The sequence below is a fragment of the Anoxybacillus tepidamans PS2 genome, from assembly GCF_000620165.1.
Classification (GTDB): domain Bacteria; phylum Bacillota; class Bacilli; order Bacillales; family Anoxybacillaceae; genus Anoxybacteroides; species Anoxybacteroides tepidamans_A.
This window is the reverse complement of sequence record NZ_JHVN01000022.1, coordinates 1-45,862: the sequence shown is the minus strand read 5'-3', so window position 1 is coordinate 45,862 and position 45,862 is coordinate 1. Positions and strand designations below refer to the sequence as shown.

The following is a 45,862-nucleotide window of genomic DNA, read 5'->3' as shown; positions in this document are numbered from 1 at the left end:
ATGCGGCGGCCGTGTTGAAGGAAGTATTCTTTCGATAGCCGAAGACACTCATTCCAAACGCGGGCTGACTCTCGGTTGCAGGCCCATAGCCGTTCGAGATCCCTCTTGGAGGCACGAAAGGCGACTTTTTGACCGCGGAGCATTGTCATTCCTCCCTTTCTCTGCATTTTGGCTAAGACCATTATAGCACATACGTTCTGTTTAGAAAAGCCAAAACGCCCGATTCATCTCCCACCTACATTCCATTTAGAGGTGGGAGACTTCTCGGTGAATGTGTTAAAGACAAAGTCTGTTATAATAATGCTTGGTTTTTAGCCTTAGCCGGCAACTCCGGCTAAGGCTTTTAATTATAAAAGGCTCCCTTGGCTTGGAAAGCGCTGGCGGGAGCCTCAGTAACATATTTATTATGAAGACAATCTATACACCTGTCCGCTATTATTTCTTCAATAGCAAATAGATGAAATAAGGCGCACCAATCAAGGAAACCATGATTCCGGCTGGGATGCCGTCAGGATCAGCGAGATTGCGGCCGATGGTGTCGGCGAATAATAAAAGCCAGCCGCCTAGAAGAAGCGCGATTGGAAGAAATAGTTGATGTCTAGGCCCTACTAGCGTTTTTGCTATGTGTGGAGCCATCAGTCCAATGAACGCGATTGCTCCGGTGACAGAAACGGCAGAAGCAGCCAGGGCGACAGCGGCAAAAAGTAAAGCAAGACGCTCTTTTTCCACCGATATCCCAACGCCGATGGCGACCGGCTCGTTCAGTGATAGGAGATTTAATTGATTTGCTTTATATAAAGTGAATGGGATCAACAGAGCCAGCCAAGGAATAAGAGCCCAAATAAACGGCCAGTCGGTCCCCCAAATGTTCCCCGCTAACCATTTCGCGATAAAGTCGACCTTTGTCCGCTCAGCAGAGGAAACGAGTACAATCATCGTTCCAGAAAGAGCCATCGAGCAACCGACTCCAATTAGCACAAGTTTGACTGGCTGAATCCCGCTATGCTTGTTATATGATAACCAGTAAATAAGAAACGCTGTTAGTAAAGCACCGATTAAAGCAATAAGGGGAATTGCATAAATGAATGCCCCGGCTTCGATCGGGAAAAACAAAAAGAAAATCGCAACCGCTATACCGGCTCCGGAATTAATACCTAAAACTCCCGGATCGGCTAAGTCATTTCGCGTAATCCCTTGCAAAATGACGCCCGACAGTGCCAATGCCATCCCTGCCAGCAGTGTAATGATGATGCGAGGCAGGCGAATCGAAAATAAAATAAATTCCTCTTTAAATGTACCATGGCCTAACAGAGTAGGAATGAGCCTGTCATAAGAGAGGGAAGCATAGCCCATTCCCATGGCAAGCACGATAGTGGCTATCAACAGTATGAGCAGCAGACATACAATGACTCGCTGCTTTTTTATAAGCGCAGATTGAATCATGAGAATGCTTTCCCTCCTTTATTCACGATGAACAGGAAGAAAGGCAGCCCGATCATCGCCACAATGGCTGTCAATGGTGTCTCGTAGGGAGCATTAATCGTGCGGGCTAGCGTGTCAGCAAAAAGCATAAAAATTCCTCCTATCACCGCTGACATTGGTATGACGAAGCGATAATCGGTTCCTACCATGGTTCGAACAATATGCGGAGCTATCAAGCCGACGAACGTGATATTTCCGACGAGTGCGACAGAAGCACCAGCGAGCAAAATGACGACAATAAACAAAATCATTTTTATTTGTGTTGTTTTTTGCCCTAATCCAACCGCTACTTCTTCACTTAAACTAAGAATGGTCAATTGTCTTGAGAGCAAAAGAGAAATGAAAATGCCGATTAATATGAACGGAATGATTGTTTGCAGTTGGCTCCATGAAGTTCCAATCACGCCTCCAGCTGTCCACATAGATACATCTTTTGAGATTTTAAAATAAATGCCGACCCCTTCTGCCAATGCGTATAGAAAAGTAGAAACGGCAGCGCCAGCTAGTACAATTCGCAGGGGAGAGAAGCCCCCTTTTTTAAATGCTCCAATCGTAAGCACCATCATGGCTCCGAGGGCGGCCCCGATAAAACATGCAACGGTAATAGCAAAATAATTGGCGGAAGGAATCAGCGCCATTGTAATGGCCAATGATGCGTTGGCGCCAGCAGTCAATCCAAGCAAGCCTGGATCAGCCAGAGGGTTTCTCGTCATCCCTTGCATAATCGCGCCGGAAACAGCAAGAGCCGCTCCGACAAACAGTGCTGCTATTTCACGCGGCAGGCGAAGTTCGCGAATGATAGAAAGTTTCTCGCCTTTAGCGTGAGAAGAAAGAGCGTGCCATACATCTTTAAGCGTTGTATCTGCTACTCCGAGTACCAGTGCCACCAAAAACATCGCCATCAATGCACCTATAGCGACGATGAGCTTATATATAAATGCAAGACGTTCTTCCTTTCTTAGTCGCATATTTCTTCCCTCTTTCTTTTACATGTACAGAAAGAGCGAGGAATTCTTCGATAGGAATTCCTCGCTTTTTAATAGACTGAAAATTACTTGCCTAAAAAGTGTTTCACAAAGAAATCGAGTTGGTAATCTAATGTAATCGGATCATTAAAATAGAACTCTTTTGCATTCGCTTCAAATACGCGACCATTTTTTACAGCTGGAATATTTTTGTACGTTTCGGTTTCTTGAAAGGAATTGTCGGTATCTGCGTTTTTGCTGATGATCAAGTAGTCCCCAGCAAACTCAGGAAGCGCTTCTGGTGATAGTGCATAATACCCTGGTTTGAGCGCTGTTTCTTCCACTTTTTTAGGCATTTTCAATTTCATTTCTTGATACAGTATTTCTGTGCCACGACCCCAATTATTCCCAAATACATAAAGCTGCTTATTGAAGTTCTCAATCACTGAAACCGTTGCATTTTCTCCAATTTTTGCACGAATTTCTTCTCCGGCTTTTTGCGCTCGCTTTTTAAAGTCTTCGATCCAAGCTTTTGCTTCTTTCTCTTTGTTTAAAAGCTTACCAATCTCTAAAAATTGAGTTAAATAATCTACTTTTCCATACGTGTATGTGACAGTAGGGGCAATTTTGCTTAATTTATCAATATTTTTCGTCGTTGATAAACCAATAATTAAGTCAGGGTTCAATTCCATAATTTTTTCGATATTCTCGTCTGACACTTCGGCGACATCTTTTAGCTGTTTTTGAAAGCGAGGGTTCATTTTAGACCAAGAATCCACGCCTACTAGTTTCACGTTTAAAGCCATCACGTCCCCAGCAAAAGAAGATAGTACAACGACACGTTTTGGATGGGCAGGCACTTTGATCGGCCCATTTTCAGATTGATATGTAATCATTTCTGAGCTCTTTTCTTTAGTAGATGAACCTTCCTTGTTTTCCGCTGAATGGTTGCCGCAAGCGCTGATGATAAGCACCAATAATAACATAAGAGGGAACCATATTTTTTTCATTTTTGTTTATTCTCCTTTCAGTAAGTGATATGTGAGACATATAGGTTTATTCGTGCGCGGGTCTCTCCCGATTTCCGCATCGATATGAAATACTTGTTTTAATACATCTCGGGTGATGACATCCTCTCCGCTTCCCGCTTTTACGATCTCCCCATCTTTGAGGGCAATGATATAGTCAGCAAAACGGGCGGCGTGGTTAAGGTCGTGAAGAACCATTACGATCGTTCGTCCTTGCTCTTCATTTAATTGTTGCAAAAGCTCTAAAACTTCTAGCTGGTGCGCCATATCTAAATAAGTCGTCGGTTCATCGAGAAAAATGATGTCCGTTTCTTGTGCCAGAGCCATCGCAATCCAAACGCGTTGGCGTTGGCCTCCTGAGAGAGCATCTACTGAACGAAATTTAAAATCTTTCGTGCCCGTTACCTCAAGCGCCCAGTCGATCACCTCATAATCTCTTTTCGTTAGACGCCCAAACCCTTTCTGATAGGGAAAGCGCCCGTACGAAACTAATTCTCCGACCGTTAACCCGCCTGCACTTTCCGGGGTTTGGGGAAGAATCGCTATTTTTCTAGCGAGCGTTTTCGTGTTTTCGGTGGAGATTTGTTTGCCGTCTAACACAATCGTTCCAGATTGCGGAGCGATAATTCGAGTCAGCGTCTTTAATAATGTTGATTTTCCGCAACCGTTCGGTCCAATAATGGTCGTGATTTTTTTATCAGGAATTTGTATATTGAGATTTTTTACAATTAGACGTTCATTGTAACCGACGCTTAAATCGCTTGCGTATAGGCGAACCATTCTTTCACCTCCTATTGTTCTATGTTTTTATGAAAATGAGAATCATAATCAAATAAACACATACTTACTATAATATCCTTTATTCTTATTGTCAATTATTAAATTGGTTGTAATGGAGAAAGGAAAAGTGTATATTTATTGATAATGATAATCAATAGAATTGTGAGCGAAAGGTGATATTGATGGATAAGGAAGAATTATATGACGTTACGATTGTTGGCGGAGGTCCAGCTGGATTATATGCTGCTTTTTACAGCGGGCTTCGCGGGATGAAAACAAAGTTGATTGAATTTCAGCCACAACTAGGTGGAAAACTTCATGCCTATCCTGAAAAAATGATTTGGGATGTAGGAGGGCATGCGCCAATTACTGGAGAGCAGTTAATTGAACAGCTTGTCAAGCAAGGTTTAACATTTAATCCTACCGTTGTTTTGAATGAGAAAGTTGAATTAATAAGACGGGATGAGGATGGCATTTTTGTCTTGCAAACAGCTTCCGGAACACTGCATTTTTCGAAAGCGGTGATTGTAGCGGTAGGAAGCGGCATCTTAAAGCCGCAAAAATTGGAGATTGAAGGGGCAGAGAAGTTTGAAGTAACGAACTTGCATTATACAATCAAATCGTTAAAGCGTTTTAAAGATAAGACGGTTATCATTTCGGGCGGAGGCAATGCTGCTATTGATTGGGCTAATGAGTTAGTGCCGATTGCGAAAAAGGTCTACTTAACGTATCGAAGGGGCGCTTTAAAAGGGCACGAATCGCAAGTAATGCAACTATTAAGCAGTTCAGCGACGTGTTATTTTAATACATCAATTACGAAATTAATTGCCAGTGCGAACCACGAGACGATTGAGCGTGTCGAATTAACGAACCATGAAACAGGAGAGACAAGCTATTTGTCGGTGGATGAAGTGATTGTGAATCATGGCTATGAACGAGATACGTCATTGCTTGCAAATAGTGAATTGGATATTCAAATGATTGACGGTGATTACATCGCAGGCAATGCGAATAGCGAATCTTCTGTACCGGGATTGTATGCGGCGGGGGACATTCTAAAGTATGATGGGAAATTAAATTTAATCGCTGGAGCTTTTCATGATGCGGCTAATGCCGTCAACAGCGCCAAACAATTCATCGAGCCTACCGCTGATAAGTTTGCCATGGTTTCTTCTCATAATGAGGCTTTTAAAGAACGGAATCGGCAGTTAATAAAACAAATGGTGAGATAAACTATTATTTTTTGTTTATATCGCAAATTCGCGTTAGCCTTTTTAGGAAAGAATGTGATACCCCCCTAGAAAAAGGGCTTGTTTTATTGGACATGTGCTCAAACACCCATCCTCCTTATTCATAAAATATGGTTACGTATAATGAAATTTTAACTTAGGAGGATGTTAGGCATGGCGATTGTAGACCGCTATACGTTAACACAAAGTACTTCAGCAACGATCACGGGCCGCGAAGAGGTGACGGCAGATTTAAAATTGCAAGCAGCGCCTCCGTCGGATACGGGCAATATTTCAGGAACTGTGCGCCGCTCGGACGGGACAGTGATTCCTTTAGCGACGGTGAAGCTTTTTGATGCGAATGGGGTGCCATTTGAACATATCAATACGAATGCTGCTGGCCGCTTTCTTTTCAACCGGGTTCCTGTCGGTTCTTACTTTATTACTGCCTCTGAACCAGGCTATTTAACCCCCGTCCGCATTCCAGTGACGGTAGTGCGAAACCGAACAACCGATGTAACAATTACGATGGCGACGGATCCTGATGCGAACAAAAACGCCGTTTTTGGGGTGGTGACAAGCAGCACCGGGCAACCCGTTGATGACGCGACGGTGGAATTGTATCAAGTTGTGAACTCAACAAACCAACTAGTAGGAATTGTAAGCACTAATCCTCAAGGTCAGTATTTATTTGCCAATTTGGATGATGGCACATATTTTATAAGAGCAACGAAGGCGGGGTATTTATCTTCGGAAAGTACGCCTGTTGCTCTTTCCGGAAGAACGTTCGCTCCGGCTAATACGGTCCTCGCAGTGGATCCGGATGCGAATACAGGAACGGTCAGCGGATTTGTGACTGACAGAACGACCGGCCAGCCGATCGCGAATGCCACTGTCGCGCTTTATTCCATTTCGAACGGAGTAGAGACGGTGATTGATATTACCAAGACGAACGCGGGAGGCTTATATTTATTCGGAGATATTCCTCCTGGGACTTACCGTGTCAAGGCGACGGTTCAGGCTCAGGGGTAAGAGGTCATGTTCCAAGAATGCTATTTGTTGCAAAGCAGTCCTATTTTTCAGCTGGCCCCGAGAGAGGAAGAGCATATCGACTTAGCTCTAGAAAGTTGCTGCCCGTCAGATCATATTCTAGAAGCATGTATAAAAATAAAAATGAAAATTCAATGTGGAAAAGTTAAAAAACGTTTTAAATTCAAATATTGCATTAAAAATGAAAGCTCCTTAAGAAATTTTTCACCTTTCCCATCCTTTTCTCGTTTTTTGTTAAAAAAACTGAGGAAGTTAAAAAGAGGCTGTTCTACAGCGGAGGTTACTTTAAAAGGCCGCATCAAAATTAAGACAGACTCTGGGAAGGTGAAGCACTATTTTAAATTCAAATTACCGATCGAAGATGTTTGTTTGGAAGCTATGTGAGTTAAGAAAAAGTTTAAAAAAGCTTCATAGCAAGGTTGTCGGCAGCTGAAAAACCCGGTTCCTTTATATTGAGGGACCGGGTTTCGTATTTTATAGATCGATGGGCTATAATTTTTTACAAATAACCTATTTACATTTACGTTGCGTAAAGGTTTATAGTAAAGATGTCAGGAGGTGATCGCATGGAATACACAGTGCAGCAGTTAGCGAAATTGGCTGGAGTGACGGGGAGAACATTGCGATATTACGATGAAATTGGGATTCTAAAGCCGGCAAGAATCAATTCATCCGGGTATCGCATTTATGGGTCGAAAGAGGTCGATAAACTGCAGCAAATCTTATTTTATAGAGAGCTTGAAGTGGATTTAGAAACGATCAAAAAAATTGTTAATTCCCCATCATTCGACGATATTCAGGCGCTGAAAGAACATCGCGAAAAACTTCTGGCAAAACGAATGCAGTTAGATTTATTGATCGCTAATGTTGAGAAAACATTGGCGGCTAAGAAAGGGAGAATTATTATGAGCGATAAAGAGAAGTTTGAAGCGTTTAAACAACAATTAATTGACGAAAACGAGCGGAAATACGGCAAAGAAATTAGAGAAAAATACGGAGACGAACAAGTAGATCGATCAAATCAAAAAGTGAAAAATATGACGCCAGAACAGTATGCTGAAGTGGAAAGACTAGGGCAAGAGATTCTTGATTTGCTTGATGCGGCGTTTCTCACGGGAGACCCGGCGGGCGAATTGGCACAAAAAGCAGCAGATTTGCACCGCCAATGGTTAAGCTATTTCTGGGATCGCTATACGAAGGAAGCGCATGCGGGAGTGGCGCAGATGTACGTCGATGATGAACGGTTTGCTGCTTATTATGAGCGCAAGCATCCTGGAGCAGCGAAGTTTTTCCGAGACGCGATTTTGATTTATACAGGATTGAAAAATAACTAAGAAAAAAAGGTTGGCTCAATACCGCGTTTGCGGCGGGCCAGCCCTTTTTCTGTTTTTAGAACTAAAGCTTTAGACACGAAGCCCACGGTTCGTTACAATGGAATGGAACATCAATCTTTGAATGGGGTGCGTTATGATTAAAATTGAGATATGGTCTGACTTTGTATGTCCGTTTTGTTATATTGGAAAGCGACGATTAGAACAAGCGCTAGAACAGTTTTCACATAAGGATCAAGTCGAGGTCGTGTTCCGCAGTTTTGAACTTGATCCGAATGCCGAGAAGCAAGGCAATGTAGCGATTCATGAGCATCTTGCTGATAAATACGGCATTTCTGTAGATGAGGCGAAGCAAATGACTGCGAATGTGGCGAAACAGGCGGAAGTGGTTGGATTGTCTTTTCGTTTTGAGACAATGAAATGGCTTAATACGTTTGATGCCCATCGTCTTGCCCAATATGCAAGGCAGCAAGGAAAGCTCAATGAAATGGCTGAACAGTTATTTTATGCTTATTTTACTGCCTCCGAATCCATTGGCGACCATAACGTTTTAGTTCGGCTAGCTGAGAAAGTGGGACTCGATGGCGAAGAAGTGAAGCGCGTGCTTACAGGCGATCATTATGCAGAAGAAGTGCGAAGCGATGAGATAGAGGCAAGCCGTCTCGGCGTGCGCGGTGTACCGTTCTTTGTATTAAACCGAAAATACGCAATTTCTGGTGCACAGCCGACGGAAGTATTTTTGCAAGCATTGAACAAAGTATGGCAAGAGGAGCAAACGCCCTCCCCATTGCGCACGATGGCCACGAACGACAATGGACAATGCGCAGACGGCAGCTGCAGTGTAGAGTGATCGACAAGGAAACAACTGGAGGAAGGCTGCCTCTCTAGTTGTTTTTTGTCTATATCTTAGGAGGCGGTGTTAGATTTTTCTTTTAGAAAAACAAATTGAGGAAAAATACAAGCAAACATATGGCAACGAGCCAACTAACGATAAAAAAGCCTACGTACTTTATCCATTTCGGAAAAGCGTGAAAATCAAAGCTGTTTCTTTTCCATATCCCGCCTCTTACGATGTTTTCCAAATCTTCAGTAGCGGAAAAAATGCGATCATCGTCTGTTTGGAGAAACTTTCGTGTTGCTTCGGTTTCATGGACATCTTTCATCAAACGTCCCTCCTTTTTGTTATAATATGTGTTCTATTGCATTTTGAGGAATCCCTCCTTTTTATGCATCTTTATTGGACAGAGACAAAATGGAGTCCATGTTTTTGACGAAAGGAATAAGGGAAAAAAGAAAAGGGAAAGCTATTGAAATAGCTTTCCCTTTTTCCGATTTTATTTTTCTTCTGTTTTATCTTCGTGATGGTTATAGTCGTATTTTGTTCGATCGACTGGTTTAAAGCCTTTTGGCGTATAGAAGCGCAATAAGTCTTCGTATACGACTTTGTCAGAAAGGCTTAATTTCGTTCTTACAATTTGTTCGTCACGTTTAATTTCTTCATTTTTCTCAATTGGTTCGCCTGTTTGCGAATTATAGTATTTTCCGTTAATCGCCGTAACGGTCGGTGTAATGAAATCACCGTTGCGGAATGGAACGATTTGCTGATGCTCTTTTGACAATAGGTCTGTACCGAACTGGATGTAGTTTTTCGTATCGATCCCTAACAGATGAAGAACTGTCGGCAATACGTCAATATCTCCGCCGTATTGATGCATCACGCCACCTTTTAAGCCTGGAACGCGAATAAACAATGGCACACGTTGCAATTGAACATGCTCAAATGGCGTAATTTCTTTTCCAATAATTTGTGACATCGCTTCGTTATGGTTGTCTGAAATGCCATAATGGTCACCATATAAAATGATGATAGAGCGATTATATAAACCTGATTTTTTTAAGTAATCGAAGAACTCTTTGACCGCTTCATCTAAGTAACGAGCAGTTTGGAAGTAGCGGTCTACTGATGCATCACCTGTTGTTGCAGGCGGAATCGTCGCCTCATCTTCATTAATTAAATAAGGAAAATGGTTTGACAATGTAATAAATTTAACATAAAACGGTTCTTTTAGTGTTTGCAACAACGGTATCGATTCTCTAAAGAATGGTTTGTCTTTCAGTCCGTAGTTTAGTACATCTTGATCGTTCATATCATAGTAGCTAGCGTCAAAGAAATGGTCAAAACCAAACGATTTGTAAATTTCATTCCGATTCCAGAAAGTTTTATAGTTGCCATGGAACACTGCCGATGTATAACCGAGCTGTCCTAAAATAGCCGGAGCTGCTTGATATGTGTTTTGACCTTTTGTTGTAAATACCGATCCTTGCGGCAAACCGAATAAGGAGTTCTCTAACATAAATTCGGCATCCGACGTTTTCCCTTGACCTGTTTGATGGAAAAAGTTATCAAAATACATTGTATTTTGTTCACGTGTTAATGAATTTAAAAATGGCGTAACCTCTTGACCGTTTAACTTGTAGTTGATCAAAAAGTTTTGGAACGACTCTAAATGGATATAGATGACGTTCATTCCTTTTCCTTTGCCAAAGTAAGCTGGGTTCGGTTTTGCATACGTTGCTTGTACATGGTTTAAAACTGTCGTTACATCGCTCTTATTCGCAAAGGCACGTTGCGTGGACGATTTCATGCTTTGGATCGCATCATAGATCACGTAGTTGTACATGCCTAAATACTTTACAATATAGTTACGGTCAAACGTTCTTGTTAATAGCTGCGGTCGATCAATTTCTGCTAATGCTAGGTTTGTTACAAACATAAAAACAGCCGTGGCAAACAATAAATTCTTTTTATAACGCTCTAAGAAAATAGGTTGCAACTTAGCGCGCTGCTTAATGATGACAGCCGCTAGGATAATCATATCCAAGAAATAAATAAAGTCGTACCATTTTAGCAACTCTAAAACGCTTCCGCCTAAGCTGCTGAAGTTGTTTGTTTGCGTCAATGTTGGAAACGTAATGAAATCGCTAAAGAATCGGTAGTATACAATATTGGCGTATAAAACAAAAGATAAAACAAAATCAACAACAATCAACCAGATATATGACCGTTTCCCTTTGGCTAATAAAGCTAAGCCGAAAAAGAAAATCGCTGAGCTAATAGGATTGATCAGCAATAGCCACTTCTGCATTGAGTTGCTGATGCCTAAATTAAACTCGATTCGATAGGCTGCGTATGTTTTCAACCAAAATAAAAATACCGCTAATACAAAAAAGCGGAGATGCGAGTTCGTGAGACGCTGAAACCACTGTATTGTTTTACTGAGCCCCTTCATTTTTCCAACTCACCTCTATCTTCTCTCATTCTAGATTTTTATATATGGAATACCCGGTGCATTTATGACTAAATGTCTAACCTCTATATTATACAGTAAATTTTTCGTATCAACTAGCCTCAGTTGATGAACATTTTATGTAAAATAATTCCTCTTCTCCTCATTCACTGCCCATTAGTGTAACACTTTGATTGTAATATTTTATAATGAAACATACAAATATTTTACCTTATGCAATTTTTCAACAATAGACGAACAGAAATGAACGACAGGTTTGGCCTGATGAGTAGAAATTATTGTGAAATGTTTTGTTCTACTTGTTTCTCTAATAATAGCTCGTCACGAATCGGAATGCCGTCGAAGCCGGTAAGAGGAATGCTTGGCTTTAGGCGTCTGGCTTTTTCAACGGCATTAGGGAATACCCTCATTAATTGGTATCCTCTTTTTTGATAAAAACGCAAAGCATTCAAATTATCGTTCGTAGTAATGAGCTGAATGCGATTGTATCCATGCTCTTGAACAAGCGTTTCCAGTCTTTTTAGCAGCGCTGTGCCGATTCCTTTTCCCTCCTCAACGCTGTCTAACGAAACAATTTCGCACACATCCGCTTTGATGATATATGTAATAAGCCCAACGATATCTTGCTGTTCATTGAGAGCGGCAAAGCCGTCCAATGTTTTGCAATCATACACTCCTGTGGAAACTACCATTTCTGAGCTTCCCCAGTGATCAATAAAAAAATGCTGCACCGTTTGAGGATTTAAGTGGCGAGTAGAAACGATGTTCATCTCTCTCCCTCCCTTATCCTTTACTAAAACCATTGTACAAGATGAATGTATTTTTTGGTATATTTTTGACACGTATCTTGAAGCGACATCGGCATTTAGGACGGTCGGGTTGTCAATGGGATTAGCCCCGCAATTGTCTCTGTTTGGGAAAATGCTAATTATTTTGACTATGTTTGCAGGACGGGTGGGGGCCGTTCACGATAGCCTATATGTTAACACTGCATCGCAAGTCGGGTTCATTCCGTTATCCGAAAAGCAAAATCATAATTGAGTAAGAATGGTTCCAAAAATAAAAGCAAGGGTGAGAAAAGAGAGAAAACACAAATAAAAAAAGGTAAAATCCGTTCTTTTCTGCTTAATCGCTGTTTTTCGCTCCTTTACAACCCATATCGAAGAGAGTAACATATCAGCTATGATAAAAAATAAATCGGAATCGCTGAATCCGTGATGGAGCGGGGGAACCACTATTGTAACGTGTGTTACTTGGGGTGAATCCTTAAAGAAGGAAAGGCTACTCTCATGGTCTTAACCCGACAGCTAACCTCGTAAGCGTTTTGGGAGGGATGTGAAGAACTATGAAACCGTTAGGGGCATCCTTAGCGGTTTTTTGCGTTTTTTTCGATGATTATTTGTTTATGCATCACAACAAATCTTTGATGTGAAATAAAAAGGAGTATGAACAATGGCTTCGTTAAAAAGATTGTTAATTGGATCGCCAATGGAAACAAAACGGCTGAAGCATGAAAAGTTGCCTAAATGGAAGGCGTTGGCCGTGTTCTCATCGGATGCATTATCATCTGTGGCGTATGCGACGGAAGAAATTTTGTTAGTGCTTATGTTACTAGGAACGAGTGTGTTCTTTTATTCATTGCCAATTGCGTTAGCGATTTTGGGATTATTATTGATTGTCACGTTGTCTTATCGACAAATTATTTACGCCTTTCCTTCAGGGGGTGGCGCGTATGTGGTGGCAAGGGATCATTTGAGCACGACGACAAGCTTGGTCGCGGGTGCAGCGTTGATGATCGATTATGTGCTTACAGTGGCTGTGAGTATTAGTTCGGGAGTTGCTGCGCTGACATCCGCTTTTCCGAGTTTGCTTTCGTGGAAAGTTGAAATCGCGGTTGCGCTCGTATTGTTGTTAATGATTTTAAATTTACGAGGGATTACTGAGTCAGCCACTGTGTTTGCGTATCCGACGTATTTGTTTGTTATTTCTGTGTTAGTGTTAATTGTTGTTGGCGGATGGCAATTGTGGCATGAAGGTTGGCATGGGTTTAATTATCAAGAGCATGCCTCTTCGGAACATTTCTTTGCATCAGGGTATGGAACGTTTATTTTACTAAGAGCTTTTGCTTCCGGATGTTCAGCGATGACTGGGGTAGAGGCGATTAGTAACGGGGTTCCTTCGTTTAGGCCGGACAGTTCGAAAAACGCGGCAATCACGATGGGCTGGATGTCGGTTTTATTGGGAACGATGTTTTTAGGCATTACGATTTTAGCAGCCGGATTTGGCGTGACACCAACGGATCATAAAACGGTGATTTCTCAAATCGGTCATCACGTATTTGGAAACAGCGTGTTCTTTTATTTGTTCCAAATGATTACGATGCTCATTTTAGTGCTGGCTGCTAATACAAGTTTCGCCGGGTTTCCGCAGTTGACATCGATTGTTGCAAATGATCGATTTTTACCAAGAAGCTTGGCCGCTCGCGGAGATCGCCTCGTATTTTCGAATGGGATTATTCTTTTAAGTGTATTGGCGATTATTTTAATCATTGTGTTCCGCGGGGAAACTCATTCCCTCATTCCGTTATATGCTGTTGGCGTGTTTCTTTCTTTTACTATCGGCCAGTGGGGAATGGTGAGAAAGATATGGGGAGATCAAGAGCAACGAAGTGCTGCTACATTAGCAACGATTACGATCGGAATGATTGTGACAGGATTGGTCACGATGATTACTGTAATCGCAAAATTTACGCAAGGAGCATGGCTTGTAATTATCTCGATTCCTCTTCTGGTAATAATGTTTTATAAAATTCGTGCTCATTACGATAAGTTAGGTGAGCAATTAAAGCTTGATGAACAAGAATGGGAGCACCGAGAAAAAATCGTGAAGCCAAAGGTTATTATTCCGATTTCAGGAGTCAGTAAACTAGTAGCTCAATCGGTTCAATATGCAAGAAGTATTTCCGATGATATTACTGCCATCTCTATCGTGTTTCATGAAGAGGAAGAGCAAAAGCTGCGGGCGAAATGGGAAAAGTTTTATCCGGATGTTGAACTGAAAGTAATTTATTCGCCATACCGAACCATTTTGTCGCCAATGCTAGATTATATTAATCAAATAGAGAGGGAAACAGAGGGGGCGCCCATTACCATTTTGATGCCGCAGTTTATTGTAAAAAAATGGTGGCACACATTGCTGCATAATCAGACGGCAATTTTTCTTCGTTTCTTTTTAATACTGAAAAAAGATATTGTGATCGCTACAATGCCATATCATCTTAAAGAATAGGCGAAGAAAGTGTCGAAATAACAAAAAATATTTCCCTGGAAATCGAACGTTGTCGAAGAAAGGTCAGGGACGTAAACGAGTTTCCCCTGCGAAAGATGATGCATATAGTAACGCAGGGGGAACGAAACTATGCTAAAATATTTGTCCATGGTAATGTTAGCATTGGCGGTAAGCTTAGATAGCTTGAGCGTAGGTGTGACATATGGATTGCGGAAAATGAAATTTCCGCTTTCATCGATAATAGTTATCGCTTTGTTTTCTGGCGGGATGTTATTGACATCAATGTATGTAGGCACATTTTTAATATTGTGGTTACCTGTAAGTGTAGAGCGGGCTCTAGCTGCAGGGATTTTAATTGCGCTAGGTGTATGGGCCATTTACAATGTCTTAAAGAAGCGGGAAGATGAACTTGAAGATGTAACTCCAGAAATCGCGGCTGCTACAAAGACTGTGCGAATATGGCGCGTGCATTTAAAACGGTTTGGAATCGTCATTCAAATATTAAAACGGCCATCGTTGGCCGACCTTGATGGATCTGGCAGCATTAGCATGAAAGAAGCGATGTTGATAGGATTTGCATTATCAATGGATGCATTCGGTGCCGGTCTGAGCGCTTCGCTTCTTGGCTATTCGCCGTTTGTTCTAGCTTTGTTGGTCTCGATCATGAACGTTGTCTTTATCCGCTTCGGATTAAAAGCAGGGTATAAATTTTCACAGTTTAAAATAATGAAAAAAGCGACGATGATTCCAGGAGTCATTTTGATTTGCCTCGGGCTTTTGAAAATGTTCTTTTAACACATCCACCGAGAAGTCTCCCACCTCTAAACGGAGTGTAGGCGGGGGCATAGTATGAAGTCTAAGTAAGAAACAGAATGGGAAAAATTCATATTTACCAAAATCCTAAAGGCGGTGAGAGCTTTTAGGATTTTTTGAATCCTTTTGGCAAATGAAGTCGTACAAATAAGTAGCAAAAAATGAGGAGGAATAAAGATGTTTAAAAAGTTGTTATCGAAGCTAGGTGTCGGTGCGGCAAAGGTCAATCTTATGTTACATCAGCCTCATGCTCGTCTCGGTGAAAAAATCGAAGGAGAATTTTTGATTGAAGGGGGGACGATCGAACAGTATGTTCGTAAATTAGAGGTGGAGCTTCATCTTATCGTACATGCGGATGGGCATGAACACCATCGAACGGTGGCATTAATTCCGGTCGCTTCATCATTTTCGATCCAACCTGGGGAAAGAAAGGTATGTCCATTTTCTTATACTCTGCCGATCCATTTGCCAATTACCCGCTACGGTGTTGACTACGTGTTTGTTACACGCCTTGATATTGCTGATGGGGTTGATGCGTTAGATAAAGATGCGTTTCGCATACTGCCTCCTGTCCCATTGGAAAAAGTGTTTTATGCATTAGAGAAGCTGGGGTTTCGGGAAAAGCCAACATCGGGAAAAATCAAGGCGTATGGACAGGAGTTTGAATTTTTTCCGACAGCGGCGTTTCGCGGCGTTATTGAAGAGGTCGAATGTTTGGCTTTCTTTGAGGAACAAGGTGTTCGTTTACAACTGAAAGTAGATGTATTGGGCGGCTTGTTTGGTCTCGGCGAAACGGAATTACGACGCGATGTGTTTTTAGGATACGATGAAATCGATGATGTAGAGGGACTAGCACAAAAACTACATATGCTATTGCAGGAGATGGTGCAGCAGCCTCGTTTACACACAAGCGGGCATGAAGTCTGGCACTCTCCATATACAGCGCATCATACGGAATATCATGTTAGTCCGTCGCATCATTACCATCCGCATCGACACAGCATGATGGGGACAATCGGCGGATTCGCGGCGGGAATGCTCGCGGGGATGGTAGCGGAAGAATTGATTGAAGATGTAGTAGAAGATGCGTTTGATATAGACGATCGTGCGGAGGATATGATAGATGACTGGTTTGACGGCGATGATGATATTGACATTCTGTAATCCAACAAGACCTTTTCCTACAATGGGAGAAGGTCTTTTTAGTGACATTTTCTCCGCTCATGCATATAAAGTAATTGGTGTTTTAACCATTGTATGAGGAGGAGACAGATATGGATAGAGATGTTCGCCATCTAGCATGGCACGAAACATTGGAACTTCATGAATTAATCGCCTTTCAATCAAACGGATTAATGAAAATGAAACAGTCGGTCGGCAAAGTAGGGTGCCCTGTATTAAAATCGATCTATATTCATACGATTGAAGGATTAGAAATGAATTTAAGAGAGTTGTTGCCGTTTATTCCTGCGGCGCCGATGTACGGGGAAGCACGAGAATACGGGGAAGTGCAAGAATCGCGAGACGACAACGCATTTTATGCTGGTGACTTGCTCGGATTCGCTAAAACAGCAGTGCGGAACTATGCGGCCGCTATTACAGAAACGGCTACGCCGATATTGCGAAAAACATTCGTCAACCACTTGTTGAAAGCTATTGAGACGCATAAAAAAGTCTTTCAATATATGAACGAACGTGGCTACTACCCAGCGTACGATTTGAACCAACTGTTACACAATGACGTGCGCAACGCCAATAAGGCGATTTCGATGACGTACCCGCGGGAGGAAGAGTCTGAATTTACGGAATGATTGAAAATCTCGCCAATTCGTTGTCCAGGCCGGAATGGATTTCTCAATGAGAATATTTTATATTAAAACAACCAGATGGTGCTTTCGTGTTGATAACCATCTGGTTTGTCTTTTAGAGTTCAATTAGCCTCTTTTGATAAAGAAAGGAAGTGTTTCATGCCCCATTTCGCGTACATATACGAAAAGTTGGCCTTTATGATGAATTTCATGATCCATAGCCAATTGCAGAAACTGCGCAACAGAGAATGGTGCGCCAAAGATTTTCGTGAGATCGAGCACACGGTCGAAATCTTCGTCCGCTAACGATTCTAGCAATTGTTTTGTCTTTTCCGTATAAGTTTCCGCCAATTTGTAAAGATCCGTTTCCGATTCTTCGGTTTTCTCTGTAAATATTGCTGGATTGCCTTCTTTGGCGACTTTTGCAAACTTATAGAAGCTTTGCAACATATGTAACGCCAAATCTTTTGCTGACATCGATGTCGGAGTTGGCTGATAATCGTAATGTTCTGTTCCGATTTTATTAATTAGTTCGATTGTTACGTTGCGGTGAGCTAGAAAGTATTGAATAAATTGGTTAGTGCGGTTCATGGACAACGCCTCCATTTGAAAATTTAGACTCCAACTGTTATCTTAAGATGAAAAAAAGTTTTTGGCAAAATATTGGCTTAAGCCTTTTTTTAGTTTTAAGGAGAAGTGGCTGCTATAAAAGATTCGTCTTTTGTCATTTGGCCCCTCACAGAATTTTTCTACTCACGAAAGTATAAATAGAGAGCTTTTGTTTTTGCTGTCCGATGCAAGCTGATGTTCATAAATGGAAAAAAGAGGTCATATAATATGTTTTACCATTATCTTCTATTCTGTGTGATTTATGTAATCTTTGTATTTGCTCCCTTTCATTTTTTCATGAATTTGATGATTCGATCGGTTATTGAGGCCAATGTGTTTCCGAATGCGACGTTTATTGTTTTGTTATTTAGTATGATTTTGTATTTCTGGGGTTTAGGTTGGGCCGTTCGAAAATATATCGATCGTTTGCCTAGGCAAGAGAGGACAAAAATGAAAACGCTATTTATTATTGCCATCTTTATGGCATGGATCGTTGATTCGCTCGCATGGACAATATAAATTTGGGTGATTAAACATGAGAACGCACATTGTGTTTGGCGACTCAGTAGCGGCAGGGCTGAAGATGGCGCTTCGAGATATGAATTTGGAGAGAAAAGAGCCTGTCATTCATTTTTCGGACATGTTTGCCATCGGTCCGTTGTGGCAATTGCACACAAAAGAAGGCAGAAAGCAAAGAACTGCTTGGATGAAACAGCATTTGTCGCTAGAATATGATTTGTTTTTTGAAGAGGAATACGAACGATGGTTTCAACATACGTTGATGCGTATTGAATCGATCAGTGGGAAGGAAATCGTTGTTATTTGGTGCGGCGAGAACGCGCATGAACAAAGCGGACTGAGATATGTCCTTTATTTGCTGCGTGACAAAGCGAACCCGATTGTGGCTGTTAATAGTACAAAAGCGCATCGCGAGCTGTTTGGCAAAAAGAATATCCGCTATTTCGTCCTGCATACGGGGGAAATCGGACCGGAAAAACTGCGAATGATGATGGAGAAAAAAGCTTGCCATCGCGCTTTAAACCAAAAAGAGAAAAAATGTCTTATTCAAGAATGGGAGAGCTTGGCGAATGACGATGCTGTGCTGCGCATATGGGAAAAGGAGAAAGTTCGAAACGTTCAAGAAGACTATTTTGATGCAAATATTATGGCTGCGGCAACAAGATGGCATCGTCAACATGGCAAGGACAACTGGAGCAAAGCTGCCAGATTGATCGGCGAAGTATACACGCACCTCGAGCAATATGTAGGAGACTATTATTTAGAATACCGTTTGCGCGCATTGATTCAACAAGGGGTGTTCGAGGCGGAAGGGGCTCTGTCGTCGGTGAGGAATTATAGTGTGAGGTTGAATGTATGAATTTCTCCTACCTACACTTTGCTTAGAGATGGGAGACTTCTTAGTGGGTATGCTTAATCTTTGAACCGTGGATTGTCTACAAATGATCATGCATCCCTTTTCTTCATCAGCCCAATCCCCATCAAAGAGAAGGTACATATATAAAAGGAAGTGGGTTCTTGGCTAAGAGGGAGGCCATATATATAAAATTTTTAATCAATAAGGGTCATCACTACAATGTGCACTTGACAAACGATTGGTGTTATGAAACATGTATAATCCTTTGTTTCCAGTTTTACTTTTATATACAACAAGCGGGATAAAAAACCTCTACATACTTAATATCAAAAAATCAAGTATATCTTTTGGTGGGGAACCTTAAAAAGAATAACATTAACATAAAGAAATCTTAATAATGCAAGGAGAAGTTCTAAATGAATAAATATAAGCAATCAGTAATTTGGCTAGGAATCGCTATTATATTGTTAGCTGTTTGGTTTGTTACGAGATAGTTTTTTATTTGGTGTGATCCCAACAATAGTCGTTCTTTATTGATTGACATAGCAGTTTTAGAAAGAAAAGCCTAGGATAGTTCCTTAGGCTTTTTACTCAATCAACCCTAGTTTTATTGCCTTCACAACCGCTCCGACCCGCGAATCGACATCAAGCTTTCGCAAAATGGAAGATACGTGATGCTCAACCGTTCTACGGCTGATATGTAATAGGTCGCTAATTTCCGTATTTGTCTTGTCTTCAGAGATAAATTGAAGAATTCTCAATTCAGTTGTTGTGAGAGGGGAGTTGCAATTGCATAATGAGTCAATTGGGAACGATTTAATCCCTAAATAAGTTTGCCGAATAGCATTGGCTAATTCAAAGGCCGAATTTTCCTTAGTGACGAAGGCATAAGCACCAGCTTCATAGGCAGCCCGAATGTATTCGTCATAATCATATCCTGATAAAATCACGACTTTGCAGGTAGGATATGTTTTGGCAATTTTTCTCGTCCATTCAATCCCATTATCATTTTTCATCCTTATGTCCATCACAATCACGTCGGGGTTATGTTTTTTGATTTCTGTCTTTAAAAGTGCGGGATCACAAACGGTATTGACAACCTCCAAATCGACTTCATTTTCTAACAATTGTTGAATTCCATGCATGACCAATAAATGGTCATCTACTAACAATATTTTGATTTTCATTGACCCCACCTTCTTCAACTGTAATTGGCAGAGAAACGGAAATGCAAGTTCCAGCCCCCAGCTCTGACTGTATTGTCAGTGTGCCTTTTAACTGGTGAACCCGTTTTTGAATTGTAACTAAACCTAGGTGATTTGTCTGTGATAATTCTAATAAATGATCCGGCACCTTAAATCCGACGCCGTAATCTTTTACTTGTATACTTAGAAACTGTTGTGTTTCTTCAACAGTTACAACAATCTTTCTTGACGAAGAATGTTTGATTGCATTATAAACTAATTCTTTAATGATTCGAAATGCTTGGATAGAGAGAAACGGCGAAATGATTTTTAGGTTCGTAATATAATTGACTTCAACAATCACGTTATAGTTCGTTTCGCATTTTCTCTTTAATGAAGAGAGACCTTGTTTGAGTCCTAAATCTTCCACCATAATAGGATACAGCTCATGGCACACCTCTCTGATTTCAAAAATATCGCGTTGAAGCAACCCTTTAATGTCCTCGAATAGTTTTTTATCTATATTTTTCTTTTGAATAAGCCACTCAAGCTTATTCAAAAGAAGAATTAAATGTTGTAATACCTCATCATGGAGGAAAGTTGATAGTTTCCTTTTTTCTTCTTCATGTTCATGAAGAAGGAGCCAGTGGGATTGCTCGGACATCCATGATTCTTCTGCTGTTTTCTTTAGTTGGTTCTCAATCTGTTGTAGCGTTTTTGAGCTGGCCAATAATTCTATGGCGTCAATTTGGATTTTTTTAATTAGTTTTTGTTCTTCTTTGTCAAAAACCGTCGCGTTTGTTTTTCCCCCAATCATCATCCAGCCGATTATTGTATCGTCTATATTCATAGGATAGAAAAAGACGCTCTTTTCATTAATAGTAATTTTGTAGAAATGGTGTCTTTGGCAATTATAAGATAATAATTCACTATCGTGAAGATGAAGGAAGATTCCTGTTTTATGCAATACGGTAGGGATCCGATCATTTTTCCATACGATGCATACTCCGCTTACATCCATTGTTTTATGTATTAAATCAGCAATGAGTTTGGCGCAATGTTCTAAATGTTTTCCGTTTAATAAGTGCTGAATAATCGTTAGTTTTTCTTTTTGAATTTCTTCGTGTTTTACATGCCATTTCCTCATTTGTAACGGTTCGAGCCCTTTGTTGATTAAATCATAGACAATGAAAAGACAAATGAGCAATGTGTTAACTAAGATACAGAATTTAAAGTGTATATCGTAAAATAGCGACAATAATATATTAAATATCGCTAAACAAGAGCCAATTATGAATAGACGGATCATCATTTTCTCTAATATTTCGCGAAAATCGACAATTTCTTGCCGGGTTAACAAATATGACAGCGTCAGCGGAAACATGACTATACTTCCAAGACTATAATAAAAAGGAGCGATGGACAGGGAAAAAAAAGCATTTGGAATCAAATTAAGAATAACCACAGGCGCAAACGATATAATGATGCTGCTAATTAAAAGATATATTTGATTTTTTATCTTATCCGAATTGGAACGAAGGTGTAAATAAAATAGGACTACGCAACCTAGCAGTGCTAGAATAATATTGACCACAATACCTGGACGAACGATTGTGCTAATGATTAGACGATGATGAATACCGATGAGTAGATAACTGATCGTTATAAAGACGGCAATAAATAATGTGAGAATGCACGCTCGGCGAAAAAAATTTGGTTTTGCAGATGAAGGAAAATGATCGAAAAATTTCAAAAGGATGTAAGGAGCAAATGAAATAGAAATGACCTCCAATTCCCTTGCTGGTTTTATATTTTCGCTGGAAGGGCCTGACAGAGCGATGGCCATTCCGCTAATAAACATAAGAGCCAAAAAATACTGAACGACAATCGAATTAGGTTTTTGCACATAACTATAAATACCAGTCAATAAAAATATCATTCCTATAAATATTGGAAAATAACGCTGTGGTGAAACATGTTCATTGTACATTTTTAGTAGAATATAACAAATAACGAAAATGGAAATAAGGATTATGCTAAAAGAAAGAACTTTTTTATTCATTCTATCCCTAACTTTCTAAATATCTTTTTAAGCGAGCTATTTGAACCTGTTTTTCGGGAAAATGAGCAGCTATTTGATTCAACGCCTTATCCATATAAATTTTTGAGAGAATAAAGCAGTAGTCGGTCGCCCCCGTTTTTTGAATGTAGTTTCTAATCTCCTTAATTAATGGAGAATTATTGTCAGCTTCTTTTAGCTGACGAAGCTTCCTTATCAACCATCCGTTATCCTTTTTAGAGCTATATTCGATGGCTTTAATGAACGGGAGTGTCGCTTTTCTATTAATGAGGTCGCTTTTGTCGTCTGACATAATATCCCGAGCATCATTTTTCAATTGACCAGCAATACCGATATCAGCTGCGATGGTTTCCCATATATGTCTATTGGGCATATCACCTAGTTCACAAACTAGTTTTACCAGTGCTGATGATTTTTGCTTAACAACCGTAAAATATTCTTCTTCTGTTGGAATACATTCAGAAATAATAAAATGTAAGTCTTTCCATTGCCCATTACAAGTATTTTGTAATTCAGAAATAATAATAGAAAGTTTTTCTTGTATATCTTCTTTAGAGTTATGAAGAATAAGCCGAAATGCTTCCATCATAAGTGCATTCGCGATCAAGATGGCTTCTCCAATCGATAGTTGACTTACAATTGGATCACTTTGATCACAATCGGAAATCTCATCAAAAATGTCAGTTGCTAGAATGAGAAGTTCAATAGCAGCAGCATGACTAATAATAGATTGTATGCAAGTGTCATCTTTCAAATGGAAGGAGGATACTTGCGCATAAAATCCCCCCCAGGAAAAATGTGTTTCATCAGTGCTAAATATTTTTCCCTTGCCGTGTAGCAGATGAAAAATATATTGAATGATTTCTTTTTCTAACATACAGTTAGTCAACAAGTGATTTTGCAAAAAAGTTCTGATGGCGCTTTTTTCAATACTGTTCATCTAATCTTACACCCAAAGATTTCCTTCTTTTTTTGAACTGTCCTGAAGATATGCTGCTAGTGCTGAAAATTCTTGTGGACTTAAGCGTTCCTTTGCGAGTGCAAGTTCCGCTGTTCCAATGACATCTTTCTCAAGAAGTTCTTGAAGGACATCCCATAAATTTTGATTCATAAACAAAGCCTCCCTCGATAATAATTCATCAAAATTTTACACTATATTACAAATTATGTCATGATTTTCTGGAAAAATAGGTATTTTCCACAATCAAAATTGTGGAAAATACGGATGTTTGTTATTTTAAGTTGTCTTAAAATGTAGAACGTAGGCTAGAACGCATCCTTGATAGGAGGATGAAAATATGGCAACTCTAATTAGAAAAATTGCGGAATATTTAATTCGAAATTGGCCTAAGCTAAGCGATTGGGTCAAAAAAGCGATTATTACTATTGCGGGTAGTGCGCTCGTAGATGCGATTGCACGAGGTCTTAGCGCACTTATTGATTACCTTTCAGGATTATCGTCTACCGTTATTGAGGCCATCGCAAAATTATTAGGCCTCTAATTAGAGGGCAACTTGCGGCTATAAAAAATAAAAATGGCTACAAAGGAAGTCCCTATAAGTCCCTTTTGCAGCCATTCGAACTAGTTTGTCTAGAACACATTGTTAAAAATAAAAAACGATGCGTTCTAGCCTATTTTTGTTAAATAAATTATAATGGAGTTTCGATTATATGTCAATGAGTTCCAATGCATTATATGTTAGGGATTTTACAAAGACGATAAATCGTAAAGTTATTTTAAAGGATTGTAATATGACGATCACAAAGGGGGAAATATGCAGCCTGTTCGGAAAAAACGGAACAGGAAAAAGTTTATTTTTACATTGCATATTAGGGTTCACAAGTTTTGATTCGGGATTAGTTAAGATTAACGGATACGATATAACGAAAAGAATCCAAATCAGAAGGTACAGCGGATTTGTACCAACAGATGACTATTCTTTTTGTGAGCTTTTAACCCCTAATGAATACTTTTCATTTATAAAAGGTGTTTTTTCTTTATCTGAAAAAGAGACGAGCAGAAAAATTGAACATCTATCAGAGAAATTATCTGTAAAGCTTTACTTAGATGAACTAATCGAAAATTTATCTTTTGGGACAAGAAAAAAAATTGTACTCATGGGTATTTTATTATATGATCCAGTTTTGTTAGTTTGTGACGAGATTTTTGAGGGGTTGGATGCACCGTCAGTCCAAGCGGTTAGGGAGATATTTTTAGAGAAGAAAAAGAGGGGTCACTCTATTTTGTTTACAAGTCATTTATACCAAGAGGCTATTGCGGTATCGGATAGATGTTACCAGATCATTAACAAAACAATTAAAGAGGACAATTATTTATAAAAGGGAGTCTCGAATAACATGCTCATTAAACAATATTTTATGATTTATACAAAGCTAGTAGAAGGGCATGTTAACAAATTGCTATCTTGGGGAACTGCTGTTCTTTTTGGAGGAATATTTGCTGTTTTATTTTATATGTTTCAAGTTGATATTGTACTGAAGGCAGTCCCATTAGCCATTTTCCTTCTACACATAATTTCCATATTTATGAACGGGAACCAAAGAGAAAGTATTGAAGCATTATTTGTTTTTTTACAAAAAACACCTATACACCCATTTAAAATAGTTATCTTAAATGGATTATGCAAACTATTCAACCAAGATAAAATGCGATTTTATTTTTTTAATTTTATTGTCTTAGTTATATTTAAAGTTCCAGCGCTACTTATAGCTCTTTATTTTTTTCGAATTCTTTCTCTAATATTCATATCTCAGATGGTAGAGTATATAGTCTATATAGCTAAAAGAAGGTACTTTTGGCATTTTTTAATACCAATAATTTTTCTATTTTTTTTGCTTTTCCTAGAAAATGAGAAGCCATATTTTTTGAACTTTCATTATTATGCAGCGCACTTTTCTCAAACAAGACTATATGATTCTATAATCTTATTAAGTGTTGCTATATCGTTGGTGGCAGCACCTGTCTTTGTTAATAAATTATTAATCGTCAAGAAGCCAGATCTTCCCATAGGCATCAGGAGGTTGAGCAATGTTATCTCGCGACTGAGTTATATAGCAGTATTCAATCCGCAGTTACAAAATATCATAAAAACGAGCATAAAGATATATATAAGGGATCAATCTGTATTATTAAAATATTGGACTATTACGGTTTTATCAATCGTATATTCTTGGGGGAGCTATGCTGTACAAGGAGCCAATGACGAAATTTCCAGCTTTTACTTAGTATTTATGATGAGTTGTTATTTTTTTTATGAAGTTAGAATGTTAAGACTGTTCCGTTCCAACAGCATTGCTGATCGTTTCCCTGTACCAAATCGGCAGAAGACAATGTCCGATGATTTTGTGGCAGGATGTTTAAATATTTTGTTTAGCTGGTTTGCATTAGTTGTTTACTGTATTTTTTTTAAAATCCATCTTTCGGTTATGTTGGCTAATATGATAATATCTATTTTTTTGTATAATATCAGCCTTTATTTTAAAGCACAAAAATCTCCGGCGAAGAAATATGTAATATTTTCCTATGTAAAGTATATAATTTTAAGCCTATTTCTAGGGCTTATATTGTTGCACGCAGGAATATTGCTGAGCATTTTAGCGTTGGTAGTCTTCGGTATTTTTACGTATTACAAAATATACAGGGAAGGAATTGAGTAGCATGAGATATCTTCTATTGGCTGCCGCCGTTGTTGCCTATTTTATTTATCGCAACCAATCGCCTTACAACTTTATATTGATCGCTGTTGTTGCAGTACTTTTAGTTTCCGTGCTTAGTTCGAAAAAGAGAACAAAGTAGGTGATGATTCATGCGAGCCATTATTGAAAAAGAATTTAAAAGCTTATTTAAAAGTTTTAAGTCAATTGCCGTGATTTTGTTTTTTCTGATTGTGAGTTTTGCAGCGTCTAAATTTTTCAGCAATAACTTAGAATTATTGCAACAAAATCAAGGTGAATCCGTGTATGCCTCCAGCATTCGTGCACTTGTGATGTTTTTTGGGTTTCTCTTTGTCTTATCGCTATCTCATGATGTGATGAATCGGGAAGTAGAAAATCAGACAATCCGTTTTTTAGTTACAAAGTCTTCAAGAAATGCCATTGTAATTGGAAAGTTTCTTGGGATTTTTTTGTTTTGGTTCGTCTGTGTTCTAAGTTCATTTACTGTCATTGCTTTGTTTGCGGGACAACTATTTGTTTTTGATTTTCTGAAAATGATCTGTTTTCTTGCCTACGCTATCGGTGTGACGATGTTGCTTTCATTAGTGGTAAAAAAACCGTCCCATACTACATTCATTGGTATTTTATTAGGGATTGCTATACCGGTGTTAGGGATATGGTCTATCGCATCTAAGCAATTTGTTTTAAAAATTGTTAAATATGTGTTGCCTTATTACTACATTATGAAAGGAAGTTATTATACTTTTATCCCTGCTTGTTTCGCGGCGCTTATGCTGCTAATCGCCTTGGCGGTATTTAAAAGGAGAGATTTGTAATGAAAATGATACAAGTTCATAACCTAAAAAAGAAATTTAAAGATCATTATGTCGTTAAAGGGGTTACTTTTGATGTAGAAAAGGGCGAAATTTTCGGCTTTTTAGGCAAAAACGGCGCAGGAAAAACAACGACCATTAATATGCTCACTGGAATTACGCTCCCTAGCGGAGGGAGTTTTGTGATTGGCGGGAAAACGAACAAAGAAATGAACGAGATTAAGAAGATGATCGGTGTTATGCCTGATGCGGCAAACTATTATTATGATTTAACAGCTTTAGAACATCTAACATTTTTTGCAAAATTGAAAAACGTGAAACTAAAAAAGATTGATGCGTTGACTATATTAGATAGTGTAGGATTGAAAGGGCATGAGAAGAAAAAGGTCGGCAGTTACTCATTTGGTATGAAAAAGAAGCTTGGGATTGCGCAGGCGATCATAGGAACACCGTCAGTTGTATTTCTGGATGAACCGACTTCCGGTCTGGACCCGGAATCGGCTGCCGAAATTCAGCAACTTATTCAACAGCTTGCTTCTAATGATATGACGATTTTTCTAACATCACATAATCTTTCTGAAGTAGAAAAAATATGCGATACGATTGCGATTATGGAAGATGGTGTCATTTCGAAAATCGGGACGATGGAACAATTAAGAGGGATGTATAAACGTGCGATTCAGTTGTTGATAAAAATAAAAAAAGAACATAATTCTATTGCGCATTCGTTAAAATGTGATGTCGGCGATTTTATTTCCAATGTACAAACATCGGGCGAATATTTATGTTGTGATCTTTTGCGGGAGTCAGACATTCCAAAGCTGATTCATTATTTGTCGGGTCGAAATATTGATATATATGAAGTAAGAGTAGAAAAAGCGACATTAGAGGATATTTTCTTTGATCGTGCTGCGGATCGCCATCCGTCGTTAATAAGCTAATGTTACCGTCTACGAAAAGGAAAATAGGCCGTTTTGGATTTGTCTTGAAGTTGTTTATAGAGTTTTTGTTTATAAAATATGCAAAAGGCTGAAGTAGCAGATAATAAAGGATTAAAACGGTTTATTGTACATAATTGATCGAGGCGAATGAAAAATTACATGGCACCCATATGCTTACAGGCGCCATGTTTTTTTATCGTTTACTTTTCCCCGCTTCTTCAATAAGCGAAAGCAACTTATGCAACGCGTCGGTTGCTTCAGAATTGTTCATCTTTCCAATATAACTCTCTTTGTTGCGGTATAGTCGGTAAATTGCTTCGCGCAGCGATTCGTTCGTTAAGTCTTCTTCCATCAACACGTCGGCATATCCGGATTTTTCGAACGAGCGCGCGTTTAAAATTTGGTCGCCGCGGCTGGCTCCTTTTGAAAGCGGGATGAGGAGCATCGGTTTTTTCAATGTTAAAAATTCGAAAATGGAGTTGGAGCCGGCTCTTGATAACACGATGTCCGCCATCGCCATGATGTGCGGCAGCTCGTCATGAACGTACTCAAACTGTTTATAGCCTTTTTCATGGGCGAATGCAGCATCGACGTTTCCCTTTCCGCAAATATGAACAATTTGAAAATCGGCAAGAAGCGTCCGCAAATTCGCGCGCAACGCGTCGTTAATGCGTTTCGATCCTAAGCTTCCGCCCATGACAAGCAGAACGGGCTTACCTTTTTCAAATTGGCAATGTTCCCGCCCTTTGTCGGCGCTTCCTTGTTTCAACTCTTCTCGGACAACCGCTCCGACATAAATGCCTTTTTGTTCGTTGACGTGCGGCAATGTTTCGGGAAAGGTTACGCAAATTTTTGTCGCAAACGGCATGGCGATTTTATTAGCAAGTCCCGGAGTAATATCCGATTCATGGATAATCGTCGGCACACCGTTTAGCCAAGCGCCAATAATGACAGGGACGGAAACGAATCCCCCTTTGGAAAAGACAACGCTCGGCTTTTCCTTTTTAATGAGTCGATAAGCCTCGAATGTCCCTTTAAGCACTTTGAACGGATCTTTAAAGTTGTTCCAGTCAAAGTAACGCCGCAATTTTCCTGTTGAAATCGGAAAATATGGAACATCTTGTACCTGGGCAATCAGTTCTCGTTCAATACCGTTGTGTGAACCGATATAACGAACGTCCCATCCGCGTTCTTTCAACTTTGGAATTAGTGCGATGTTGACGGTTACGTGTCCCGCCGAACCGCCACCAGTAAGCATAATTTTTTTATTCAATCTCATCACCTGTCTTTTGTCGTTCATCATTGAACAATATACGCTAGATTCTTTGAATCTTTTCTTTCACCATTCCGTATTGTATTATAGCAGAGAACGATATATAAATGTTTGAAAACAAAACAGAATTGCATTTTTGGAGCGATGATGCTGCAACATGCTTGATTGCGTCCTTTATATCAAGAGGTGTTTATATGACCGCAGCTTTTATATTGTTATGCTTGATCATAATATATGGGGTTATTCCCACGATTCTCATTCGCCAAATGGGGTTAGGAATTTACAAAAAAGGATTGAAAGAAGGCGCTATCGCCTTAACGTTTGATGACGGGCCTGACCCGTATTATACGCCGCAACTGTTGGATTTGCTGAAAAAACATGGTGTAAAAGCCACTTTTTTTGTTGTTGGGAAGAAAGCAAAACAGCACCCTGAAATTATTAGAAGAATGCATGAAGAAGGCCATGAAATTGGCTTGCATAACTATCGCCATGTGAGCAATTGGTTCGTGCTTCCCCTATTTCTGCAGCAAGGACTACACAAATCGGCTCGCATCATCGAAGAAATTACTGGGCAGCGTCCAATTTATTACCGTCCGCCTTGGGGACATTTCAATATATTTACATGGCTCGTGCAAGCGAAGTATAAAACAATTATGTGGACGCACATACTTGGTGATTGGAAGGAACGCGTCGGAGTTCATGGGCTGTTTCAGCGTTTAAAAAATAGCTTAACCGATCGAGCGATCATTGTATTACATGACAGCGGCGAGACTTTCGGCGCGGACGAAAAAGCGCCAGGAAACATGATTAGCGCTTTAGAGCTCTTGTTAGAAGAGGAAAAAGCCCAAAAGATGGAGTGGGTTACGATTAGCGATATGATGAATGTACAAACTAACAAACAGATATCGTCTATGTAGAGAGGGTTATATGGATACAAACATCATTTTTTCATATATACAATCATATGGTTATTTTATTATTTTCCTCTTCCTCTTTTTTGGAATTGTCGGCATTCCCGCTCCGGAGGAAAGTTTGCTGTTTTTTCTTGGCGTGCTAATTTCCCAACAACAATTGGAATGGGCATATTGTTTTCTTGTTAGCTGGTTCGGTGCTACAATGGGAATGATAGCTGCTTACGGAATCGGCTATTATTTTGGTCATCCGTTTATAAAAAGATATGGAAAGTATATAGGAATGAAAGAGGAAAGATGGGAGCGAACGAATCATTTATTTAAGAAGTATGGAAAATGGCTCGTTTTATTTGGCTTTTATCTTCCGGGAGTGAGACAAATTTCCCCGTATATGGCGGGAGTCATTCGCTTTCCGTTTTCTTTGTTTTTGTTTCTCTCTTTTGTGGGAGCATTATTATGGGTCGCTCCTGTTATGTCGGTCGGTTTGTTTTTAGGTCAGCATATGCGCATTCCGCTCGCTTCCATTCCTTTAATCGGGTTGGCTCTTTTTCTGCTCTTCCTAGCAGTTGTATGGATTAAACAACTACTAGGCAAAAAACAATTTGAAAATTAAAGGGAGCTATCGTGACCATGAGAGTTCTTGTCTTGCCGTTGTTTCAAATGAGTTCGGGACATCATAAAGTGGCTGATGTACTCATCGACTCTTTACAACGACAATTTTCATTTGTCAACTGTAGAAAAGTCGATTTTTTGAGCTATTGTAATGAATACATTGAAAAGTTGGTTTCAGAGGTATATCTTCGTTGGATACGATCGCATCCTTCTTCATACCATCATATCTATAAAATGTTAATGTACCGGGATGTTCAAAGAAGCGAATGGATTCACCTTGAGCCTTGGCTACCTTATTTTGAGCATAAAATGAAGCGGATGCTCGAAAAAGAGGAACCGCACCTTATCGTTTGTACACATTCGTTTCCTTCACGCATTTTGCAGCGTCTAAAAAGGAGACGTTTAGTAGATGTTCCTGTTATTAATGTTTATACGGATTTTTTTATGAACGGTGTTTGGGGAAAAAAAGGAATCGATTATCACTTTGTTCCGCATCAGGAGGCGAAGCAAGAGTTAATTTTAAAATATGGAATTGCGAAGGATCGCGTGATCGTCACAGGCATTCCTGTCCATGAGACGTTCATGGCTCGCAAATACGGGCAACGAGGCACGTCTTATCGCCCGCATTTATTGGTCGCTGGAGGCAATCAAGGGTTGGGAAACATTCTTGATTTTTTTAGAAAAATGAAGGGTTCGCACCGATTTCGTTATTCCGTTTTATGCGGAAATAACAAGGCGCTTTACGAAGAAATTTTGCGTTGGAAACAACCGCATATTCGTCCTCTCCCTTATATTTCGAGCATTGAGGATATGAATCGCTTATACGAAGAGGCCGATGCGGTAATTACAAAGCCGGGCGGGGTAACGGTCAGCGAAGTGTTACACAAGCGCATTCCGTTATTTACAATTGGATATTTGCCTGGACAAGAGCAAATTAATTTGCGTTATCTTGAAGCAAAAGGGCTCATCTATAATTTAAGCAGGATGGATCATTACGAACAAAAAATTTGGCATGTGCTAAATGATGAAATGGAACAAAGCCGTTTCTACAAACGAATTGCTGAATATTTCTCCCAAATTGAACAAACGGCTCAGGATTCGTTAAAGAAACTCGTTCTCATGCAAGAAAAGAACGAAAAAGCTCTTTCTAAATAGAACAAACACCGTCTAATAGCAAAGTCCGCATTAGACGGTGTTTTTCCTATTTGGCGGGAGTGGCGAAACAACCTATTGATCTCATATAAAAGTATCATACGAAGACGATGGAAACATGGTACAATAAAAATTGTGGAAACAAGAAGAGGGGGATCTCGAATGAAAACAAGACTTGGAGTGTTATATGGCGGAAAATCGCCTGAACATAAAGTATCGTTACAAACCGCAATGGCGGTGATGAATGCGATTGATCAAGCAAAATTTGATGTGATTCCAATTTATATTACAACAGAAGGGCAGTGGGTCAAAGGAGAAAAATTGACGGGCCCGATTCAAGATGTCAAGCAGCTTGAAATGAAGCCAGAAGCAAAGACGATTTTGCCAGTTGCCTTAAATCAAAAGCCAGTTGCGGCCGAAATGCATATGCATGAACAAAAGGAAGAAACGATCGATGTTATTTTTCCTCTCTTGCATGGTCCAAATGGAGAAGACGGAACAGTCCAAGGATTGCTAGAGTTATTGAACCTTCCTTATGTTGGAAACGGCGTGCTGGCTTCAGCGGTAGGAATGGATAAAGTAATGATGAAAAATTTGTTTGCGCAAGCAGGGCTTCGTCAAGCGAAATATGTATCGTTTTTGAAAAAGGAATGGAAGCAAGATGAGAATGCTGCTTATGAAAAAGTGGAAATCGAACTTGGTTATCCTTGTTTCGTAAAGCCGGCAAACGCTGGATCAAGCGTCGGCATTTCGAAATGCAAAAAGCGGGAAGATCTTCAAGAAGCGTTTGCTGTAGCATTTCAATATGACCGAAAAATTATTGTAGAAGAAGCGATTGTTGGTCGTGAAGTGGAAATCGGTGTCATCGGAAATGAGGACCCGATTTGTTCTGTTGTCGGTGAGATTGTACCAAAGAAAGAGTTTTATGATTATCAAGCGAAATATGAGGACGGGAACACAGAATTAATCATTCCAGCAGATATTACTGATGAGCAATATGAGACGATCCAACAGATGGCAATTACAGCGTTTAAGGCGCTCGACCTTTCTGGGCTCGTGCGCGCGGACTTTTTCCTAACAAGCGACGGCGCTGTATATATTAACGAAGTCAATACGATGCCTGGCTTTACTCCTTTTAGTATGTTCCCGCTTCTTTGGAAGCATACTGGTGTTCCTTATTCTGAGCTGATTGAAAAGCTAGTTCAGCTCGCGATTGAACGACATGAAGAGAAGCAGACCATCACATATACGTTTTAAAATCATACAATGAAGGGGATCTACAATGATTGTTCGCACATTACGCGCTATTGAGGAAATGACAGATGGGCGCGGCCTTGCCGAGTCCTTTTATGATGTGTTGATCAAAGGTGTGTCTACCGATACAAGAACGATTCAGCCTGGGAATTTATATATTCCGCTGAAGGGCGCGAATTTTAACGGCCATGCCTTTGTGGCGGATGCGTTTGCGAAAGGCGCAAGCGCGGCGCTGTGGGCGGAAAATGAAGCGAATCCGCCAGAAAACGTTCCGCTCATTTTTGTTGATGATACGCTGCAGGCGCTCCAGCAGCTTGCTCATCGCTATCGAAAACAGCTGCCGACAAAAGTAGTGGGTATTACAGGAAGCAACGGAAAGACAACTACGAAAGATATCGTATATGCCTTATTAGCTACAACATATAAAGTGCAAAAAACAGAAGGAAATCTTAATAACCATATCGGGGTGCCGCTTACGCTGCTTCGCTTAGAAGAAAATACAGAAATGGCAGTCGTCGAGATGGGCATGAGCAATTTCGGGGAAATCGAACTTTTATCAAAGATCGCCGAACCGGATGCGGCCATTATTACAAACATTGGCGAATCGCATATGCAGGAGCTAGGTTCGCGGGATGGCATCGCTCGTGCGAAACTAGAAATTATCTCTGGTTTGCAGCGGGATGGCGTGTTTATTTATTACGGAGATGAACCACTTTTACAAACGAGAGTTCGACAAATGGAATGCCCTTTCCGCACGATTACGTTCGGTCAGGAAGCGTCTAATGACTATTACCCACTAACCATTTCGTTGGAGGCAAACGGAACATCATTTACCGTGAATCAAGCGCCGGAATATCGTCTTTTTCTTCCGATTTTAGGAAGACATCATGTATATAATGCGCTCGCTGCAATTTCGGTAGCACGCACGTTTGGTGTAAGCTGGGAAGCGATTCAAGAGAGCCTCGCTGAGCTGCAAATTACGCGCATGCGTATGGAAATTGTGCAAGCGAAAAACGGCGCTACGATCATTAATGATGCGTACAATGCCAGCCCAACGTCGATGAAAGCGGCTCTTGAGTTGCTTTTTGAGCTGACGGGATATGAGAAAAAAATTGCGGTATTAGGCGATATGCTGGAACTTGGCGAACAGGAAGTCGAGTTTCACAAACAAATTGGCGAGATGCTGCAGCCGGAAAAAGTCGATTATGTGTTCACATACGGCCGGCTTGCTGAACAAATTGCCCTTACCGCTCAAGATTCGTTTCCAAAGGGACGAATCAAAGCATATGATGATAAGAAAGTATTAGCTAAAGATCTTTGTGCGATCGTTACCGCGGATGATGTTATTTTATTTAAAGCATCAAGAGGAATGAAATTAGAAGAAATCATCCATGACTTGCAAGCATAAGGTGTAGGAGGATATGCGAACGCGTATACCTCCCCCTTTCTTTTTTGTGAGGGGTGGTGATAGCTGATGATTGGCTGTTTATGTATCCATGGTTTTACGGGAGGACCATACGAGGTCGAGCCTCTTGCCCGCTACCTGCAAGAAAGAACAGATTGGCTCGTCGAACTAGTGACTTTGCCGGGGCATGGCGAAACGCTTCGGTTGAAAGGAATCACGTATGATCAATGGCTTGCGGCGGCGGAAGCAGAGTTACAACGTTTAATGAAAAAATGCGATATTGTTCATGTCATCGGTTTTTCAATGGGAGGGGTCATCACTTCCTATTTAGCAGCGAAATATCCGATTAGTAAGGTCGTATTATTAAGTCCTGCTTTTTACTATATCAATCCAAAGCAGCTGCTTAAAGAAGTAGGCGAGATGGTTTATGCCGGGTTACAGCGGCAGCTAAAGGAACATCCAGTATTCATCCGTTATAAAGAGAAAATCGCTACGACTCCGCTTGCTGCTACAGTCGAGTTCCGAAAGTTGGTCCATGAAGTCCGCCCGCAGCTGCCTAACGTTCATATCCCTGTATTGATTGCTCAAGGAGAGCTGGATGGGATTGTACCGATGAAAAGCGCACGCTATGTGTATGAAACGGTAGGCTCTACAAAGAAAAAATTATTATTTCTACCTTCTTCACGTCATCACGTTTGTCATGAACCTGATCGCTATACTCTGTTTAAAGAGGTCGAGCATTTTTTAAGGGAGCATGCTTGAAAATGGTATTTATTGCACAAGAGGTATAGAAATGGTATGATAAATTCCATAATGTCCAAGGCCCCATCCTTCGTTTGGGAAGAACGGTTTTGAACAGTAAGGAAGTAAAAGGAGAATGAATAGCATTGACAACATTTCATGAATTAGGATTAAGCAATGAGCTAATGAAAGCGATTAGTCGAATGGGATTTGAAGAGACGACTCCCATTCAAGCACAAACTATTCCACTAAGTTTGCAAAATAAAGATGTGATCGGACAAGCGCAGACCGGAACGGGAAAGACTGCGGCGTTTGGTATTCCTCTGATTGAAAAGGTAGATACGAAGAAGGATATGATTCAAGGTCTCGTCGTCGCTCCGACGCGTGAATTAGCCATTCAAGTATCGGAGGAGTTATATAAGATTGGATCTATCAAGCGTGTTCGTGTCTTACCGATTTATGGAGGACAGGACATTGAGCGACAAATTCGCGCTTTGAAAAAACGCCCACATATTATCGTTGGAACACCTGGAAGAATCATTGACCATATCAATCGGAGAACGCTACGCCTTGAACATGTGCATACCGTTGTATTAGATGAGGCGGACGAAATGTTGAATATGGGGTTCGTCGATGATATTGAAGCGATTTTAGGTCATGTGCCGACCGAAAGGCAGACACTTCTGTTCTCAGCGACGATGCCAGAACCAATTCGCCGTATTGCGGAGCGATTTATGAACAATCCGCAGCTTGTAAAAGTGAAGGCGAAAGAGATGACCGTTCCGAATATTGAACAATATTATTTAGAAATCCAAGAAAAGAAAAAATTTGATATTTTAACAAGGCTGTTGGATATTCAAGCGCCTGAATTGGCGATTGTGTTTGGCCGCACGAAACGCCGCGTTGATGAACTTGCTGAGGCGTTGAATTTAAGGGGCTATGCAGCGGAAGGAATTCATGGAGATTTAAGCCAAGCCAAACGTCTTTCAGTGCTTCGCAAATTCAAAGAAGGGTCCATTGAAATTTTAGTTGCGACCGATGTAGCGGCAAGAGGACTCGATATTTCTGGGGTCACGCACGTTTATAACTTCGATATTCCGCAGGATCCGGAAAGTTATGTGCATCGTATTGGCCGTACAGGACGTGCCGGAAAAACGGGGGTAGCAATGACGTTTGTAACCCCTCGCGAGATTGGCCAGCTTCATAATATTGAAAGAACGACAAAACGAAGAATGGAGCGCATGAGACCGCCAACACTCGACGAGGCGCTCGAAGGACAACAGCGCATTGCCATCGAGAAGCTGTTGTCGGTTGTAGAGAACGAAAATTTGTCATTTTATAAACGTGCTGCTGAAGAATTGTTAGAAGAGCATGATTCTGTTTCTCTTGTGGCAGCCTGCATTAAAATGCTTACAAAAGAACCTGACACGACGCCGGTCATGTTAACTGAAGAGCCGCCGCTTCCAGTGAAAAAAGAGAAGAAACGGATCAATCGAAAAAGCGGCCAAACAAAGGAAACAGCCCGAACCCGCCCATCGAAAAGCCGGCGTGTAGCGAGATAAAGAAAAAAACGATGCGAAGAGCATCGTTTTTTCTTTATTGCTAGCGTCCATAAAGCTTCGTACGAAAAGCGACGAACGGAGCTAAAATGGCCCCCCCTAAAAAGCCAAAAAAATGAGAGATAATGTTTGTATGAGTAGCGGTTAGTGTCATTATGAATCCGACAATTAATGCGGCGAAGATAATATGGGAGTAGTGCTGATTCATGATTTCGCGATGGAAAAAAACAAGGTAACTGTAAATGCCGAGCAGCCCGAAAATAGCTCCAGAAGCGCCAAGGTGGCTGTACATTGGAGGAGCGAGAAATAGAGTGGCCACGTTAGCCAACACTCCACTGCCCACATAGGCTACAAGAAACATCGATTTGCCGATGATCTTTTCTAAAGCAGGTCCAAATAGCGTGAGAGAAACGGAATTAACGATCATATGCCCTAGGTGAACATGCAAAAAAAGAGGGGTAACAAGTCTCCAATATTCACCTTGAAATATAGCCGCATTGAACCCAATCAACGTTTTTAATATATTGTTAGATAGCGGAGTAGGGATAGAGGATAAAAGAAAAAAAATAACATGAGCTACAATAATAGTTGAAACGACCGGATATAAGCGAAAAAATGTAGACGCATTTTCTGTACGGACAAACATACAACCGCTCCTCTTTCCGACTGCTTGTTTATTAAACTATATGTACAGGATAGAGAGGATAGAAGACCATGATTGTTGGAATTGGCATCGATATCGTGGAGTTGAAAAGAATTCAAACATTGATGGAACAAAATGAGAAGTTTATCCATCGTATTTTAACAGAAAAGGAAAAAAATATTTTTGATTCATTATCGTCGAATGTAAGAAAAGCTGAATTTTTAGCAGGAAGATTTGCTGTCAAAGAAGCATATGCCAAGGCGATTGGAACAGGGATTGGGAAACATTTGTCGTTTCAAGATATTGAAATTATTAACGACGAATACGGCAAACCTGTGGCTGCTGTGGCCTTAGGTGGGTGCCGCATTCACGTTTCCATTTCGCACAGTCGCGATTATGCAGTAGGCCAAGTAATTGTTGAACGCTTGTCATGCTAGTCTGCATATTCAACCAAGCTGTCTCATATATTGGTAGTGCAAAAAGGAGCGAGTCTCCTAACGTTGATATGAGGCAAAGGGGTTGAAAACATGAGGAAAAGTTTGTTTGGCGTATTGCTGGGCATCATTTTGCTTTTAGGATTAGCGGGATGCGGGACAAAATCACAGGGGGACGTAATCAAAGCGCTGGATGAGAAAATGGATGAAGTTTCGAGTTATCAAGCGAAAGCGAAATTGACTCTCAAAACGGGAACAGAACCACAAGTATACGATGTAGAAATTTGGTATAAACAGCCGCACTATTACCGCGTGAGCTTGAAAAACGCTGAAAAAAATCAAAACCAGATGATTTTGCGCAACGATGAAGGGGTATTCGTAATTACTCCAGCGTTAAACAAAAGTTTTCGTTTCCAAAGCGATTGGCCAAAAAACAGCAGCCAAGCCTATTTGTATGAATCTTTAGTAAAAGATATTTTAAGTGATAAGAAAGCAAGCTTTAAAGCGACAAAACAATACTATGTGTTTGAAACGAAAACAAATTATCCAAATAGTAAAGTGATTCCGAAGCAAGAGATCACGCTCAGCAAAAAAGATTTGTCGCCTATATCAGTAAAAGTAATGGACACAGATATGAATGCGCTATTGACGGTACAATTTTCGAAAATTGAATTTAATAAAAAATTCGATCAAGACGCATTCGATACAACGAAAAATATGACAGGTGCTCGCTTAGAAGTGCCGACAATGGCTAAAGAAGGAAACGCAGCCGCTGAAGTGATGTATCCGGTGAATTTACCGAAAGGTGTAGAACAATTGGATGAAAAAGAAGTGGCAACTGACAATGGCAAACGCATTATTATGACGTTTGGCGGTGAAAAATCATTTACGCTTATTCAAGAAAAAGCGCGCGTATTGCCAACGACAAGCACTTCTGTTCTGGTGAACGGCGAACCTGTGGATTTAGGATTTGCGGTTGGGGCTCTTACAGATCATTCACTCTCATGGTCGTACAAAGGTGTTGATTTTATGATTGCTTCCGACGATTTAACCAAGGATGAAATGGTGATGATTGCTCGTTCTGTACAGGGAAAATCGATCAAATAGAGAATTTGGGGCAGGCTCATTGATCAATAGAGCCTGTTTTTTTATCACTAATAAGAGGAGACTCCCGCCTTAAGGAGGGAAGCAAGTAGGTCAGAGAGGTTCAAGAGTTGACATGGAGAAGATAACGAACAATAATTTTTATATAAAAACTACAAGGAAGTGTATGATAATATGGTCGGTTCATTTCATCGCGATACTTGGGCTGAAATTGACTTAGATGCGATTTTTTATAACGTGGCCTCTCTAAGAGAGTTTTTAGATGATCGGACGGAAATTATGGCGGTTGTGAAAGCGAACGCGTATGGGCATGGTGATGTACAAGTAGCACAAACCGCGCTGGAGGCGGGGGCTTCCCATTTAGCTGTAGCATTTTTAGACGAGGCGCTTGCTTTGCGAAAAAAGGGGGTTACAGCTCCGATTTTAGTTTTAGGTGCTGTTCGGCCTGAAGATGTGGAGCTAGCGGCGCGGGAACGAATCGCGCTGACCGTCTTTCAAGTTGAATGGCTTGAAAGGGCGAAACAGTTATTTAAGGAAGAACTTCCGGTTTCTTTTCATCTCAAAATGGACACGGGGATGGGGCGGCTTGGAGTGAAGGAACAGGAAGAAGCAAAACGGATCGTTGCTATCATTGATGAGCATCCGCTATTTTCATTAGAGGGGGTTTATACCCATTTTGCAACGGCAGATGAGGTAAATACGGAATATTTCTCATTTCAATATCAGAATTTTTTGCGAATGCTTGATTGGCTTCCATATAAGCCGAAATGGATTCATTGTGGAAACAGCGCTACGAGCCTAAGGTTTCCAGATAAAGTATTCAATATTGTTCGCTTCGGGATTGCGATGTACGGTTTATCTCCTTCGCTTGAGATAAAGCCTCATTTACCATTTGCGTTGAAGGAAGCATTTTCCCTCCACAGTCGTGTAGTCCATGTAAAACGATTGTTGCCGGGAGAAAAAGTCAGCTATGGGGCGACTTATACGGCAAAGGATGAGGAGTGGGTCGGCACGGTTCCAATTGGCTATGCTGACGGCTGGATCCGGAAGTTGCAGAACTTTCAAGTACTAGTGGATGGGGTGAAGGTGCCGATTATTGGGCGGATATGCATGGATCAAATGATGATTCGTTTGCCTAAAAAAGTACCTGTAGGAACACAAGTAACGCTAATTGGGAGACAAGGCGGCGAGCAAGTGACCATTGATGATGTAGCTCAATATATTGGAACGATTAATTACGAGATCCCTTGTACAATAAGTTACCGGGTTCCCCGTATTTTTTTGAAAAAGAAGAGTATAATGGAAGTGAGAAATTTTGTTTTAGATGGCAACCGTTATGTATAAACAAAAATTTTTTTCAGACGATAATGTAAAGAAGAATGGAATTAACTTTGCATTGCTTTTATTTAATGGTATTATAAAATAGGAGCATTTTTCGAATATGGGAGCAACTAATTGGCTGCAGTTTCTTGGAGGTGTATGTTCGTGTCTGAATCTAGCGCGACAACGGAAATCGTCGTTCGCTTGCCTCAAGCATTATTGACTGAGTTAGATGGCCTTGTAAAACAAGAAAATGGTAATCGCAATGAACTCATTTACCAAGCGACAAAGATGTATATTCGTGAACGGAAAAAACGGCAAATTCGTGAGGCCATGAGACGCGGTTACATGGAGATGGCGAAAATTAATTTATCAATTGCATCGGAAGCGTTTCTTGCAGAATATGAGGCCGACCACACCGTTGAACGTTTAGTTAGCGGGGGGTAATGCTTTGATTGTGAAGCGTGGCGACGTTTATTTTGCGGATCTTTCCCCAGTAGTTGGCTCTGAACAGGGAGGCGTTCGCCCGGTATTAGTGATTCAAAACGATATCGGGAATCGCTTTAGTCCGACGGTCATTGTGGCGGCGATTACGGCGCAAATCCAGAAAGCAAAGTTGCCGACGCATGTGGAAATTGATGCGAAACGCTATGGATTTGAACGGGACTCCGTCATTCTTTTAGAACAAATTCGGACGATTGACAAACAACGGCTAACAGACAAGATTACGCATTTAGATGACGAAATGATGGATAAAGTGGATGAGGCACTTCAAATTAGCCTAGGACTCATTGACTTTTAACCCAAAGGAACAGATCATGTGCACTAGATTTGTTCATATTAGTAATGATATAAACGCTCGTTGGAAAATAGCTGCATTATTTGTAGCTATTTTTATTTTTTGTTAAAATAGCCATTATTACATAGTTGGGGGTTAGTTGATTTGGTCAAAACAGAATCACTTGTTCATATTATTGCGAAGGAACTGCAACTCTCTCCGCAGCAGGTTAACAATGTGATTTCCCTTTCTGAGGAAGGCAATACAGTTCCGTTTATTGCCCGTTATCGAAAAGAATTAACAGGCGCTTTAGATGAGGTGCAAATTCGCGACATACTCGAAAAATGGAATTACCTGCAAAATTTAGAGCAGCGGAAAGAAGAGGTGTTGCGCCTTATTGAAGAGCAAGGGAAGCTGACAGATGATCTAAAAGCGGAGATCAAGAAAGCAACAAAATTGCAGCAAGTGGAAGATTTATATCGCCCTTATAGGCAAAAGCGCCGCACAAAGGCAACGATCGCGAAGGAAAAAGGGTTAGAACCGTTAGCGGAGTGGCTGCTTACATGTCCGATGGATCCATCGCCGGAAGAAAAAGCGGCACAATTTATCGACGAGGAAAAAGGAGTGCAAACTGCCAATGAAGCGCTTCAAGGGGCGAAAGATATCATAGCTGAGCAAATTTCAGATAACGCTTCGATTCGCCAGTGGATTCGGGCATGTACATGGAAAAAAGGAATTATCACATCCTCTGGAAAGGAAATTGAGAAGGACGAGAAGAATGTGTACGAAATGTACTACGAGTATGAAGAACCGATTCATAAAATCGTCCCGCACCGCATTCTAGCACTTAACCGCGGTGAAAAAGACAACGTGCTTCGCGTAGCGATTCAGGCGCCGGTTGAGGAGATTATCAGCTATATAAAAACGAAAATAGTGACGAATTCACAATCTCCGGCAACTTCCTATTTGTTCGAAGCGGTTGAGGACAGTTATAAACGTTTAATTGAACCTTCGATCGAGCGAGATATTCGCAATGAATTAACAGAGAAAGCTGAAGAAAGAGCGATTCATATTTTCGCTGAGAATTTACGTAATCTGCTATTGCAGCCGCCGTTAAAAGGAAAGATCGTTCTCGGCGTGGACCCAGCGTATCGGACAGGATGCAAGTTGGCTGTTGTAGATGAGACGGGAAGGTTATTAAAAATTGATGTTATTTACCCTCATCCTCCTCAGGCGCGATTGGATGAGGCGCGGGAGAAATTTTTGCGTTTGGTACAAGAGTATAGGGTGCAAATGATTGCCATAGGCAATGGCACAGCGTCGCGAGAAACAGAACAATTTGTTGCGGATACTTTAAAGCAGCTTCCGCAAGATGTGTTTTATATCATTGTCAACGAAGCAGGGGCCAGTGTATATTCCGCATCCGATTTGGCGCGAAAAGAGTTTCCAGACCTTCAGGTAGAGGAGCGGAGTGCGGTTTCCATCGCCCGACGTGTACAAGATCCCCTTGCCGAATTAGTAAAAATTGATCCAAAATCCGTTGGTGTCGGTCAATATCAGCATGATGTTTCACAAAAAAAATTAGAAGAATCACTTCGTTTTGTTGTCGAAACAGTTGTCAACCAAGTTGGTGTCAATGTCAACACTGCCTCTGTTTCTCTCTTGCAGTACGTATCAGGATTGTCGAAATCCGTTTCCGAAAATATTGTTAAAAGAAGAGAAGAGCAAGGAAAATTTAAAAACCGAAATGAGCTAAAATCCATTCCGCGTCTAGGGGCTAAAACATACGAGCAGTGCATCGGCTTTTTACGGATTATAGATGGTGATGAACCGTTAGACCGAACACCGATTCATCCTGAACGTTACGAAGAAGTGAAAAAGCTGTTGAAGCAAGTCGGTTTTACGACAGCTGATATTGGAACTGATTCGCTTCGTGAGTTTTTACAGACGATATCGATTAAAGATACAGCGGAAACGCTTGGTATCGGTGAGTTAACATTAAAGGATATTGTGGATGCTTTAATTCGTCCGGAACGAGACCCGCGTGATGAATTGCCAAAGCCATTATTACGAAAAGATATATTAAAAATGGAAGATTTGCAAAAAGGAATGGAATTAGAGGGAACGGTGCGCAATGTTGTGGACTTTGGCGTTTTTGTTGATATCGGTGTCAAGCAAGATGGACTTGTGCATATTTCTAAGTTAAGCAAACAATATGTACGGCACCCGCTCGATGTTGTATCAGTTGGAGATGTTGTAAAGGTATGGGTAGAGAATGTAGATGCAGCGAAAGGCAGAATTTCATTATCGATGCTTCCGCCGCAAGAGTAAAAACACTGCTTTTATGAGCAGTGTTTTTTTTGATAAAAAAACCAGCATTGGTTTAACAGCTTAATTTGATAGCGATTTTTTTCGTAATAAGCACGGCGCATTTGGTTTTTTAGCCAAGTTGGCATCAAAAGTACCCCCTCCATTTTGAAAAAGGTAGTATATAATGTATGTATAGGGAAGTCGTCCTGTGTCAGAAAAGGTGGGGAGTATGGAGCAAAATGAACTACAAAAGCTAGTAGAGCAAGTATCTTTACAGTTTTTTCAAAAGCCATTCCAGCATAAAGCGTTATTTAACCCGCGTTTACGAACAACGGGAGGCCGCTATTTACTGAGATCCCATAATATCGAGATTAATCCGAAGTACTATGAGGCATTTGGAGAAGAGGAGCTTATCTCGATTATTAAACATGAACTGTGCCATTATCATTTGCATTTAGAAGGGAAAGGATATCGACATCGCGATAATGATTTTCGAGCATTATTGCATCGAGTGCAGGCGCCTCGTTACTGCCGTCCTCTGCCCAACCAGAATCGACAAGCGGTAAGTGCTCATTATCTGTATGCGTGCCTTCAGTGCGGGTTAGTATATGAACGTAAAAGGAAAATGAATACACAACGATATGTTTGCGGAAAGTGTCATGGAAAGTTGAGAATGATTAAAACAAACAGAGAGAGTTGAGTTTAGTTTCAAGGAAGGGGGCGTTATAATTTCCTTTAAATGTTTTATAAAATATTTTTGAAATACAATGTTGACATATTTAATATATGTATGTTAAATTATAAAAGCCGTCGCTGATAGACGATAACAAAAGAAAATTGAAAAAAAGAAAAAGACGTTGACAATCAATAAATCCATCGCTATAATGAAAAACGTCAGAAGTATGATAAATATGGTAATAATATTTATTCCGCAATAGCTCAGCGGTAGAGCAACCGGCTGTTAACCGGTAGGTCGTAGGTTCGAATCCTACTTGCGGAGCCATTGGAGAAGTACCCAAGTGGCTGAAGGGGACGGTTTGCTAAACCGTTAGGTCGCGTTTTTGCGGCGCGCGGGTTCAAATCCCGCCTTCTCCGCCACTTCGATATATTATGGTGTGGCCCGTTGGTCAAGTGGTTAAGACACCGCCCTTTCACGGCGGTAACACGGGTTCGAATCCCGTACGGGTCATCGATTTATCTGTTTATCGGGAGGCGATGGGAATGTTTCGAAACATCACCTCCCGTTTTGTTCGGGTAAGGAGGATTAGCTCAGCTGGGAGAGCACTTGCCTTACAAGCAAGGGGTCGGCGGTTCGATCCCGTCATCCTCCATTTACAACCATTGTTTGGTCCCGTAGTGTAGTGGTTAACATGCCTGCCTGTCACGCAGGAGATCGCGGGTTCGAGTCCCGTCGGGACCGCCATATAATTGCTTTGATTTTACTTGATATCGTTGGTTTGTATTGATGGGCTATAGCCAAGCGGTAAGGCAACGGACTTTGACTCCGTGATGCGCTGGTTCGAATCCAGCTAGCCCAGCCATGTGGTATGAGCCATTAGCTCAGCAGGTAGAGCACGATCGAAACATCTTCTTCGATCAAACTACAGCGTACCGCTCGAACAACCACTTGAACGAGCATTCTGAGAGCGGGACGTCAGGCAATTAACAAGCTTTAATTGCTTAGGATTTTACTTGCAACTTTAAAATGAGCCATTAGCTCAGTAGGTAGAGCATCTGACTTTTAATCAGAGGGTCGGAGGTTCGAGTCCTCCATGGCTCACTTTTGCGGGTGTGGCGGAATTGGCAGACGCACCAGACTTAGGATCTGGCGCCTTACGGCGTGGGGGTTCAAGTCCCTCCACCCGCACCATATTAACCAGATGTCATGCGGTCGTGGCGGAATGGCAGACGCGCTAGGTTGAGGGCCTAGTGGGGGCAACCCCGTGGAGGTTCAAGTCCTCTCGGCCGCATACGAAATAAAAAAGTTGACATCGATATTGTGTATGTGTTATATTAAAAGATGTCTTTGTTTTGCGCTCGTAGCTCAATTGGATAGAGCATCTGACTACGGATCAGAAGGTTAGGGGTTCGAATCCTCTCGAGCGCGCCATGAAGACGGGAAGTAGCTCAGCTTGGTAGAGCACATGGTTTGGGACCATGGGGTCGCAGGTTCGAATCCTGTCTTCCCGATTATTTAAAAATGATATATGCGGGTGTAGTTTAGTGGTAAAACCTCAGCCTTCCAAGCTGATGTCGTGGGTTCGATTCCCATCACCCGCTCCAACTAGTAATTAATATTTGATGTTCTTTGAAAACTGAACAAAACGAAGCGTCCACGTCAATAATGATTGAGTATGGAAATAGAACTTTCTTTGGAGAGTTTGATCCTGGCTCAGGACGAACGCTGGCGGCGTGCCTAATACATGCAAGTCGAGCGGACTAAAAGGGGCTTGCTCCTTTTAGTTAGCGGCGGACGGGTGAGTAACACGTGGGCAACCTGCCCGTAAGATCGGGATAACTTCGGGAAACCGGAGCTAATACCGGATAACACCGAAGACCGCATGGTCTTTGGTTGAAAGGCGGCTTT

The 45,862-nt window shown here is 40.8% G+C and carries 46 protein-coding genes, 12 tRNA genes, 1 rRNA gene, 1 pseudogene and 1 riboswitch; of the genes and pseudogenes, 45 read left to right on the top strand and 15 right to left on the bottom strand.

Translation table 11 applies throughout. From position 1 onward, the window contains the following. Nucleotides 1-435 precede the first annotated feature (435 nt). The 4 genes from N667_RS0114875 to N667_RS0114860 form a co-directional block, all read right to left on the bottom strand. Nucleotides 436-1,443 (bottom strand): FecCD family ABC transporter permease, encoded by a 1,008-nt coding sequence (locus N667_RS0114875; RefSeq protein WP_027410299.1) that lies wholly within the window; start codon nucleotides 1,441-1,443, stop codon nucleotides 436-438. Next, a complete protein-coding gene (locus N667_RS0114870) occupies nucleotides 1,440-2,450 on the bottom strand; it encodes a FecCD family ABC transporter permease (protein ID WP_027410298.1) in 1,011 nt (336 codons plus the stop codon). Before N667_RS0114870 ends, N667_RS0114875 begins: the two co-directional genes overlap by 4 nt. A gap of 83 nt (nucleotides 2,451-2,533) precedes the next feature. Beyond that, nucleotides 2,534-3,457, bottom strand: a complete 924-nt coding sequence (locus N667_RS0114865; protein ID WP_027410297.1) for an iron-hydroxamate ABC transporter substrate-binding protein — start codon at nucleotides 3,455-3,457, stop codon at nucleotides 2,534-2,536. A 6-nt stretch (nucleotides 3,458-3,463) separates the two neighbouring features. Then, entirely contained in the window at nucleotides 3,464-4,255 is a 792-nt protein-coding gene (locus N667_RS0114860) for an ABC transporter ATP-binding protein (RefSeq protein WP_027410296.1), read from the bottom strand. A gap of 182 nt (nucleotides 4,256-4,437) precedes the next feature. Here N667_RS0114860 and N667_RS0114855 point away from each other — a divergent pair, with 182 nt between their 5' ends. From N667_RS0114855 to N667_RS0114835, 5 genes are all read left to right on the top strand, one after another. Beyond that, nucleotides 4,438-5,487, top strand: coding sequence for an NAD(P)/FAD-dependent oxidoreductase (locus N667_RS0114855; RefSeq protein ID WP_027410295.1), 1,050 nt, complete (start codon nucleotides 4,438-4,440; stop codon nucleotides 5,485-5,487). Between the two features lie 171 nt (nucleotides 5,488-5,658). Then, nucleotides 5,659-6,516 (top strand): collagen binding domain-containing protein, encoded by an 858-nt coding sequence (locus N667_RS0114850; RefSeq protein WP_027410294.1) that lies wholly within the window; start codon nucleotides 5,659-5,661, stop codon nucleotides 6,514-6,516. Between the two features lie 6 nt (nucleotides 6,517-6,522). Continuing rightward, the gene (locus N667_RS0114845; protein ID WP_027410293.1) at nucleotides 6,523-6,918 is read left to right on the top strand and encodes a hypothetical protein; all 396 of its coding nucleotides are present in this window, start codon (nucleotides 6,523-6,525) and stop codon (nucleotides 6,916-6,918) included. A 182-nt stretch (nucleotides 6,919-7,100) separates the two neighbouring features. After that, entirely contained in the window at nucleotides 7,101-7,868 is a 768-nt protein-coding gene (locus N667_RS0114840) for a MerR family transcriptional regulator (protein WP_027410292.1), read from the top strand. Between the two features lie 136 nt (nucleotides 7,869-8,004). Beyond that, nucleotides 8,005-8,715 (top strand): DsbA family oxidoreductase, encoded by a 711-nt coding sequence (locus tag N667_RS0114835; RefSeq protein WP_027410291.1) that lies wholly within the window; start codon nucleotides 8,005-8,007, stop codon nucleotides 8,713-8,715. Nucleotides 8,716-8,797: 82 nt separating this feature from the next. Here N667_RS0114835 and N667_RS0114830 read toward each other — a convergent pair whose 3' ends face one another. The 3 genes from N667_RS0114830 to N667_RS0114820 form a co-directional block, all read right to left on the bottom strand. Beyond that, nucleotides 8,798-9,028 carry a hypothetical protein gene (locus N667_RS0114830; protein WP_027410290.1) on the bottom strand — a complete coding sequence of 77 codons (231 nt, stop codon included), beginning with the start codon at nucleotides 9,026-9,028 and terminating at the stop codon, nucleotides 8,798-8,800. Nucleotides 9,029-9,199: 171 nt separating this feature from the next. Next, nucleotides 9,200-11,155 (bottom strand): LTA synthase family protein, encoded by a 1,956-nt coding sequence (locus N667_RS0114825; RefSeq protein ID WP_027410289.1) that lies wholly within the window; start codon nucleotides 11,153-11,155, stop codon nucleotides 9,200-9,202. Between the two features lie 293 nt (nucleotides 11,156-11,448). After that, complete coding sequence (locus N667_RS0114820) at nucleotides 11,449-11,943, bottom strand: GNAT family N-acetyltransferase (protein ID WP_027410288.1); 495 nt, start codon at nucleotides 11,941-11,943, stop codon at nucleotides 11,449-11,451. 79 nt (nucleotides 11,944-12,022) lie between these two features. Here N667_RS0114820 and N667_RS0114815 point away from each other — a divergent pair. From N667_RS0114815 to N667_RS0114795, 5 genes and pseudogenes are all read left to right on the top strand, one after another. Continuing rightward, a pseudogene (locus tag N667_RS0114815) lies at nucleotides 12,023-12,218 on the top strand (potassium transporter TrkG); the annotation flags it as partial. A 149-nt stretch (nucleotides 12,219-12,367) separates the two neighbouring features. Next, nucleotides 12,368-12,510, top strand: a riboswitch (cyclic di-AMP (ydaO/yuaA leader). Between the two features lie 115 nt (nucleotides 12,511-12,625). Beyond that, nucleotides 12,626-14,461 carry an APC family permease gene (locus N667_RS0114810; protein ID WP_027410286.1) on the top strand — a complete coding sequence of 612 codons (1,836 nt, stop codon included), beginning with the start codon at nucleotides 12,626-12,628 and terminating at the stop codon, nucleotides 14,459-14,461. 129 nt (nucleotides 14,462-14,590) lie between these two features. Continuing rightward, complete coding sequence (gene ytaF / locus N667_RS0114805; protein WP_027410285.1) at nucleotides 14,591-15,256, top strand: sporulation membrane protein YtaF; 666 nt, start codon at nucleotides 14,591-14,593, stop codon at nucleotides 15,254-15,256. Nucleotides 15,257-15,451: 195 nt separating this feature from the next. Further along, the gene (locus N667_RS0114800; protein WP_027410284.1) at nucleotides 15,452-16,438 is read left to right on the top strand and encodes a sporulation protein; all 987 of its coding nucleotides are present in this window, start codon (nucleotides 15,452-15,454) and stop codon (nucleotides 16,436-16,438) included. Between the two features lie 110 nt (nucleotides 16,439-16,548). Beyond that, complete coding sequence (locus N667_RS0114795; protein ID WP_027410283.1) at nucleotides 16,549-17,085, top strand: spore coat protein; 537 nt, start codon at nucleotides 16,549-16,551, stop codon at nucleotides 17,083-17,085. A 123-nt stretch (nucleotides 17,086-17,208) separates the two neighbouring features. Here the strand turns inward: N667_RS0114795 and N667_RS0114790 are convergent, their stop codons facing one another. Beyond that, nucleotides 17,209-17,673 (bottom strand): DinB family protein, encoded by a 465-nt coding sequence (locus tag N667_RS0114790; protein WP_027410282.1) that lies wholly within the window; start codon nucleotides 17,671-17,673, stop codon nucleotides 17,209-17,211. Between the two features lie 246 nt (nucleotides 17,674-17,919). Between N667_RS0114790 and N667_RS0114785 the strand changes: the two genes are divergently transcribed. Together N667_RS0114785 and N667_RS0114780 are read left to right on the top strand one after the other, a co-directional pair. Next, complete coding sequence (locus N667_RS0114785; protein WP_027410281.1) at nucleotides 17,920-18,210, top strand: hypothetical protein; 291 nt, start codon at nucleotides 17,920-17,922, stop codon at nucleotides 18,208-18,210. A gap of 16 nt (nucleotides 18,211-18,226) precedes the next feature. Further along, a complete protein-coding gene (locus tag N667_RS0114780; RefSeq protein WP_035099032.1) occupies nucleotides 18,227-19,069 on the top strand; it encodes a DUF1835 domain-containing protein in 843 nt (280 codons plus the stop codon). Between the two features lie 584 nt (nucleotides 19,070-19,653). Here N667_RS0114780 and N667_RS0114775 read toward each other — a convergent pair. From N667_RS0114775 to N667_RS20065, 4 genes are read right to left on the bottom strand one after another with little or no spacing between them, the layout of a single operon-like run. After that, on the bottom strand, nucleotides 19,654-20,253 hold the full coding sequence (locus N667_RS0114775) for a response regulator (protein ID WP_027410279.1): 600 nt from the start codon (nucleotides 20,251-20,253) through the stop codon (nucleotides 19,654-19,656). Then, the gene (locus tag N667_RS0114770; RefSeq protein WP_027410278.1) at nucleotides 20,225-22,312 is read right to left on the bottom strand and encodes a sensor histidine kinase; all 2,088 of its coding nucleotides are present in this window, start codon (nucleotides 22,310-22,312) and stop codon (nucleotides 20,225-20,227) included. Before N667_RS0114770 ends, N667_RS0114775 begins: the two co-directional genes overlap by 29 nt. A 7-nt stretch (nucleotides 22,313-22,319) precedes the next feature. After that, nucleotides 22,320-23,270, bottom strand: coding sequence for a polyprenyl synthetase family protein (locus tag N667_RS0114765; protein WP_027410277.1), 951 nt, complete (start codon nucleotides 23,268-23,270; stop codon nucleotides 22,320-22,322). 6 nt (nucleotides 23,271-23,276) lie between these two features. Continuing rightward, nucleotides 23,277-23,441, bottom strand: a complete 165-nt coding sequence (locus tag N667_RS20065; RefSeq protein ID WP_197055033.1) for a hypothetical protein — start codon at nucleotides 23,439-23,441, stop codon at nucleotides 23,277-23,279. Between the two features lie 187 nt (nucleotides 23,442-23,628). Here N667_RS20065 and N667_RS0114755 point away from each other — a divergent pair, with 187 nt between their 5' ends. From N667_RS0114755 to N667_RS18785, 6 genes are all read left to right on the top strand, one after another. After that, nucleotides 23,629-23,832: a hypothetical protein gene (locus N667_RS0114755; RefSeq protein ID WP_027410276.1), complete on the top strand. Its 204-nt coding sequence runs from the start codon at nucleotides 23,629-23,631 to the stop codon at nucleotides 23,830-23,832. A gap of 169 nt (nucleotides 23,833-24,001) precedes the next feature. After that, a complete protein-coding gene (locus N667_RS0114750; protein WP_027410275.1) occupies nucleotides 24,002-24,670 on the top strand; it encodes an ATP-binding cassette domain-containing protein in 669 nt (222 codons plus the stop codon). Nucleotides 24,671-24,688: 18 nt separating this feature from the next. Then, entirely contained in the window at nucleotides 24,689-26,008 is a 1,320-nt protein-coding gene (locus N667_RS0114745) for a hypothetical protein (protein ID WP_027410274.1), read from the top strand. Between the two features lies 1 nt (nucleotide 26,009). Then, nucleotides 26,010-26,147 (top strand): hypothetical protein, encoded by a 138-nt coding sequence (locus tag N667_RS19860; RefSeq protein ID WP_156936139.1) that lies wholly within the window; start codon nucleotides 26,010-26,012, stop codon nucleotides 26,145-26,147. A 10-nt stretch (nucleotides 26,148-26,157) separates the two neighbouring features. Continuing rightward, a complete protein-coding gene (locus tag N667_RS0114740; protein ID WP_027410273.1) occupies nucleotides 26,158-26,841 on the top strand; it encodes an ABC transporter permease in 684 nt (227 codons plus the stop codon). Beyond that, complete coding sequence (locus N667_RS18785; RefSeq protein WP_051530061.1) at nucleotides 26,841-27,779, top strand: ABC transporter ATP-binding protein; 939 nt, start codon at nucleotides 26,841-26,843, stop codon at nucleotides 27,777-27,779. Before N667_RS0114740 ends, N667_RS18785 begins: the two co-directional genes overlap by 1 nt. A 193-nt stretch (nucleotides 27,780-27,972) precedes the next feature. On the opposite strand, the gene N667_RS0114730 is transcribed toward N667_RS18785, so the two are convergent. Then, nucleotides 27,973-29,052, bottom strand: coding sequence for an undecaprenyldiphospho-muramoylpentapeptide beta-N-acetylglucosaminyltransferase (locus N667_RS0114730; RefSeq protein ID WP_027410272.1), 1,080 nt, complete (start codon nucleotides 29,050-29,052; stop codon nucleotides 27,973-27,975). A 194-nt stretch (nucleotides 29,053-29,246) separates the two neighbouring features. On the opposite strand from N667_RS0114730, the gene N667_RS0114725 reads away from it, so the two are divergent. The 7 genes from N667_RS0114725 (at nucleotide 29,247) to N667_RS0114695 (ending at nucleotide 36,689) form a co-directional block, all read left to right on the top strand. Continuing rightward, complete coding sequence (locus N667_RS0114725) at nucleotides 29,247-29,969, top strand: polysaccharide deacetylase family protein (RefSeq protein ID WP_027410271.1); 723 nt, start codon at nucleotides 29,247-29,249, stop codon at nucleotides 29,967-29,969. Nucleotides 29,970-29,979: 10 nt separating this feature from the next. Next, nucleotides 29,980-30,576 (top strand): DedA family protein, encoded by a 597-nt coding sequence (locus tag N667_RS0114720; protein WP_027410270.1) that lies wholly within the window; start codon nucleotides 29,980-29,982, stop codon nucleotides 30,574-30,576. 17 nt (nucleotides 30,577-30,593) lie between these two features. Then, the gene (locus N667_RS0114715; RefSeq protein ID WP_027410269.1) at nucleotides 30,594-31,730 is read left to right on the top strand and encodes an MGDG synthase family glycosyltransferase; all 1,137 of its coding nucleotides are present in this window, start codon (nucleotides 30,594-30,596) and stop codon (nucleotides 31,728-31,730) included. A gap of 159 nt (nucleotides 31,731-31,889) precedes the next feature. Further along, the gene (locus tag N667_RS0114710; RefSeq protein WP_027410268.1) at nucleotides 31,890-32,984 is read left to right on the top strand and encodes a D-alanine--D-alanine ligase; all 1,095 of its coding nucleotides are present in this window, start codon (nucleotides 31,890-31,892) and stop codon (nucleotides 32,982-32,984) included. 25 nt (nucleotides 32,985-33,009) lie between these two features. Beyond that, nucleotides 33,010-34,389 carry a UDP-N-acetylmuramoyl-tripeptide--D-alanyl-D-alanine ligase gene (gene murF / locus N667_RS0114705; protein WP_027410267.1) on the top strand — a complete coding sequence of 460 codons (1,380 nt, stop codon included), beginning with the start codon at nucleotides 33,010-33,012 and terminating at the stop codon, nucleotides 34,387-34,389. Between the two features lie 66 nt (nucleotides 34,390-34,455). Then, nucleotides 34,456-35,148, top strand: coding sequence for an alpha/beta hydrolase (locus N667_RS0114700; RefSeq protein ID WP_027410266.1), 693 nt, complete (start codon nucleotides 34,456-34,458; stop codon nucleotides 35,146-35,148). Nucleotides 35,149-35,273: 125 nt separating this feature from the next. After that, nucleotides 35,274-36,689, top strand: coding sequence for a DEAD/DEAH box helicase (locus N667_RS0114695; RefSeq protein ID WP_027410265.1), 1,416 nt, complete (start codon nucleotides 35,274-35,276; stop codon nucleotides 36,687-36,689). A 40-nt stretch (nucleotides 36,690-36,729) separates the two neighbouring features. On the opposite strand, the gene N667_RS0114690 is transcribed toward N667_RS0114695, so the two are convergent. Beyond that, nucleotides 36,730-37,332 carry a rhomboid family intramembrane serine protease gene (locus tag N667_RS0114690; RefSeq protein WP_027410264.1) on the bottom strand — a complete coding sequence of 201 codons (603 nt, stop codon included), beginning with the start codon at nucleotides 37,330-37,332 and terminating at the stop codon, nucleotides 36,730-36,732. A gap of 68 nt (nucleotides 37,333-37,400) precedes the next feature. Between N667_RS0114690 and acpS the strand changes: the two genes are divergently transcribed. The 6 genes from acpS to N667_RS0114660 all read left to right on the top strand — a co-directional run bounded on the left by acpS (nucleotide 37,401) and on the right by N667_RS0114660 (nucleotide 43,296). Further along, nucleotides 37,401-37,766 carry a holo-ACP synthase gene (gene acpS / locus N667_RS0114685; RefSeq protein ID WP_027410263.1) on the top strand — a complete coding sequence of 122 codons (366 nt, stop codon included), beginning with the start codon at nucleotides 37,401-37,403 and terminating at the stop codon, nucleotides 37,764-37,766. A 90-nt stretch (nucleotides 37,767-37,856) separates the two neighbouring features. Further along, nucleotides 37,857-38,870 (top strand): LolA family protein, encoded by a 1,014-nt coding sequence (locus tag N667_RS0114680; RefSeq protein ID WP_027410262.1) that lies wholly within the window; start codon nucleotides 37,857-37,859, stop codon nucleotides 38,868-38,870. Nucleotides 38,871-39,041: 171 nt separating this feature from the next. After that, nucleotides 39,042-40,211, top strand: coding sequence for an alanine racemase (gene alr, locus N667_RS0114675; RefSeq protein ID WP_027410261.1), 1,170 nt, complete (start codon nucleotides 39,042-39,044; stop codon nucleotides 40,209-40,211). A 141-nt stretch (nucleotides 40,212-40,352) separates the two neighbouring features. Then, a complete protein-coding gene (locus tag N667_RS0114670; RefSeq protein WP_027410260.1) occupies nucleotides 40,353-40,634 on the top strand; it encodes a CopG family ribbon-helix-helix protein in 282 nt (93 codons plus the stop codon). 4 nt (nucleotides 40,635-40,638) lie between these two features. Beyond that, nucleotides 40,639-40,989, top strand: a complete 351-nt coding sequence (gene ndoA / locus N667_RS0114665) for a type II toxin-antitoxin system endoribonuclease NdoA (RefSeq protein ID WP_003253417.1) — start codon at nucleotides 40,639-40,641, stop codon at nucleotides 40,987-40,989. A gap of 141 nt (nucleotides 40,990-41,130) precedes the next feature. After that, nucleotides 41,131-43,296: a Tex family protein gene (locus N667_RS0114660; RefSeq protein ID WP_027410259.1), complete on the top strand. Its 2,166-nt coding sequence runs from the start codon at nucleotides 41,131-41,133 to the stop codon at nucleotides 43,294-43,296. A gap of 11 nt (nucleotides 43,297-43,307) precedes the next feature. Here N667_RS0114660 and cmpA read toward each other — a convergent pair whose 3' ends face one another. Continuing rightward, entirely contained in the window at nucleotides 43,308-43,421 is a 114-nt protein-coding gene (cmpA, locus tag N667_RS19555; RefSeq protein ID WP_012748966.1) for a cortex morphogenetic protein CmpA, read from the bottom strand. An 83-nt stretch (nucleotides 43,422-43,504) separates the two neighbouring features. Here cmpA and N667_RS0114650 point away from each other — a divergent pair, with 83 nt between their 5' ends. From N667_RS0114650 to N667_RS0114585, 14 genes are all read left to right on the top strand, one after another. After that, complete coding sequence (locus N667_RS0114650) at nucleotides 43,505-43,975, top strand: SprT family protein (RefSeq protein ID WP_027410258.1); 471 nt, start codon at nucleotides 43,505-43,507, stop codon at nucleotides 43,973-43,975. A gap of 228 nt (nucleotides 43,976-44,203) precedes the next feature. Next, nucleotides 44,204-44,278: transfer RNA gene (locus N667_RS0114645), tRNA-Asn, on the top strand. Nucleotides 44,279-44,280: 2 nt separating this feature from the next. After that, nucleotides 44,281-44,373, top strand: a tRNA-Ser gene (locus N667_RS0114640). A gap of 19 nt (nucleotides 44,374-44,392) precedes the next feature. Continuing rightward, nucleotides 44,393-44,464: transfer RNA gene (locus N667_RS0114635), tRNA-Glu, on the top strand. A gap of 69 nt (nucleotides 44,465-44,533) precedes the next feature. Continuing rightward, nucleotides 44,534-44,606, top strand: a tRNA-Val gene (locus N667_RS0114630). Between the two features lie 16 nt (nucleotides 44,607-44,622). Further along, nucleotides 44,623-44,698, top strand: a tRNA-Asp gene (locus tag N667_RS0114625). A gap of 43 nt (nucleotides 44,699-44,741) precedes the next feature. Then, nucleotides 44,742-44,816, top strand: a tRNA-Gln gene (locus N667_RS0114620). A 166-nt stretch (nucleotides 44,817-44,982) separates the two neighbouring features. Next, a tRNA-Lys gene (locus N667_RS0114615) sits at nucleotides 44,983-45,055 on the top strand. Between the two features lie 5 nt (nucleotides 45,056-45,060). Further along, nucleotides 45,061-45,145: transfer RNA gene (locus N667_RS0114610), tRNA-Leu, on the top strand. A 17-nt stretch (nucleotides 45,146-45,162) separates the two neighbouring features. After that, nucleotides 45,163-45,245 (top strand) — tRNA-Leu (locus N667_RS0114605). A 63-nt stretch (nucleotides 45,246-45,308) separates the two neighbouring features. Continuing rightward, nucleotides 45,309-45,385: transfer RNA gene (locus N667_RS0114600), tRNA-Arg, on the top strand. 6 nt (nucleotides 45,386-45,391) lie between these two features. Next, a tRNA-Pro gene (locus tag N667_RS0114595) sits at nucleotides 45,392-45,465 on the top strand. A gap of 19 nt (nucleotides 45,466-45,484) precedes the next feature. After that, nucleotides 45,485-45,558, top strand: a tRNA-Gly gene (locus N667_RS0114590). Between the two features lie 86 nt (nucleotides 45,559-45,644). Beyond that, nucleotides 45,645-45,862 (top strand): 16S ribosomal RNA (locus N667_RS0114585); the annotation flags it as partial.

Excerpts from the sequence above, each read along its gene's own strand:
- N667_RS0114875 (WP_027410299.1), bottom strand. The coding sequence starts at position 1,443 with ATGATTCAATCTGCGCTTATAAAAAAGCAGCGAGTCATTGTATGTCTG.
- N667_RS0114870 (WP_027410298.1), bottom strand. The coding sequence starts at position 2,450 with ATGCGACTAAGAAAGGAAGAACGTCTTGCATTTATATATAAGCTCATC.
- N667_RS0114865 (WP_027410297.1), bottom strand. The coding sequence starts at position 3,457 with ATGAAAAAAATATGGTTCCCTCTTATGTTATTATTGGTGCTTATCATC.
- N667_RS0114860 (WP_027410296.1), bottom strand. The coding sequence starts at position 4,255 with ATGGTTCGCCTATACGCAAGCGATTTAAGCGTCGGTTACAATGAACGT.
- N667_RS0114855 (WP_027410295.1), top strand. The coding sequence starts at position 4,438 with ATGGATAAGGAAGAATTATATGACGTTACGATTGTTGGCGGAGGTCCA.
- N667_RS0114850 (WP_027410294.1), top strand. The coding sequence starts at position 5,659 with ATGGCGATTGTAGACCGCTATACGTTAACACAAAGTACTTCAGCAACG.
- N667_RS0114845 (WP_027410293.1), top strand. The coding sequence starts at position 6,523 with ATGTTCCAAGAATGCTATTTGTTGCAAAGCAGTCCTATTTTTCAGCTG.
- N667_RS0114840 (WP_027410292.1), top strand. The coding sequence starts at position 7,101 with ATGGAATACACAGTGCAGCAGTTAGCGAAATTGGCTGGAGTGACGGGG.
- N667_RS0114830 (WP_027410290.1), bottom strand. The coding sequence starts at position 9,028 with ATGAAAGATGTCCATGAAACCGAAGCAACACGAAAGTTTCTCCAAACA.
- N667_RS0114825 (WP_027410289.1), bottom strand. The coding sequence starts at position 11,155 with ATGAAGGGGCTCAGTAAAACAATACAGTGGTTTCAGCGTCTCACGAAC.
- N667_RS0114820 (WP_027410288.1), bottom strand. The coding sequence starts at position 11,943 with ATGAACATCGTTTCTACTCGCCACTTAAATCCTCAAACGGTGCAGCAT.
- N667_RS0114810 (WP_027410286.1), top strand. The coding sequence starts at position 12,626 with ATGGCTTCGTTAAAAAGATTGTTAATTGGATCGCCAATGGAAACAAAA.
- ytaF (WP_027410285.1), top strand. The coding sequence starts at position 14,591 with ATGCTAAAATATTTGTCCATGGTAATGTTAGCATTGGCGGTAAGCTTA.
- N667_RS0114800 (WP_027410284.1), top strand. The coding sequence starts at position 15,452 with ATGTTTAAAAAGTTGTTATCGAAGCTAGGTGTCGGTGCGGCAAAGGTC.
- N667_RS0114795 (WP_027410283.1), top strand. The coding sequence starts at position 16,549 with ATGGATAGAGATGTTCGCCATCTAGCATGGCACGAAACATTGGAACTT.
- N667_RS0114790 (WP_027410282.1), bottom strand. The coding sequence starts at position 17,673 with ATGAACCGCACTAACCAATTTATTCAATACTTTCTAGCTCACCGCAAC.
- N667_RS0114785 (WP_027410281.1), top strand. The coding sequence starts at position 17,920 with ATGTTTTACCATTATCTTCTATTCTGTGTGATTTATGTAATCTTTGTA.
- N667_RS0114780 (WP_035099032.1), top strand. The coding sequence starts at position 18,227 with ATGAGAACGCACATTGTGTTTGGCGACTCAGTAGCGGCAGGGCTGAAG.
- N667_RS0114775 (WP_027410279.1), bottom strand. The coding sequence starts at position 20,253 with ATGAAAATCAAAATATTGTTAGTAGATGACCATTTATTGGTCATGCAT.
- N667_RS0114770 (WP_027410278.1), bottom strand. The coding sequence starts at position 22,312 with ATGAATAAAAAAGTTCTTTCTTTTAGCATAATCCTTATTTCCATTTTC.
- N667_RS0114765 (WP_027410277.1), bottom strand. The coding sequence starts at position 23,270 with ATGAACAGTATTGAAAAAAGCGCCATCAGAACTTTTTTGCAAAATCAC.
- N667_RS20065 (WP_197055033.1), bottom strand. The coding sequence starts at position 23,441 with ATGAATCAAAATTTATGGGATGTCCTTCAAGAACTTCTTGAGAAAGAT.
- N667_RS0114755 (WP_027410276.1), top strand. The coding sequence starts at position 23,629 with ATGGCAACTCTAATTAGAAAAATTGCGGAATATTTAATTCGAAATTGG.
- N667_RS0114750 (WP_027410275.1), top strand. The coding sequence starts at position 24,002 with ATGTCAATGAGTTCCAATGCATTATATGTTAGGGATTTTACAAAGACG.
- N667_RS0114745 (WP_027410274.1), top strand. The coding sequence starts at position 24,689 with ATGCTCATTAAACAATATTTTATGATTTATACAAAGCTAGTAGAAGGG.
- N667_RS19860 (WP_156936139.1), top strand. The coding sequence starts at position 26,010 with ATGAGATATCTTCTATTGGCTGCCGCCGTTGTTGCCTATTTTATTTAT.
- N667_RS0114740 (WP_027410273.1), top strand. The coding sequence starts at position 26,158 with ATGCGAGCCATTATTGAAAAAGAATTTAAAAGCTTATTTAAAAGTTTT.
- N667_RS18785 (WP_051530061.1), top strand. The coding sequence starts at position 26,841 with ATGAAAATGATACAAGTTCATAACCTAAAAAAGAAATTTAAAGATCAT.
- N667_RS0114725 (WP_027410271.1), top strand. The coding sequence starts at position 29,247 with ATGACCGCAGCTTTTATATTGTTATGCTTGATCATAATATATGGGGTT.
- N667_RS0114720 (WP_027410270.1), top strand. The coding sequence starts at position 29,980 with ATGGATACAAACATCATTTTTTCATATATACAATCATATGGTTATTTT.
- N667_RS0114715 (WP_027410269.1), top strand. The coding sequence starts at position 30,594 with ATGAGAGTTCTTGTCTTGCCGTTGTTTCAAATGAGTTCGGGACATCAT.
- N667_RS0114710 (WP_027410268.1), top strand. The coding sequence starts at position 31,890 with ATGAAAACAAGACTTGGAGTGTTATATGGCGGAAAATCGCCTGAACAT.
- murF (WP_027410267.1), top strand. The coding sequence starts at position 33,010 with ATGATTGTTCGCACATTACGCGCTATTGAGGAAATGACAGATGGGCGC.
- N667_RS0114700 (WP_027410266.1), top strand. The coding sequence starts at position 34,456 with ATGATTGGCTGTTTATGTATCCATGGTTTTACGGGAGGACCATACGAG.
- N667_RS0114690 (WP_027410264.1), bottom strand. The coding sequence starts at position 37,332 with ATGTTTGTCCGTACAGAAAATGCGTCTACATTTTTTCGCTTATATCCG.
- acpS (WP_027410263.1), top strand. The coding sequence starts at position 37,401 with ATGATTGTTGGAATTGGCATCGATATCGTGGAGTTGAAAAGAATTCAA.
- N667_RS0114680 (WP_027410262.1), top strand. The coding sequence starts at position 37,857 with ATGAGGAAAAGTTTGTTTGGCGTATTGCTGGGCATCATTTTGCTTTTA.
- alr (WP_027410261.1), top strand. The coding sequence starts at position 39,042 with ATGGTCGGTTCATTTCATCGCGATACTTGGGCTGAAATTGACTTAGAT.
- cmpA (WP_012748966.1), bottom strand. The coding sequence starts at position 43,421 with ATGCCAACTTGGCTAAAAAACCAAATGCGCCGTGCTTATTACGAAAAA.
- N667_RS0114650 (WP_027410258.1), top strand. The coding sequence starts at position 43,505 with ATGGAGCAAAATGAACTACAAAAGCTAGTAGAGCAAGTATCTTTACAG.